Here is a 56,461-nt window from a genome sequence, read left to right on the forward strand (position 1 = left end):
CCGGATCGCCGCCGACGCTTTCGACCGCTTCTTTCAAGTGGGCACCGGACGGCTTGCGGGCGCTGACGAGGTCCGGTCCGACGACCGCGTCGAAACGCCGGGCCAGGTCGAGGGCGTTGAGCAGGGCCAGCGACAGGTCGGTGCGCTTGTTGGTGACGACGACAAGGCGGGCCCCTTGCGCCGCGAAGGTCTGCAGCACCTCGATGACATTTGGGTAGATGTGGCTCTCGTCGGCAATGCGGCCCAGATATATGTCGATGAACCGGTCCATCAGGCCGGCATCGCGCACGGCGTCGAAGGTCGCCCCGGCTTCGGCGAATCCATGTTCCAGCATGACGCGCACGCCGCGCCCGACCAGATGCCGGGCCGATGACATCGGAACGGACGGCAGGCCCTGTTCGACCAGCACCGCATTGAGTGAGCCCAGCAGGTCGGGCGCGGTTTCCACGAGGGTGCCGTCGAGGTCGAAGGCGAGGGTCCAGCCGGAGAGGGTCATATTCCGGCCCTTACCTGACTCGTCATCCTCGGGCGAAGCGCGGCGAAGATCCGAGGATCAGACGTCGCTCTGACAGGCCTTTCGGGGAAGACCGAGCGGCCGATGGTCTGGCCCTCGGGACAAGCGCGAGGATGACGAACCTGAAGGCGCGCGCTAGACCCTGAGCGAACGGATCGAAGGGAATCGCCATGACCGCACGCGCCGCCGTCATTCTCGCCGCCGGGCAGGGCACGCGGATGAAATCGCCCCTGCCCAAGGTGCTGCACAGGCTGGCCGGGCGCGCCATGCTGGATCATGCGATTGATACGGCGGAGGCGCTCGGCTGTCACAAGATTGTGGTGGTCGTCGGCACCCATTCGCCCGAGGTCGGTCGTCACGTTGAGGGTCGATTGGGCAAGGCCGCGGTCGCGGTTCAGGATCCGCCCATGGGCACCGGCCATGCCGTGCGCTGCGCCGAAGAGGCCCTGGCCGGCTTTGAGGGCGATGTGGTCATTACCTATGCCGACTGTCCGCTGTTGAGGGCGGTGTCGGTCGAGCCGATGTTCGAGGGCGGTGCGGCCGTGACGGTTCTGGGCTTCGAGGCGGCGGATCCAGGGGCCTATGGGCGGCTGGTGCTGGGCGACGGCGATACCTTGTTGCGCATCGTCGAGGCCAAGGAGGCGAATGAGCATGAGCTCAGGGTCAATCGGTGCAACTCCGGCGTCATGGTCTGTGAGCGGAACCTGTTGTTCTCGCTGCTGGGCGAGGTGACGAACGACAATGCCAAGGGCGAATACTATCTGACCGACATTGTCGAACTGGCACGCCGGCGCGACCTGCAGTGCCGGGCGACCTTCACTGACGAGGCGGCGGTCCAGGGCGTGAACAGCCAGGCCGAACTGGTCGCGGCGGAGACACAATTTCAGTCCGTTCAGCGCGACCACTTCCTGACCGAGGGTGTGGCCATGCCGATGCCGGAAAGCGTCTTTTTCGCCTGGGACACCGAGGTGGCGGCGGGCACGACGATTGAGCCGCATGTCGTCTTTGGGCCGGGGGTGCGTATCGCCGGACCAGCGAAGATACGGGCGTTCAGCCATCTGGAAGGGGCGGTTGTTGAGGCGGGGGCCGAGATCGGTCCCTACGCCCGCCTGCGCCCCGGTGCTGGGATCGGTCCGAAGGCCAAGGTCGGCAACTTCGTGGAGGTCAAGGGCGTGACCATGGGGGAGGGGGCCAAGGCCAACCATCTGGCCTATCTGGGCGACGGCGAGGTCGGGGCAAACGCCAACATCGGGGCGGGCACGATCTTCTGTAACTACGACGGCTTCAACAAGGCGCGCACGGTCGTGGGCGATGGGGCGTTTGTGGGGTCGAACTCGGCGCTTGTCGCGCCGGTGACGGTGGGCGCAGGAGCCATGGTCGGGTCCGGCTCGGTGGTGACGGAGGACGTGCCGGCCGGCGACCTGGCGCTGGGCCGGGCCAAGCAGGTGAACAAGGCAGGCTGGGCCGCGCGGTTCCGCAAGGCGATGGGCGAGCGGAAGGGGCGGAAGGGATGATGGCTCACCATCTCTTTGCGTCATCCTCGAGCTTGACCCGAGGATCAGATTCTCCGTCGCTGAGCCTGTGCCGGACCTTTTTGAGCGACACGGCGTCCGATCCTCGGGTCAAGCTCGAGGATGACGAGAGCGTTGGAGGTCAACGGTGAGCGATCACCAGAAACGCATCGCCGGAGAGGCCGCCGCTGAGCGGGTCAAGGCCGGCATGGTTGTGGGGCTGGGGACCGGCTCGACGGCAGCTTGGTTTGTGAAGGCGTTGGCGGCGCGGGGACTGGCCGGGCTGAGGTGCGTGCCGACGTCCGAGGCGACGGCGGATCTGGCGCGGGAGCTGGGGCTGACGCTGTCGAGCCTGGAGGACAGTCCGCGCATTGATCTGACGGTCGATGGGGCCGACGAGATCGGACCGGGACTGGCGCTGATCAAGGGCGGGGGCGCGGCCCTGCTGCGCGAGAAGCTGGTGTGGGAGGCGTCGGAGCGCTGCATCGTCATCGCTGACGCGGCCAAGGTGGTGGAGACGCTCGGAGCCTTTCCGCTGCCGATCGAGGTGGTGGCGTTTGGCCACAAGACGACCGGCAACCGCATCGCAGATGTGCTGCTCGACCATGACATCCAGATGCCGGCGCGGGTGCGGACGGCAGACCGAGGGCTGGTGCGGACAGACGGCGGAAACCTGATCTACGACGCTGCCTGCAAGGCCATCCACGAGCCGGCGCGGCTGGCAGACGACCTGAAGCTGATTACCGGCGTGGTCGAACACGGCCTGTTCCTCGACCTGGCCGATGAGGCCATCGTGGGGACGGATGCGGGGGTCGAGGTGATTGGGCCGTAGAACGCCTACGCTCGATGAAGCCATGGGGTGATTTCAACGGCGGGTCAGCCTAGAAAGGACAGAGTCCTCCCGTTGCATCCGAGACGCCCATGACCACCTACGACTACGACCTTTTCGTCATCGGCGCGGGCTCGGGCGGGGTGCGGGCGGCGCGGCTGGCGGCGCTGGACGGCAAGCGCGTTGCGGTCGCCGAAGAGTATCGCGTCGGCGGGACCTGTGTGATCCGCGGCTGTGTCCCCAAGAAGTTCATGGTCTACGCCTCGGACTTTGCCCACGAATTCGAGGTCGCGAAAGGCTACGGCTGGACAATCGAAAAGGCGTCGTTCGACTGGCCGGCTTTCATCCATGCCAAAGATGTCGAGATCGCCCGACTGTCGGGGCTCTATGTCGCCAACCTGACCAAGGCTGGGGCAGACCTGATCCATGGACGAGCGGTTCTGAAGGACGCGCACACCATTGAGATCCCGGACAAGAATCTGACGGTGACGGCTGAGCAGATTCTGATCGCGACGGGAGGACGTCCGTGGATTCCAGAGACGCTGCCGGGGGCGGAATACGCCATCACCTCTGAAGAGGCGTTTCATTTGCCAGAGCTGCCGCGGCGCATCCTGATTGCGGGGGGCGGGTATATCGCAGTGGAGTTTGCCGGCATCTTTGCGGGGTTGGGGGTCGAGACGACGCTGATCTATCGCGGGCCGAATATCCTGCGCGGGTTCGATGATGATGTGCGGTCCCATCTGGCAGACCAGATCCAGCGACGCGGCATCCAGGTCATCCTGGGCTGCGAGCATGAGGCCATCGAAAAGACGTCGACCGGCCTTTTGAACAAACTCAAGACCGGCATGGAGATTGAGACGGATGTGGTGATGTTTGCCACGGGTCGGATTCCGCACGTCAAGGGGCTGGGCCTCGAAGCTGCCGGGGTCGAACTGAACGAACGCGGCGCGATCAAGGTCGATGACTATTCGCGCACCGGTGTCGAGAACATCTGGGCGGTCGGGGACGTGACCGACCGGGTCAATCTGACGCCGGTGGCCATTCGAGAGGCGGTGGCCTTCGTCGAGACAGCCTTCAAGAACAACCCGTCGCGGGTGGACTATGCTGACATTCCGACGGCGGTGTTTTCCCAGCCGCCCGTCGGTGTGGTCGGTCTGACCGAGCATGACGCCCGCCAGAAGTACGGCAAGGTGGATGTCTATATGTCGCGCTTCCGGCCGATGCGGTTCGCCTTTGTCGGGGTCGAAGAGCGCACCCTGATGAAGCTGATCGTGCGAGCCGAGGACGGGGTCGTCGTCGGCTGCCATATCGTCGGACCGGATGCGCCGGAGATGATCCAGTTGGCCGGCATCGCCGTCAAGGCCGGCCTGACCAAGGTACAATGGGACGCCACATGTGCGGTCCATCCGACGGCCGCCGAAGAGCTGGTGACGATGCGCGAGAAGTATGTCGAGACGCAGCTGACGGCGGCGGAATGACGCGCCCAGCGACAGGCGCGCCCTATGCGAGCTGGATCTTCCTGATCCTGTTCGTTCTGACGCCGTTGACGGCCTACCTGTGGCCGTTCGGCCTGGCGGCCTTCACGCCGATCGCCGCCATTCTGTTGATTCCGGTCTTTCGACCGGAAAGGCCCGGCCTGGTCTGGGCGGCGCTGCTGGCCTTGCTGATCTACGCTCTGGTGTCGGTGCTGTGGAGCCCGGTGTTCGCGGACCAGGGCGTTGTTTCGGACTATGCAGACGCCGAACGACAGACCTGGGCGAAGGTGGTGCTGAACCTGGGGCTGTACGCGGTCCTTGTCGGGGTTGCGGCGCGGCTACCGGTCAGGACAATGCGCCGTCAGGCCGTGATCTTCATGGTGGGTGCGGTGCTGCTTTCGGCTGTGCTGGCGTTCGAGGGGCTGACGGGAACGCGTCTCTATCATCTGCTCACCACCTGGTCGGGTGACGCCATGCGCCCGGACCTTGAACGGCGCAACGTTGCCCAGGGAACCTATTCCCTAGCCCTGATGTACTGGCCGGCGGTGACATTGCTGCTTCGACGCGGATGGCGACGGGCGGCGCTTCTGCTGACTTTGGGTGCGTTTTCCGCACCGCTTCTGCTGGGAACCTGGGCCCCGTTTGTCGCCCTGATCGGTGGGGGCGTCGCCTATTGGCTGGTCCGCGTTTTGAAAGACCGGGCGTCGGTGGTGATCGGGGCGTCGTTCGCTGCCGTGATCCTGTTGGCCCCGTGGGTCGTGCTCTTGTGTGAGGGGCTGTTTGACTGGGCCGGAGCAAGGCTAGGCGCGTCCTGGGCGGCGCGGCTGGATATCTGGTCCTTCACAGCGGAACAGACTTTGCGGCACCCGATCTTCGGCTGGGGGTTGGACGGTAGCCGGGCCTTCCTGCCTTTCATGCTGCATCCGCATTCGGCGCCTTTGCAGATCTGGCTTGAGCTGGGGCTGGTGGGGGCCGTCCTGCTCGCGGTGGTCTGGTGGCTGCTGATCCAGCGCGCTGGGCGGCTCGGGCCGCAGGCGGTTGCGGCAGCCGCCACCTATTTCGTCATCGGCGGTTTGAGCTTCGGGATGTGGCAGGAATGGTGGCTCGGCCTGGCGGCCCTAACGGCGATCTGGTGCATGGCGGCGAACGTCGGTGTCGAGCCGAATTTTGAGCCGGTGATTGAGGCTTAATCAACTCGGGCCTATCTAGCCGTTATGACCCCTCGCTGGACCCCTGCAAGCTGGAGAAGCAAGCCCGTCAGCCAGATGCCGACGGACTATCCCGATGCGACCGCTCTTCAGTCAGCGGAAGAGCAGCTTCGCGCCTATCCGCCGCTGGTCTTTGCCGGAGAGGCGCGTCGTCTGACGAGCCGACTGGCCGAAGTTGAAGCGGGCCGGGCCTTTCTGTTGCAGGGCGGCGACTGCGCCGAGAGCTTCAAGGAGTTTTCGACCGACAACATCCGCGACACCTTCCGATTGATCCTGCAGATGGCGGTCGTGTTGACCTTTGCCGGCGGTAGGCCAGTGGTGAAGGTGGGCCGGATCGCCGGCCAGTTCGCCAAGCCGCGCTCGTCGTCCGTGGAGCAGATCGGCGATGTCGAGCTGCCCAGCTACCGTGGCGACATCGTCAACGGGATGGCGTTCGAGGCGGATGAGCGCATTCCCGACCCGAACCGACTGCTGAAGGCCTATCATCAGTCCAGCGCGACGCTGAACCTGCTGCGGTCGTTTGCTGAGGGCGGGTTTGCTGATCTGCACAACATTCACCGCTGGACCCTGAACCGGGCCACCGAAGGCGGCTATGCGGCGCGCTATCGCGAGCTGACCGACAAGATCGGCGAAAGCCTGGATTTCATGCGGGCCGTCGGGGTGACGCCGGAATCGCACCCCGATCTGTCGCGGGTCGAGTTCTTCACCAGCCACGAGGCCTTGTTGCTGAATGTGGAGGAGGCCCTGACGCGCCCAGACCCCGGCACGGGGGAATGGTTCGATACCTCGGCCCATATGGTCTGGATCGGCGAGCGGACCCGACAGCTGGACGGCGCCCACATCGAATTCGTGCGCGGGATCAGGAATCCGGTCGGCCTGAAATGCGGCCCCACTTTGGAGTCGGATGACCTTCTGGCTCTGATTGACACTTTGAATCCGGCCAATGAACCGGGGCGGCTGACCCTCATCGGACGCTTTGGGGCCGACAAGGCCGCTGACCGTTTGCCCGCGCTGATGGCCGCGACCAAGCGGGAAGGCAAGCGCGTGGCCTGGTCGATCGACCCGATGCACGGGAACACGCAGAAGGCCCACAACGGCTTCAAGACCCGTCCGTTCGAGCGCATCCTTGCAGAGGTTCGCAGCTTTATCGACGTGGCCGAAGCCGAGGGCGTGCATCCCGGCGGCGTGCATCTGGAAATGACAGGTCAGGACGTGACCGAGTGCATCGGCGGGGCCCAGGCGTTGACCGAGGATGATCTGTCCAGCCGCTATCATACCCATTGCGATCCCCGCCTGAATGCCGATCAGGCGCTGGAACTGGCCTTCCTTGTGGCCGAGCGATTGAAGTCGGCGCGAACCAAGCGGTCGGAGGCAGCCTGATGCCGGGCACGGTGGCTTTTCAGGGCGCACGCGGGGCGTTTTCGTATGAGGCCTGTCTGGCGCTCAGGCCATGGAACGAGCCAAAGGGCTACGAAACCTTTGCTGAAGCCATCGCGGCGGTGGCCTCGGGCGAATGTGAGTGCGGCCTGATCCCGGTGGAGAACTCCATTGTGGGGCTGTTGCCCGATCCGAACCGGTTGATCGAGGAGCACGGTCTGAAAATCGTGGCTGAGGCCTGGCGACCCATGCGTCAGATGCTGATGGGTCAGCCGGACGCCAAGCTGACGGATCTGAAGACCGTTGAGAGCCACCCGGTCGCGCTGGGACAGTGCAAGGCCAGTATAGCCAGCCTCGGGCTCAAGCCCGTCGAAGCCTATGACACCGCCGGGGCGGCCGAACTGGTTGCGGCCAGCGGCGACCTGAGCCGGGCGGCCATCGCGCCCGCTGTGGCGGCGGAAATCTATGAGCTGAAAATCCTACGCGCTGACATGCAGGACTCGGCGGACAATCGGACGCGGTTTGTGGTGGTGGAGCGTTAGGGGCAAGATCCCTTACCGAGAGAATGTGTGGCCTATTGGCTGCAGGATTTCGCCGTTCACGTCAGGTTGGTTGACCGACAGGCCGTTCTCAGACCTCATGCAGTTGTCGGCATTTCGCCGACGAGGTTTCGACCATGCTTACGCGCGCTGACATCCTGTCCCGTCCCGCTTTCGGGTTCGGTCGCGCGTATTATTTCGGCTTCGCGTTTCGACACGCCGGCTGAGGGCTGACTTTCCAAAAGACTGACCTCTCCGGCGACCGCTTCACCAGAAAGCGGCGGTGAGCCTGTATCCGACACCCGAAATCCGAGATCTCACATGCTTACGAACACCCGCGCCCAGACCGAGGCGCAAGACACCACCCCCGCCAACGACCTGACGCCTGAATGCCTGACGCTGCAGGCGCTGCGGCACGAGATCGACCGGATCGACGATGAGATGCTGGAGCTGTTGAACCGGCGCCTGCAGATCGCGCGACGGGTCGGCAAGGCCAAGGATGCACCGCACGGGCCGTTCCTGAACCTGCGTCCCGACCGTGAGGCGGCGGTGCTGAACCGATTGTTGGACAAGGCGACCGACCTGACACGCCCGGCGGTCGAGCCGATCTGGCGCGAGGTGATCGCGGCGGGGCTGGCCCAACAGGGGACCATCAGTGTCGCCCTGTGGCGCGGCCATGAAGATGGCCGGACCTGGGATCGCGCCCGTCAGCGGTTCGGCTCACAGGTGACCTATATGGGCGCGGGGAATCCCAAGGCTGCGCTCGACGCGGCCCAGATCGGGGACACGGTGGCTGTGCTGAACCTGTCGGCGGATCAGCCCTGGTGGATCGACCTGGCGCGTGACTATCCCGATCTATGGGTATTCGAGAGCCTTGACGACGCGCGCGGGACGCCGGTGGCGCTGTGCGTTGGGCGGATGGACGCGAAGAGCCTAGCGACCGGCCGTGTTTTTTCAGCCGTTCCCGGCGGCGACGCCGGCGAGGGTGAGGGACGCAGGCGAACGCTGGCCTCGCACCACGGCTGGACGCTGAGCGTCACAGAGGGCGGGCCGCAGGCGATGGACCGGACGCGGGGCGTGATCGGGCGGTGCGGGTAGAGATTCTCCTCCCCGGAGCAAAGCGAGGGGGGGGGGCGTCCCTAGCCCGCAGGGCACCGGAGGGTGGAGGGGGCACCTCAGGCCTGTCCGGAGAGTTCGGCGTCGCCCCCTCCGCCTCGCCGCCAATTCGCGCCGAGCCGCCTCCCCATGGAATGGGGAGGACAGGGGTTTAGCTCTTCACCTTCACATAACTCCCCGGCGCGGCCTCGATCGGCTTGAGCGGGCCCTTCGACGGATCCCGCGCGTCCACCCACTCACCCGACTTGTCGTGCAGCCACGCCGCCCAATGCTCCCACCAGGAGCCGGGGTGTTCGGACGCGCCATCGAGCCACTCCTGAAGCGTCGAGGGTAGCTGGTCGTTGATCCAGTGCTGGTATTTGTTGGCGCTGGGCGGATTAACGACGCCGGCGATGTGGCCGGAGCCGGCGAGCGTCAGGGTGACGTCGGCGTTGGAGAAGGCGCGGGCCGAGCGATAGACCGAGTTCATCGGCGCGATGTGGTCCTCGCGGCTGGCCTGGAAGTAGAGGGGGATGGTGACCTTGGACAGGTCGAGCCGCTCGCCGCCCATGGTCATCTCGCCCTTGGCCAGGGCGTTGTTCCCATACATGGAGCGCAGATAGTCCATGTGCAGGGCCTTGGGCATGCGCGTCTGGTCGGCGTTCCAGAACAAGAGGTCAAAGGCTGGCGGGTCCTTGCCCATCAGATAGTTGGACACGAAGAACGACCAGATCAGATCATTGGCGCGCAGCGCATTGAAGGTGTCGGCCATGGCCGCGCCGGGTAGGACGCCGCCGGCGGCGTCCATCTTCTGCTCGATCTCATTGAGCCAATGCTCGTCGGTGAACAGCAACAGGTCGCCGGCCTCGGCGAAGTCGTGCTGGGCGGCGAAGAAGGTGGTGGCGTTGACCCGCTTGTCCCCTTTTGCGGCCATATGGGCGAGGGCCGAGCCCATCAGGGTGCCGCCGATGCAGTAGCCGACGGTGTTCACACGGTCCTGACCCGTCTGGTCCATGACCTTCTGGGTGGCGCGGTAGATGCCCTTTTCCAGATAGTCGTCAAAGCCGAAGCCGGCCTTGTCCTTGTCGGGGTTGACCCACGAACAGATGAAGACGGTGAAGCCTTGGGCCGACAGCCAGCGGATCATCGAGTTTTTGGGCTGGAGGTCCAGGATGTAGAACTTGTTGATCCAGGGCGGGAAGATCAGCAGCGGGATGGCGCGCTGCTTGTCCGTGGCGGCGTCGAACTGGATCAGTTCGAACAGCTCGTCACGCCAGACCACCTGGCCCGGCGCGGTTGCGACATTCTCGCCGACCTTGAACTGGCCGTAGTCGGCCTGGCTGATCTTCAGCGTGCCGTCACCGCGCTCCATGTCAGCGGCGAAGTTCTGCATCCCCTTCACCAGGCTCTCGCCATTCGTCTCCATCAACTGCTTGAGCGCGGCGGGGTTGGAGGCGAGGAAGTTGGACGGCGAAAAGGCGTCGGTGAGCAGCTTGGTGAAGAACTCCGCCCGGCGCTTGGTGCGCGGATCAATGTCCTCGGCCGACGAGATCAGGTCGTTCAGCCAGGTCGAGGACAACAGATAGGACCGCCGCATGACGTCGAAGACCGGATTCTCAGACCATTCCGGCGCGGCGAACCTCTTGTCGCGCGGCGCAGGGGCCAGTTCGGAGGCCTGACCGGTCGCCTGGCGAGCAGCGTCGGTCCACAGGTCCATATAGCCGGAGAACAGGGCAGCCTGGGCCTGAAACAGCTTGTCGGGGCGCGAGGCCAGCGAGGTCATCACCTGGGTCATGGCCGGGGCGACGTTGAACGGGTCGGGCGACAAGGCGGCGGGGCGGTCGGCCTGTTTCAGCGCGGCCTCGGCTATGACCTGCTGGGCGGTCATGGCGGCCTTGGCGAGGTTCATCGACAGTTGCTCGATGGCGTCGCGCGACGGCATCTCGGCGTCGATACCAGGCGGTGGCGGAGCGGGGATTTGTGATGAGGCTGCTTCAGCGGCCGGCCGATCAGACTTGGCCTTGCGAGTCTTGGCGGGCGCTGCCGATTTGGCGCCTAAAGCGGCGGGTTTGGCCACCGTTTTCTTCGCAGGACGTTTGGTCTGGGCCATGGGTCGCTCCTGTCGTGCTTTCGCGCGGGCTCAGGATGGCATATGACCGCCAATGGAATGAAGGCAAGTCTGCAACGAATCGAATCCCGGTTGTGCCTGGTGACGGCGCTGCTTCTGGCGGCGTCCGTCGGCGGGTGCATGACCTATGACCCCTTCAACCAGGCCATCGACGCAACGTCGCCGGCGGCCCAGCGTACCGAAGCCCTGACGCGGACGGATCTCGCCTATCCCCGGTGGGAGGATTTCCCGGTTGCGCCCCAGAATGTGCCGACGACGACGGATATCCGAAATCGGGTGGTCGGGCTCGAAACCGCAGAGCTGCAACTGGGTCGAGAGGTTTCGGCCCTCCAGTGGACGCTGACGCCGGACGATGCGGGGCCGTGGGCCGAGCGGACCCGAAACCGCGTCGACCTTCGCCTCGCGCGCCCGATTGATGCAGAGGCGGCCGCGGCCGCAAGCGCCTGGGCCCAGCGCATGCGCGAACGCGCCGAGCCACCACCACCGATCCGCTACTAGGTCGTCGCCATGGCCGGCGACTTTCTTGGGGTGTCGCGGTCCGCGCTGGGGCGTACCTGGAGAGCCCGACCCGCGGATTCGAGCACCGTTCAGACGATCCAGCGCGCGGAGTCCCTGTCGGAACCCCTGGCGCGCGCGATTGCGTCGCGCGGCGTGTCTCCCGAACAGGTCGAGGACTATCTGCGACCGACCCTGAGGCGACAGTTCCCGGATCCATCCAGTTTTCAAGACATGGATGGGGCGGCTCGCGCCTTGATCGACGCCCTGGTGGCCGAGGCGAACATCTGGGTTCTGGCTGACTATGACGTGGACGGTGGCAGTTCCGCGGCCCTGCTGGTGCGTTGGTTCCGTGCCATGGGGCGGGAGCTGTCAATCTATGTCCCTGATCGTCTCAAGGAGGGCTATGGGCCAAGCCCCCTGGCTTTCCAACGCATGAAGGCGGCCGGAGCCGATCTGGTCGTGACGGTGGACTGTGGGGCCGCCGCCTATGAAGCCCTTGAGGCTGCCGCCGATCAGGGGCTGGAGGTCGTGGTCATCGACCATCACCTGATGCGAGGGCCGCCGCCCCGAGCGCGCGCCGTGGTCAATCCCAACCGACCCGACGACACGTCAGGTCAGGGCAATCTGGCAGCGGCGGGGGTGGTCTTTGTTCTGTTGGCGGCCCTGAACCGGGAAGTGCGCCAACGCGGCCTGGTCGACACCCGTGAGCCGCCGGATATCCGCCAATGGCTCGACCTGGCGGCCATGGGCGCGATCTGTGACGTGACGGCCCTGACCGGGTTCAACCGGGCGCTGGCATCGCTGGGGCTCAAGACCATGTCCCAGTGGCAGAATCCGGGGCTGAAGGCCCTCATGGCGGTTGCCCAGAGCGAGCTGAGCGAGGCGACGCCCTTCCATGCGGGCTTTGTCCTGGGGCCGCGGATCAATGCGGGAGGGCGGATCGGTAAATCTGACCTGGGGGCGCGGCTGCTCTCCAGCGACGACCCGGACGAACTGATCGAACTGGCGACCGAGCTGGATCAGTTGAACAGCCAGCGCCGAGAGGTCGAGAAGGGCATCACGGAAGCTGCGGCCCATCAGGTCGAACGGGCCTCGAACTTTGATCCAGCGGCCCCCGTCCTGCTGGTGGCGGGTGAGGGGTGGCACCCCGGTGTGATCGGCGTCGTCGCGGGTCGACTGAAAGAGCGGTGGCGTCGTCCGGTCGTCGTTGTCGGACTGGATTCTGCGGTTGGGGTCGGCAAGGGATCGGGCCGGTCGATCCCCGGGGTCAACCTCGGTCGCGCCGTTCAGGAGGCCTTTGACGAAGGGCTGTTGCTGGCTGGGGGTGGGCACGCGATGGCGGCGGGACTGACGGTCAGGGCCGATACGGTGCCTGAGCTGAGAGCATTTCTTGAGGCTCGTCTGGCCCGTGAGGCCGAGGTCGCAATCGAGCAGGATGCCCTGGAGATCGATGTGCTGAGCACGGCGCGCGCCGCAGACCGTACCCTGTACGAATCGTTCCAGATCCTGGCCCCGTTCGGGCCGGGGAACCCTGAACCGACCTTTGTTCTGGCGGGCGTGACGGTGCGTGATGCCCGCGTTCTGAACAACGGACACGTCAGCTGTCGGCTGGCCGATGCCGATGGAGCGCAGGTCCGGGCCATCGCCTGGCGCGCGGCGGAAACCGAGGTCGGCAAAGCCTTGCTGAGTGGCGGCGGAGCTCTGGATGTCGCCGGTCTGCTCAAGCCGGACGACTGGAACGGCCGCCGTGGCGTCCAGTTCGAGATTATGGATGTCCACGACCCGCGTCGGGCGGTCTGACAGGGCTTGCGTCGGCAAATCGAGGCGGCTATATCGCCCGCTCCGCAGCGCGTGGTCCCTTCGTCTATCGGTTAGGACGTCAGGTTTTCAACCTGAAAAGAGGGGTTCGATTCCCCTAGGGACTGCCACTGCGGGATTATTCCCCCGACAATCCGACATTTTCGTCTGTGGGCCGTTCTCGCGTGTGCCTTGAACGTGCGCGCCGAAGCGCCACATAGTCGTTACAATGCCTGCCGAGAGTCGGGGGCAGGGGCCGGGCCCGTGGTCCGGGTGGCCCTGAAGGTCGAGCGTCGCAGGTTGACGGCGGCCAGGAGAGTTGAATGTCTGAATCCCACGTCCTGCCGGTCTTGCCGCTTCGGGACATTGTTGTTTTTCCGCACATGGTCGTGCCGCTGTTCGTCGGGCGCGACAAATCCGTGCGCGCGCTTGAGGCGGTGATGAAAGGTGGCAAGCAGATCCTGCTGGCCACGCAGAAGAATTCCACGGACGACGATCCGGCGGCCGATGCCATCTATTCGATCGGTGTCGTGGCCAATGTCCTGCAACTGTTGAAGCTGCCTGACGGCACGGTGAAGGTGCTGGTCGAGGGCAAGTCGCGGGCACGGCTCGACGGCTTTACCGACCGTCCTGACTATTTCGAAGCCCGCTATTCGGACCTGGCCGATGTGCTGGAAGATCCGGGCGAGGTCGAGGCGCTGAGCCGGGCGGTCGTCGAGCACTTCGAGAACTATGTGAAGCTGAACAAGAAGGTGCCCCCCGAGGCCCTGTCGGCCATCCCGAACATTACCGATCCGTCGGCCCTGGCGGATTCGATTGCGGCGCACCTGGCGGTGAAGATCGCCGACAAACAGGCCCTGCTGGAGAACCTGCCGGTGGCGCGCCGCCTGGAGCGCGTTTTCGGCCTGATGGAAGGCGAAATCTCGGTCCTGCAGGTCGAAAAGAAGATCCGCAGCCGGGTGAAGCGGCAGATGGAGCGCACCCAGCGCGAGTACTATCTGAACGAACAAATGAAGGCGATCCAGCGCGAGCTGGGCGAGCAGGACGAGCAGCGCGATGAGCTGATGGAGCTCGAAAAGCGCATCCGTAAGACCAAGCTGTCCAAGGAAGCGCGAACCAAGGCCGAAGGCGAGCTGAAGAAGCTGCGCAACATGAGCCCGATGTCGGCGGAATCGACGGTGGTTCGCAACTACCTCGACTGGCTGCTGTCGATCCCGTGGGGCAAGTCCCGCCAGAAGCCTATCGACCTGGCCAAGGCCGAAGCGATCCTCGAGGAGGACCACTACGGACTGGAGAAGGTCAAGGAACGGATTCTCGAATATCTCGCCGTTCAGGCGCGCACCGGGTCGCTCAAGGGCCCGATCCTGTGCCTGGTCGGTCCTCCCGGCGTCGGCAAGACATCACTGGCCAAGTCCATCGCCAAGGCGACAGGGCGTGAGTACGTTCGCATGTCGCTGGGCGGCGTGCGGGACGAGGCGGAAATCCGTGGCCATCGTCGCACCTATATCGGGTCGATGCCGGGCAAGATCATCCAGTCGATGAAGAAGGCCAAGACGACCAACGCTTTCATCTTGCTGGATGAGATCGACAAGCTGGGTGCCGACTGGCGCGGCGATCCATCTTCGGCCTTGCTCGAGGTACTGGACCCGGCCCAGAACAACACATTCGGCGATCACTACCTCGAGGTCGATTACGATCTGTCGCCGGTGATGTTCGTCACCACGGCCAACAGCCTGAACATGCCCCAGCCTCTGCTGGACCGCATGGAGGTCATCCGCATCTCCGGCTACACCGAAGACGAGAAGGTCGAGATCGCCAAACGTCACGTTCTGCCCAAGCTAGCGGCGGATCATGGGCTCAAGGAAGGTGAGTGGATCGTGCCGGAAAGCTCGATCCGCGATCTCATTCGATACTACACCCGCGAAGCCGGCGTTCGGAGCCTCGAGCGTGAGCTCGGGGGCCTGGCCCGCAAGGCGGTGCGCGAGATGGCCCGGGACAATCTGGTGTCGATCACAGTCGACGAGGAACGGCTCGCTCGCTACGCTGGCGTTCGCAAATATCGCCACGGCGAGACGGACGATTTCGACCAGGTCGGGATTGTCACCGGCCTGGCCTGGACGGAGTTCGGCGGCGACATTCTGACGATCGAGGCGGTCAAGATGCCCGGCAAGGGGCGCATGACCGTCACCGGCAACCTCAAAGAGGTGATGAAGGAATCGATCTCGGCGGCGGCCTCCTATGTGCGGGCACGTTCGCTCGAGTTCGGGATCAAGCCGCCGGTGTTCGAAACCACCGACGTTCACGTTCACGTCCCGGATGGGGCTACGCCCAAGGATGGACCTTCGGCCGGCATTGCTATGGTCACGGCCATGGTGTCGGTGCTGACGGGGAATCCGATCCGCAAAGACATCGCCATGACCGGCGAAGTTACCCTGCGCGGACGGGCCACAGCGATCGGTGGCCTGAAGGAAAAGCTGTTGGCGGCTCTGCGTTCGGGGATCAAGACGGTCCTGATTCCGCAGGAAAACGTCAAAGATCTTGAGGACATACCGGCTAATGTGAAGGACGCCCTGGAAATCATCCCGGTGTCCAACGTAGACGAGGTGCTCAAGCACGCCCTGACCGGGCCGCTGACCCCGGTGGAATGGGATCCGGAAGCGGAACCTTTGCCCCGGCCCACAGCCAGCGAAGCACCCGGCGGCACGGTCGCTCACTGATCCAGCGCCTCAATCCCTTATAAAAACGCCATTCCCGGGGCCCGGGGATGGCGTTTCTCTTTTGACGCGAAGGGATTCGTTGGCTCTAATGCACGACATGAGGCGCAGTGAGTCGCGGATCGCGATCCCACCATGGCCTCCAATGGGTTGGGAGACCACACAATGACCAAAGCCGAACTCATCGCCGCCATGGCGGACGGAGCCGGGCTCTCCAAGGAACAGGCCAAGAAGGCGCTCGACGCCTTCACCGACAGCGTCACCGCGTCGCTCAAGAAGGGTGATGATGTGCGTCTGGTCGGCTTCGGCACCTTCGCTGCCGTGACGCGCAAGGCCGGCATGGCCCGCAACCCGCGCACGGGTGAAACCGTCCAGCGCGCGGCGTCCAAGACCGCGCGTTTCCGCGTCGGTGAAGGCCTCAAGACGGCCCTGAACGGCTAAGCCGCATCAGGACTTGAAACAGGGAAGGGCGCGGGCTACGGCTCGCGCCCTTTCTCTTTTGAGATGCACGGCTCGCGGTCGCGCTTCTCTGGGGCGGCTAGCTCAGCGGTAGAGCGTCTCGTTTACACCGAGAGGGTCGGGGGTTCGATCCCCTCGCCGCCCACCATTGCCCACTTGCTTCGGCAAGATCGGGAATTCCCCAAGGCAAAACAAAAGGCCGCCGGTTGCCCGGCGGCCTTTGTCTTGTCTTGTCGAGGTTCGCCTAGAACTTGAAGCTGGCCCGCAGCAGCAGGGCGTAGCGGACGTAGTCATCCAGCATTTCGGCATCAGCTTCGAGGGCCAGGAAGCCCAGCTCGTTTCCGAGGTTGAGGCGCAGGCCGACGATGGGGCCGCCGCCTTCCAGGCTGTCGCCTTGCAGGGCGAAGGGTGTTCCGGTCGACAGGAAGCTGGCCACCGTGGTGCCGGGATCATGCGAGAAGACCTGACGCCAGCCCACGCGGACTTCTGGGCGCAGCCACTGGTTCTCGCCAAAGCCGGCTCCAACCGTGACCGCGATGGTCGAGGACAGGATGTGACCTTCGCGGTCTTCATAGGCCAGGTCAAAGCCGTCGCCGCCGCCGGATTCTTCGTGCGCATCCTCGGACAAGCGGAAGTACTCGACGAAGGCCTCCGGCCGGATGCTCCAGCGCCCGGTGCGATAGTCGTAGGCGGCACCGGCCGCCAGGGCCAGGCTGTAGCCATTCCAATCGGATTCATTGCGGCGGTTGATGCCCGGTGCGACGAGCTGGCGAACGCTGTCGAAGCTGGCGAAGCCGGCCGCGCCGCGCGCCCACACGTTCCAGCTCACGCCCTGGGCGCGCCAGTACATGCCGAGCTCAAGAAGCTGGGCGCTGAGCGATTCCTCAGCGCGCGATTCCGGATCTTCCAGGTCTGAGGACGTCAGGGCGAAGGACACACCCAGGGCCCCGAAGCCCGTTCCGTGCTCGACACCGCCGGCGAAGCCGAAGCCCTCCGACCGGAAGCCATAGGCATTGCCCTTGTCGCGGTCGGCGTAGAAGTTGATTTCCTGAAGCCAGGCACTGGTTTCGCCCAGAGGTGCCGGATGGCCGCGACCAGACAGGGCCCGCGTGACAGCATCCACTCCGGTGGCCAGTGAGATCAGCGAGCCTCCTGAATGGTCCGGCAGGACCTGCTGGTACATTTCAAAGAAGCCGTCACGACCGGTTTGGGCCAGGAAGGCGTTGAGAAGCTCGCTGTCCGTCGCCAGGGCTTCGTAGAAGGCCCCATAGGTATCGGTCTCGGCGGTGATGAAGCCGAATTCAGCCGCCGTGCGCTGACGCGCGTCGACATAGATCTGGTTCAGCGTGTTGTCGATGCCCGCATTCACCACATACATATAGGGCGAGTTGCTCTGCACCTGAGACTGGTCGAGATCCGTGGCATTCAGCGTCGTGGCCTGAACAACAACAAAGCGTGTTGGGTCATCGAGCAGCGAGGTAAAGCGGATGCCGACACCTGCCCCACTGGCGAAGTTGGCGGTTCCGTTGACGTTGAAGCCACCGACTGTGTTGTTGAGGGGGTCAATGGTGACGACCAGATTGCCATTGGTGCCGACATTCAGGCCGGATACCGTCAGCGACGAGGTCTGACGGGCGTCCAGCACGCCGTCGACGACGTCGACCATCAGCTGACCGTCAGAATCCGACAGGGCTCCACGAACGACCGCTCCACCATCAATCAGGAAGGTGTCGGCTCCGTCGCCGAACGAGATGTCGCCAAACACCGAGCCGTTGTTGATCTCGACTGTGTCATTCCCGGACCCGAGCAGGATCTCGCCGACGATAGCCGGTTCGTCGTCATCATCGACTCCGTCTCCATCCGCATCAGCGTCTGCAAGGCCATCGGCATAGTCATCGCCGTCATTGATTCCCTCTTGTACAAGGGTCACGCCGCTGGTGTTCGCACTGAGGTCGATCGCAACAGCCCGACCGGTTATGACTTCGTCGCCGGCGTTCAGGTTGTCGTCGTCAGTATCGTCTTCGTCGTCTGTCGGAGACACCAGGGCCTCGATCACCCCCCGATTGGTCAGGGACGTCAGGGTGCCGCTTGTATCCCGAATAGCATAGGCATCGCTGGCTTCACCTTGCACATAGGCACCAATGGTGCCCGAGTTGATGAGCGAGCCCGCGATTGCGCCGGCGCGATAGTCGACGCCAACCGCCTCGAAGGCACCGTCACCGGTCATCAGCGAACGAATAATCGCCGTATTATCAACCACCGGTAGGGATGCGTTGGCGTCGACAATCAGCGCCGTTGCGGTTCCATTCGCTGAGATGGCTAGGAGGGTCCCCGAATTCCGAAATCCACCGTCGATAGTAACAGCCATACCGCCATCAACGCCGATACGTAGCGCAGTTGCATCGATCCCTTCGTAAATGCCGTTACCTACGATCGAACCGCGATTGATGATCCCGAAGGCCTGATCGCCGGTGCCGACGACACCCACCGTTACGGTTTGGGTTGTCGAGCCGATTTGCACTGCGGGTGCCGATCCGAAGGAGGTGATGCTCGACGCGGATTCTTCTGTATCTACGACGCCATTGTTGTTGTCGTCAGGATCATCGACGTCAAGGATGCCGTCATCATCATCATCGGTATCGCTGGTGTCGTTGAGGTGGGGAAGGTCAAACAGAATCCCTGCCCCGACGTTCGCGCTTACGCTGACGGCGGGGCCACCGATCAAGAGATCATCTGCATCAAGTCGCTCGATCTGTGTCTGGCTGAGCTGGCCGGTGTAGCGGAAACCGGTAGCGGTGATTCCGCCACCAAAGGTCAGACGCCCCGCGAGGTCCCCCTCAACCGAAACGCCGACGGAGCCGGCCCCCGTGACAGCGATCTGTCCGCCAGCAAAATAGATGCCTGAAACCGAACCGGTCGTACGCAACCCATAGCTCTGGTCACCGACCATGGTGATACTACCGGACTGGATCAGGTTCCCGATAAGGTCAGTTTCAATCGAGATCGCCGCCGATTGGTTGCCTTCGACCGTGATGGTGCCGTTGTTGTGAACGTCGCCAGTCAGAGCGCCGGGCCCGACAACCCGGATGCCATAGCGCCCGGTGCCGCTAGCGAAGGCTCCATCTGCGTCACCGTCGTTGTCGGAATCCGTGGCCGTGACGCTATCGAAAATCGTAATGACGCTTCTATTCTCGATGCTCGCCGTGTTTCCCCCGTGGACCAGTATGGCGGTTGCGCCGTCAGCAGCGCTTTCCATCACGATCCGGCTGCCGAGATCCAGCGTGAGGTTGTGGCTGGAATCAACGGTGACAGCCGCTCCTGACGACAGGCGAATCAACCCGGTATTGGCGATGCGGATCGAATCCGGCGCGCCATTATTCGCGGTCGAGGTCGAAATCGGCGTGGTGCGCTCATTACTGATTACAGTCTGAGCCGCGGCACCGGAGGCCATCATCAGCGGGGCAAGCGCGACGGCCGCCGCAAGCTGGATACGCATGAAGTGTGACCCCTAGACTGTTTCGCGCACAATCCGACCGCTCGTACCACGAGCCGCCGTGAAAGCCCCAAGTTTCTTGTTTTTGAGGCGAATGCAAGGCGAACTTACCCGGATGCGACCATCCGCGCCAAGGGGATTGTGCGACCCATATCGAAGTGATATCACTTTGACATCGAATGGAGGAAGCTATGCAAACTCAAATCTCGGCATCGGTCGAAGCCCAGGCAACGACGTCCAGCGGCATCCTGATGCTGCTTCTGTCGCTGCTTGTCACCCTGGGCGGCATTGTCGTGATCGTGGCGACCATCGGAGGCGCCATTGGGCCGGATATCAATCTGCTCTGGGGCGTTCTGTTGATTGTGATTGGCCTGTTTCTGATGTGCGGGCTCTATACGCTGCAACCGAATGAGGCGATGGCGATCCTGCTGTTCGGGGCCTATCGCGGGACCGACAGAAAGCCTGGGCTGCGTTGGGTCGTTCCCTGGTACAGCCGCAAGAAGGTGTCGACGCGCGTTCGCAACGTCACGTCCGACAAGCTCAAGGTGAACGACAATCGCGGCAATCCCATCGAGATTGCCGCCAATGTGGTCTGGCGGGTGAGGGACACGGCTCAAGCCCTGTTCGACGTGGATGACTACGCCGCCTTTGTGAACATCCAGATCGACACGGCCTTGCGCGACATCACCTCGTCCTATGCCTATGACGACGCCTACGACAAGGGAGAGGACCATCAGCCGACCTTGCGCGCTGATGCCGAACTGGTCGCCGAACGCCTTCGCGACGAACTGAATGAGCGCGTGAGGGTTGCCGGGGTTGTCGTCGACGAGGCGCGCCTGGCGCATCTGGCCTATGCCCCCGAAATTGCCAGCGCCATGCTGCGGCGCCAGCAGGCTGAAGCCATCCTCTCGGCCCGGCGCCTGATCGTCCAGGGCGCGGTCGAGATGGTTGAGAATGCGCTGGAGCGCCTCCAGGAGCTGGACGTCGTCGAGCTGGATGAGGATCGCAAGGCGGCGATGGTGTCGAATCTGCTGGTGGTCCTGTGTGCCGATCGCGAGGCCCAGCCTGTCGTCAACGCCGGCACACTGTACGGCTAGTCCGATGGCTGAAGGGCAAAAGCGCCCACCGCGCAAAGCGTTCCTTCTCAGGATCAACCCCCAGGTGATGGCGGCTGTCGAGAAAATCGCAGCCGCCGAACTGCGAAGTGTCAACGCCCAGATCGAGGTGCTGGTTCGCGAGGCTCTGGCCTCGCGCGGGCGCCGGGATGATTGAAGACCGACCTTGAGATGAAACGGCTTGCATCTCGGTTGGATTTGACGCGTTAGCTGGGCAGTCAACTGTCGGTGGACGAGTCAGCCCATGGTCATGGACGCTTGGGATCAGGATCAGAAATGGATCTTCTCACCTGAGGAGAGGATCGCAGACACGTTGCGGCGGCTTGACCGGGCCGGCACTGACCAGCGCCCCAGGTTAGTCGATACGACCATGCAGTACGCGCCCGTATCGGGCGGGGTGAAGCGGTACCTGACATCGAAGGCAGACTGGCTGGAGCGGCATCGTCCAGGGATTCGTCATGCCCTGCTGGTGCCGGGCAAGCGGACCAGCCTGGCCGGAGAGCGAACCGTCATGGTGGCGGCCCCCAAGGTGCCGTTCGGCGCAGGCTACCGCTGGCCGATGTCGCGCAAATCCTGGGCGACGTGGCTACAGTCGCTCAATCCGGCGGTCATCGAGGCGGGTGATCCCTACGGGCCGGGCGTAGCCGCACTTGATGCCGGTCAGGCGCTCGGCGTCCCGGTGATCGGCTTCTGCCATTCCGATCCGGCCTATCTGGCCTCGCTGCACTGGGGGCAATGGGCATCCAAGCCGATCGAGCGGCGCTGGGGAGAGATTTTCAGTCAGTTCGACCGGGTCATCGCCCCCAGCCGGTTCATCGCCGGGCGGCTGCGTGAAGCCGGGGTGGACCGGATTGTCGAGCGCCCCCTGGGGGTCGATGTAGCGGCCTTCCATCCCGACCATGGTGATCGTGACGCGGTTCGCCGTGAACTGGGGGTCAAGCCGGGGGAGCATCTGCTCGTCTTTGCCGGTCGCGCCGCCAAGGAGAAGAACGTCGATGTCATCATCGCGGCTGTTGAAAAGCTGGGCGCGCCGTATCGACTGTTGTTGATCGGTGCTGCGGACGGTCTGCCGGTTGATAGCGAGCGCGTCATCTCCTTGCCCTTTCAGCAGGACACGCGGGCCGTCGCCCGCCTTCTGGCGTCCAGTGATGCCTTCGTTCACGCCAATGAGAAGGAGCCGTTCGGCCTGTGCGCGCTGGAAGCCATGGCTTGTGGGCTACCGGTCGCCTGCACCAGCCACGGTGGCGTCTCCGAGACGGTGGACGACAGTGTGGGCGTCAAGTCGATCAGTTTGAAGATCGCCGACTACGCGGGCGCGATCGAAGCCTTGTTCGCGCGGGATCTTGAGGCCATGCAGGTAGCCGCACGGCAAAAGGCGGTGACCCGTTATGCGTGGGCAACCGTCTTTGAAGAACTTTGCATGGTCTATGCCGATGTGTCGGGCGTCAGGGCTTTTCTGGAGCCCGCGGAATTTGATGACCAGGCCACGCAATAGGGCCTGAAATGCAAAGCGCCACTTCCTTGAGAAGGAAGTGGCGCGAGTGACGGGGCTCGAACCCGCGACCTCCGGCGTGACAGGCCGGCACTCTAACCAACTGAGCTACACCCGCGTGCATTCCCCACCGGAGTAGGCCCCGGCGAGGGGCGTCGTTTAGGCGGCACCGCCGGATAGTGTCAAGCGCCCTGGCGGGTATTTTCGCTGGCACTGCGCCGAGCCTGTCCGGTTTGGGGGGCGAAGACCGTTCATCCAGTCGACAGATGGGTTTCTGGAACACGGAGAAGTTCGCCATGGCGCTTGTAAGACGACAGTTTCTGGCCGGGGTGGGGGCCCTGACGGCCGGGTCGGCAATGACGACGCTGAGTTTCGCCCAGGGGCGCGGCTCCATCGTCATGGAATTGCGCGACGCGCGACGGCTGGAAGGGCTGGCCGGTAACGACTTGCGGCGGGCACTGCTGCGGTCCCTGACCTTGCGACTGGACGGGGCTGACATTGCGCCGGTGCGTCTGCTGGCGGCGCGCTTCGAGCAAGGTCGGTACGTCGAATCGTTTGGCTCGAGCCAGTTTGAGATCCGATCCGGGGAGACGGCGTTCCCCGGAGACATGCTGTTCCCCGGAGACATGTTGTTTCCCGGAGACATGCTCTTCCCCGGTGACATGCTTTTCCCCGGAGACATGCTGTTCCCCGGAGACATGCTCTTTCCGGATGATCGTCGGGCCCGGCGCGGTCGCAATGAGGCGCTGACTGTGATCGCCAGAGAAACGCTGGGAGAGCGGCCCAACGGCCTGGTCTTCCTGGTTGTCGCTGAAACGCGGGGCGTGTCGAGCCGTGGCGCGGGCCTGAGGACCCGGCGAGGCTAGTCAGGCAGTTCGTTGCGTGTCCTGATCATCGGTGCGGGCGTGGCCGGTCTGGCCGCGGCGATTTGCGCTCGCCGGGCCGGCTGCGAGGCTACGGTCATCGAGCGGCGCGGGACGCGGGACGTGTCGGCGCGAGACGCGCACGTCCACAGGTTGCCGCCGAAATCCCAAGCGCAGTTGACGCAGATCTCGTCCGCCGTCGGTCAAGATGGACTCGATGCCGCTGCGCGCTTCGGCGCTGCTCAGGGGGGGGCCATCGACTGGCAGGGCCGCCAGTCGCTCTTTCGGTTGGGCGACCTTGAGGCGTCGTTGCATAAATCGGCCGTCGCGAACGGGGTCGAGCTTGCGTATGGCCAGAACGCCCTCGCCCTGAGGACCGCCGATGACGGATGGCGGCTGGAGGTCGAGGCCGGTCGGGCGTTCGCGGCAGACCTGCTGATTGACGCCAGCGGCGCGCACCGCACGGGTATCGACCTGCTGGGAGATCGCCTGCCCGATGTCCCGCTTGATGACATCGACGCGCCTGAGCGGCATGTCAGCTGGCGCGCACGCACCGCCGCAGACGATCCAGTCCTGATTGCCTGGTCCGATGAGACGGTGAATGGGCTGCTGCAGGTTGGTGCAGATGGGCGCGTTCAACTCACGGCGCGTACAGGATTGGGAGTCGGCCTGACCCTGGAGCGCGCTCGCGAGGCGGTGCAAACTGCAGGGGGAGACTCTCTGGCAAGGCGGCTCGCCCAGATCCGATTTGAGCCGCGGGGCGTCCAGCACACGTCGGCGGGCGTGCGCCGGGTAGCGCTCGAGGAAGTGGACGTCGGCGGCCTGCCGCCTTTCGCGCTTGTCGGAGATGCGCTGATCGAAGCGCCGCCCAGATACGGCGAGGGCGTTGGTCGAGCGTTCGATCAGGCCCTGATGCTCGAAGATCTCCTGAGAAAGGGGCAGGCGGCGGATTGCGCGGCCACGCTGGCCGAACAGGCCAAGGCGCACTGGGCCGGCTATGGCGTCGCCATGTCACTGAGACCGCTGGCGTCAGTGAGGTAGGGTTTTAATCCGGCCGGGAACTGGCGATGACGTGCGCCGGTGGAGGATCGCGGTCGGTCGGGGCCTCGCTGTACGTCAGGCTGTGGCGCGAGCCCGCTGATCGTTCGTAGCCTCGGGGTCAAGCCAGATGTTCAGTTGGTCGATCAACTCGAGCCGGCTTACGGGCTTTGAGAGGAACCCATCCATTCCTGCCGTACGACAGGGTGCCAGGTTATCGGCGCGCGTTTCGGCGCTGACCGCCAGGATCGGCACCTGGGCGATGCGCCCCGGCAGGCTGCGGATGCGCCGGGTCGCCTCCATCCCGTCCATGTGGGGCATGCGCAGGTCCATCAGGATGGCGTCGAAGGTCCCGTTTCGGGCGGCATCGACCGCGTCGACGCCATCGCTGGCGTATTCGGTTTCGCAGCCGAGCGATCGAAGCAACAGACCAAGAATCTCGCGATTGGCAGCATGGTCGTCGACAACGAGCAGGCGGGGGGGGCGGCCCACGGGGCCTGCCATTTTTGGTCGTTCGGCGAGCGCAAGCGGCAGGTCGAGTGTGACGCGGGTGCCGCCACCAGGGCGGCTGTCGAATGTCCAGTCACCGCCCATCGCCTTCAGGATCTGGTGAGCGAGGGCCAGACCGACCCCAGTGCCTTCCTTGGCCCGGGAGATCGACGCGTCGCCCTGTGCAAAGGCCTGCAACAGCTCGGGCAGGCGATCGGCCTCAAAGCCGCAACCGGTGTCAAACACGATCAACCGTGCGCCGCCTCCAGTGGATTCGGCCTCGATGCCGATTTCACCCGACTCGGTGAACTTGACGGCGTTGTGCAAGAGGAGCCGCAGCAGCTGGCGCAAACGCCTCGCGTCTCCCATTACGTAGTCGCGGTCGCCGAGCCGGTTCTCAAACCGGACCTCCAGCTTGCCGGGCGGGACATTCATGCGAACGTGGTCAACGACGGTCCCGACGAGCTCCCGAAGATCCAGCGGATCGTTCTCCAGCAACAGATCCCCCCGGGCGAAGTCGATCATGTTGTCGACCAGTTCCAGCGCGTGGGAGTTGGCCATTGATATCTTGGCGATCTGTTCGCGCGAGCTTTCGGTCAGGCCTGGGTCGTTGGCGACCCATGTGGTGTATCCAGCGACCTGACCCAAAGGCGTTCTGAGTTCGTGGCTGATCATGTTCAGGAACCGGCGTTTGGCCTCGGTCGCTTGTTCCGCCATGTCCTTGGCGACTGCAAGTTCGGCGGCGTCCTGACGCGCGGCGGTGGCGCGCTCCAGCAACCGTTCCTGTAGGCGCGCCTTTTCGCTGACGACCGTCGCGGCGGGATAGATGGTCGCCAGGATCGCGGTCAGAAAAACGTAGAAGGACGGCAAGCGCGTGGTGATGTCGGAACCGTATCCGAGCGCGCTGGTGGAGGCACCGAGTATGAAGGCCTCGAAGGTGGAATGCTCGAACAGGAACGCGGTTGTGGTGATGGCCGCTATCAGCAGGACGGCAATGGCGGCCTGGCGGGGTGTCAATCTCAACGATCCCAACAGCAGGACCGGAAGGATCGTTGCGATCGGAAGGGGTGCGGCCCGCAAGCAAACCAGCGCAGTGAAGGCGCTCATCCCCAGGAGTACGAACAGGCCGTTGGGACGAGGCGCAGCCAGCTTGCCGGCGGGCGGGGGCTTGTGGGCCAGCATGACGATGCTGGGAGCAACCACGAGGCAGCCCAGGAGCTCCACGCTGACCCAACTGGCGAAATAGAGTCCGAAATGATCGGCGGAGGTGCCGATCAACCACAGGCCGACAAGGGCCGCCGCAATGATCGGGGGTGCCGCGGCGAACAGGGCAAATCGCATCAATCTGACGGGTCGGCCCAGACGCAAGGCGGCTCCGCAGAAGCGCCGGGCGATGACGGCGATGGCGAAGGCTTCCAACGCATTGAGCGAGGCGAAGGTCAGAACCTCGCGCAGATCTCGGGTGTCAGAATCCCAGTCGAAGGCGCAGTTGATAAGGAAACACAGGCCCAGCACGCCCAGAGCGCGCTTCCGGTCGAGCAGCAGCAGAGCCGCGACAAGGACGCCGTTTGCCGGCCAGATCGCGATCGCGCCGAAGTATCGCTGGCAAGCATGTGCCAGGACCAGAGACAGCACAAAGAGCACAACGAATCCCCAGGCGGGGAAGCGCGTCCGCGCGGCAGCACCATGTCTGAAGGATCGCCAAGGATAGGGTCGAAAGCCCAGAGGCATCAGAGCTGACGTCATCGTTGGAACACTCTCGGATTCCAGTGAGGTGGAGCGGGTTCGAGCTCTAGGTTGATACGCATATGGCTTGACCGCCGGCGCTTGAGCGAGCTGAGGGCGGACTCCCCGGTACTGGGCCGTCAAGACGCACGACTGCCTCGATGGCGTAGGGGGTTGAGGCCCCAAATCGACGCTTCGCCAAAGCTAACGCCGCCGGATTAAAGAGACCATAATTGGGATGTGGTTCTGACGGCGGGAGCGGATTTGACAAATTCAGCCCCGACATGGGTTTGAACGCGCTCGGCCTTCGGTCTAAGAAGCCTCGATTCCGCCGTCTTCCCCGGCCCGGACCCTTTCGCATGAATGAATTCCTGCTCGAATATCTGCCGATCCTGATCTTCATGGCCATCGCGGCCGTGTTGGGGCTCGGCTTCATCGTCGCCGCCCTCGTGCTCGCGCCCAAGAATCCAGATGTCGAGAAACTCTCGGCCTATGAGTGCGGCTTCAACGCCTTTGATGATGCGCGCATGAAGTTCGATGTGCGGTTCTATCTGGTGTCGATCCTGTTCATCATCTTCGACCTGGAAGTGGCCTTCCTGTTCCCCTGGGCGGTGACCCTGACGGACCTGGGCCGGCCGGAGATGGTCTTCGCCTTCTGGTCGATGATGGTGTTCCTGGGGGTGCTGACCGTCGGCTTTCTCTATGAGTGGAAGAAGGGAGCCCTGGAATGGGAGTGATCGTTCCGGCCGGTGCGGCGGCGCGTTCGTCTGTCGAGGGCTATGATCCCAAGGTCCACGACCGCTTCTTTGAGGCGGTGAACTATGAGCTGGGCGAGAAGGGTTTCGTCACGGCCCCGTTGGACGACGTCATCACCTGGGCGCGCACCGGCTCGCTGATGTGGATGACCTTTGGTCTGGCGTGCTGTGCGGTGGAAATGATGCAGGCCTCGATGCCGCGCTTCGACATGGAGCGGTTCGGTATGGCCCCGCGCGCCAGCCCGCGCCAATCCGACCTGATGATCGTGGCCGGTACTCTGACCAACAAGATGGCTCCGGCGCTTCGTAAGGTCTACGATCAGATGCCCGATCCGCGTTATGTGTTGTCGATGGGTAGTTGCGCCAACGGCGGCGGATATTACCACTACAGCTATAGTGTCGTGCGCGGATGCGACCGCGTTGTGCCTGTTGACGTCTATGTGCCGGGGTGCCCGCCGACGGCGGAGGCGCTGCTCTACGGATTGCTGCAACTGCAGAAGAAGATCCGGCGCACGGGGACGATCGCACGATGAGCGGGGCAGGAACTCCCAAGGCCATGAAGGCCCTGGCCAGCGCAGCCAAGAAGGCCTGCGGCAAGGCGGTCATCGACAGCAAGGTCGCGTTCGGCGAGGTGACGATCACGGTCAAGCGTGAGCAGATTGTCGACGTTCTGAGGACGCTAAGGGACGACCTGGGCTTTCAGCAGCTGGTCGACCTGTGTGGCGCGGATTTCCCGACACGGGCCGATCGGTTCGACATCGTCTACCATCTGCTCAGCCTGACGCGGAACGAACGGATCAGGGTCAAGGTGTCGACGGACGAGGCGGCTCCGGTTCCAAGCGCCATCCCGGTCTATCCCAGCGCCGAATGGTTCGAGCGCGAGGCCTTCGACATGTACGGGGTGTTCTTCTCGGATCACCCGGACCTGCGCCGGATGCTGACGGACTACGGGTTCGAGGGGCATCCGCTGCGCAAGGACTTCCCGATGACCGGCTATGTCGAGGTCCGCTACGATGACGAGTTGAAGCGGGTGGTTTATGAGCCGGTCAAGCTGGCCCAGGAGTTCCGCAGCTTCGACTTCCTGTCGCCTTGGGAAGGGGCCGACTACGTCAAATGGTCCGGCCAGTTGCCGGGCGATGAGAAGGCGGGAGGCAAGGCGTGATCCTGGTCAGCCTGCTTTCAAACCTTGCGGTCCAGACCGCTGCCGAACTGACACCGGAACAAAATCTGCGTGCGGTGGCGCTCTGCGTGGCGGTGCTGGAGTATCCTGGCGCCCATCCCGAGGCCGATACGGCTCGCGCTGCGTGGCGTCAGGTGCTTTCAAGCGTGCCGCAGTCGGATACGGAGTCCCAGCACGCGGCGGTTGATGCGCATTTCGAGACGTTCAATCAGACGGCGCAGCGTTCAAATAGCGACGGCGTCCGGGTTGCACGGGCGCTCGGAACGGTAGCGCCGAACTGTCTGTCGGCCGAAGGCGCTGAGCGGGCCGCCCTTCGAATCGGCGTGGGGAGCCAGTGATGAAGTTGGCGTTCCTCCTTTCGGTAGCCGTGTTCGTCGCATTCGCTGCAGGTTCGGCAACGGCACAGGACCGACCGGTCACGCCGGTTCGCGGCGCGGCCATGTGTGCGGCGGCGGCGGATATGCTGGTCGCCAAGCACGATGGCGGCGAAGATCTGCAGGCGCTGGCGGCCATCTGGCGGCAACACCTGGCGATCATCGAGCCCGACGCGGCTCGCCAGGCGGAAGCGATCGAGCTGGAGCGCGTGACGTTTGATCGGGGTGATCCGGCTCAAACGACGGTCGAGCGGAGCTTCGCCACGATGTATCTGCGCACGGCCTGCCTGTCCCAGGAGGGGCAGACGGCTTTCCTTCAACGCTACAGCGGGGCGCACTAGGCATGGCTGACGACCTGAAACCCACCGCCCTGGCGTCGATGGACGAGGACCGCAAGTTCACCATCAACTTCGGCCCGCAGCATCCGGCCGCGCACGGGGTGCTGCGTCTGGTGCTGGAGCTGGACGGCGAGATCGTCGAGCGCGTCGATCCGCACATCGGCCTGCTGCATCGCGGCACCGAGAAGCTGATGGAGGCGCGCACCTACCTCCAGAACATTCCGTACTTCGACCGGCTCGACTACGTCGCGCCGATGAACCAGGAACACGCCTTCTGCCTGGCCATCGAGCGGCTGCTGGGCCTGGAAGTGCCGTATCGCGGCCAACTGATCCGGGTGCTGTACTCGGAAATCGGCCGGATTCTGAACCATCTCCTGAACATCACCACCCAGGCCATGGACGTTGGCGCGCTGACGCCGCCGCTGTGGGGCTTCGAAGAGCGCGAGAAGCTGATGATCTTCTACGAGCGCGCGTCGGGCGCGCGCTTGCACGCCAACTATTTCCGCCCCGGCGGGGTGCATCAGGACCTCCCTGACGCGCTGGTCGATGACATCGAAAAGTGGGCGAAGGAATTCCCCAAGGCCCTGGCCGACATTGAGGCCCTGGTTACCGAGAACCGCATCTTCAAGCAGCGCAACGTCGACATCGGCGTGGTGTCCAAGGAGCAGGCCCTGGCCTGGGGCTTCTCCGGCGTGATGCTGCGCGGCTCTGACATCGCCTGGGACCTGCGCAAGTCGCAGCCGTATGAATGCTACGCCGAGCTCGATTTCGAGGTGCCGGTCGGCAAGAACGGCGACTGCTGGGACCGCTATCTCTGCCGCGTGGAAGAGATGAAGGAGTCGCTCAAGATCATGCAGCAGTGCATTGATCGGCTAAGGAACAATCCGGGGCCGGTGCTGTCGACGGATCACAAGGTGACGCCGCCGCGGCGGGCCGAAATGAAGCGGTCGATGGAAGCCCTGATCGAACACTTCAAGCTCTACACCGAAGGCTTCCGCACGCCTCCGGGTGAGGTCTATGCCGCCGTTGAGGCTCCCAAGGGCGAATTTGGCGTCTATGTGATCTCGGACGGGACCAACAAACCGTACCGCTGCAAGATTGCGGCCCCGGGCTTTAAACACCTCCAGGCGATGGACTGGATGAACCGCGGCCACCTGCTGGCCGACGTGTCGGCCATCCTGGGGTCGCTGGACATCGTGTTCGGGGAGGTCGATCGCTGATGTTCGACTGTCTGGCCATGGAAGTCGTGGACGCCCAGGTGGAGGCGTGGCGCGCGCGCGATGCGGCGGCGTTTGCGAGCCACTATGCGCCGGACGCCGTCGTCGTCATGGGTTCCAACGAGGACGAGGTCCTTATTGGACGCGAGGCGATCCAGGACTTTTACGGCAACGCCTTCCTGGAGATGCCGGCGCAGATCGAACTGACCATCAGCAATCGGATCACCTCGGGTGACTATGTGATCGACGAGGGAACGCTCGTCGGCGACCAGGTCGCGGGCGAGGCTGTCGTCATCTATCAGGTGCGCTCGTGCCAGATCGTGCGCGCCGAGATTCTGCCGTGGGTCGAACACGGTGAAGGCGTCGCGGAATGAGCGACTTCCTCATCCAACCCGTCATCCTTCAGGACCGCTGGATCTGGTTCGGCGGGCTGATGGCGTTCAGCACCTTTCTGACGGTGATGTTCTCACCGCGTCGCCGCGCCGCCATCGGCTTTGTCCGGGTGGCGTTGGGGCGGGCCAGTCAGCTGGTTGTGCCCCTGGCCGGCGTCATCGTGGTGCGCTCAGGTTTTCGCCAGGCCTACCTCGCGGATGACCGCTCGTGGTGGGACGCCATGTGGATGAGCATCGTCTGGATGTCGGGTTTCCTGTTCGTCGGCCGACTGGTCGTGGCCAATATGCCGCCGACGTCGATCTGGCTGCGCGATCTGCGCAAGGCTGGCTCGGATGTGTGGAAGGATCGGCTGGGTCGTTGGGCCAGAAGCGCGGTGAAAATCCGATGAGCGCCGCATCGACAAAACCCATCAGCGAAATGGTCCGTGCAGGCTGGACCGTCGAACACTATTCGGCGGCGCTCGGGTCCTATGGGCTGATTGAGCATTGCTTCCACCTGACCCGTTCAAACGGGCGCAAGATTGTGACCGTGCGCTCCAAGATCATGGGGACAGGTGTGGACGTCACGGAACTGGAGATCTGAATGTCGGCGCGTCGTCTCGCCAAGGATCAGCCCAAGTCGTTCGCCTTTTCCAAGGCGACGATGAAGACGGCTGAATGGTGGATCGCCAAATATCCCGAGGGCCGTCAGCAGTCCGCGGTGATCCCGATTCTGTGGCTGGTCCAAAAGCAGGAGGGCTGGGTTTCCGAGCCGGCCATGGCCGCGATCGCCGAGCTGTTGAGCATGCCCAAGATCCGGGTGCTGGAGGTTGCGACCTTCTACACGATGTTCATGCTCGAGCCGGTCGGAACCTCGGCCCTGATCCAGGTGTGCGGCACCACGCCGTGCATGCTGCGCGGCTCGGGTGAGCTGATGAAGGTGTGCGAAAAGCGGATCGGGCCCAAGGACAAGCTGTCGGCCGATGGTCGGTTCACCTGGCAGGAAGTCGAGTGCCTTGGTGCCTGCGCCAATGCGCCGATGGCCCAGATCAACGACTATTATTTCGAAGACCTGACGGCCGCGGATATGGAGAAGATCATTGATGACTTCGCCGCCGGCAAATCGCCCAAGCCCGGCCCGCGCGTGAAGCGCCAGACCTCGGCCCCTGAAGGTGAGCCGACCAGCCTGACGGATGCCAAGCTGTATGACGGATCGGCGGCCAAGCCGATCAAGTCGCTGCCGAATGCTGCGCCCAAGGCCAAGAAGAAAAAGGAGCCGGCGTGATGGCGCGCCCGGATTTGAGCACCCCCGAGGGGTTGACCGCCTACCGCGCCGAGCTGCGCGCGGTGGCCCAGCCGGTTCGCATGGCGGCTTTCGCGTTGGTGCTGATCGGGGCAGCGGTCGTGGTCGCCGGCGTGTGGATGGACGTCCCCGCCTGGGCGATCAACGGCGGTTACATCGCGCTGGGGATCGGCTGGATCATGATGGTCGCGGCCGTCTTCATGCGTACCCGTTATCACCGTCGCCGCATGGCGGAGCCTGAATGAGCATGGTCGGAATTCTTCAAGACAAAGACCGCATCTTCACCAACCTGTACGGGTTCCATGACTGGGGCCTGGAGGGGGCGAAGACGCGTGGATGCTGGAACGGTACCCGCGACATGCTGGATCAGGGTGGCCCGTGGATCATCGACCAGATGAAGAACTCGGGCCTGCGCGGCCGGGGCGGCGCGGGCTTTCCGACCGGTCTGAAATGGTCGTTCATGCCCAAGGAGGTCCGCAGCGACCGTCCGCACTATCTGGTCGTCAACGCCGATGAGTCCGAGCCCGGAACCTGCAAGGACCGGGAGATCATGCGGCACGATCCGCACCTCTTGATCGAGGGCTGTCTGATCGCGTCCTTCGCCATGCAGGCGCACGCCTGTTACATCTATCTGCGCGGCGAGTATGTGCTGGAACGCGAGCGCATGGAGGCGGCGGTCAAACAGGCCTACGAGGCCAGGCTGATCGGCAAGAACAACGTCCACGGCTGGGACTTCGACGTTTATATTCACCACGGGGCAGGGGCCTATATCTGTGGGGAAGAGACGGCCCTGCTGGAAAGCCTGGAAGGCAAGAAGGGCCAGCCGCGCCTGAAGCCGCCGTTCCCGGCGGGGGCGGGCCTGTACGGCTGTCCGACCACGGTGAACAACGTCGAATCCATCGCGGTCGCCGGGACGATCCTGCGTCGTGGCGCGGAGTGGTTCGCCGGCTTTGGCCGGCCCAACAACACCGGCACCAAGCTGATGTCCCTGGCGGGCCACGTGAACCGGCCCTGCGTCGTCGAGGAGGCCATGTCGATCCCGCTGCGCCAGTTAATCGAGGATCACGGTGGCGGCGTGCGCGGCGGCTGGAGCAACCTGAAGGCCATCATCCCCGGCGGTGCCTCGTGCCCGGTCATCACGCGCGAACAGGCCGAGACGGTGCTGATGGACTTCGATTCCATGCGCGAGATGCGCTCGTCGCTGGGAACCGCCGGCGCGATCGTGATGGACGAGTCCACCGACATCGTGAAGGCGATCGCCCGCATCAGCTACTTCTTCAAGCACGAGAGCTGCGGCCAGTGCACGCCGTGCCGCGAGGGCACAGGCTGGATGTGGCGGGTGCTGGAGCGGATGGCGGTCGGCAATGCCGAACCGTCGGAGATTGACCTGCTGCTGGACGTGGCCGGTCAGGTCGAGGGCCACACCATCTGTGCGCTGGGCGATGCCGCGGCCTGGCCCGTCCAGGGCCTGATCCGGCATTTCCGCCATGAGATCGAAGACCGTATCAACGAGTACCGTTCGCGTAAGGGATCATTCCAGGGCCACGCGGTGGCCGCTGAATAAGGGAGACGACGACGATGCGTGGAAAAGTATTGTCCTACCAGGACCTAGAAGGCACCGGCGTGATCAGCGGTGATGACGGCCAGCGTTATAATTTCGTGCGAGGCGACCTTCAGGACGGCGTGCGGACCGTGCGCGTCGGAGCCGACGTCGACTTTCAGGCAGACGGTGACAAGGCCGGCGGTGTCTATGTCATCGGGGGCGGTACATCGGCGGCGGCCGACAGCATCAACGAAGCTGTCGAGGCTTTTTCCGGCGGCGAGAAAAACAAGGTGGTCGCCGGCATTCTGGCGATCCTTCTGGGCGCCTTGGGCATCCACAAATTCTATCTGGGCATGACCCAGCCCGGCATCATCATGCTGCTGGTCACCGTTGTGGGCTCCATCGTCTTCGGGATCGGTCCGATGGTCATGGCCATCATCGGCCTGGTCGAAGGCATCATCTATCTGACCAAGTCGGACGCGGCCTTCCAGCAGGACTACGTCATCGGCAAGAAGGCCTGGTTCTAGGACGAGCATCGTTGCGCCGTTTCATCCTGACATCGACGTTTGTGACCGCCGCAGCTCTCGTAGCTGCGGCTTGCATGCCTGCGTCCGAAGCGGAGGAGACGGCACGCGGTGCCGAGGCGACGGCAGATCGGACGTCGGGCCAGAGCGGCCTGAACGAACCGGCCCTGCCGCATGAAGGCCAGCGATACTGGCTCGCGCGACGTCAGTTGATGAACCAGGGCTACGAGCCGATGCCCGTCGCCGATGCAGACGTGGTCACCGTCTGTGTCGCGGAGATGGAAGCCGGGGAAACAATCGCCGGCGACTGTCCAGGCGAAACCATGGTCCTGCCCGAGGTCGAGGCCTGTGCCGGGACCGGCATGGCCAATTGCCGGACCAACTGGCGCCGCCTGGAAACGGGGCAACATCTGATTGTCTTCACGACGGGTGAGCCCCAACCGGGTGTGGTCAGCGGCCTTGAATGGAGCGATGCCCCGGCCCAGCCGACACGCACCGCCGAAGAGGCCTGTCGTCAGATCGTCGAGCGCCAGTTCGGCCAATCCGGCGATGCGGTCGCCTTCGAGGGATCGAACATTTCATGGCGCGCGCCGGTCGATGGCGGCCGAATGCGTTTCGCCTGTGCTGTAAACGGCGATCGGGTCACCCTGACCCGCGATGGCCAGGTGCAGACCTTCAGTTTGAATCAAACGGCGGCCAACCCCGCCCAGGAAGAGGCCCACTGATGCCTATCGCCAAGGTCAATGGCCAGGAGGTCGAGTTTGAGCCGGGGATGACCGTGCTTCAGGTGGCCGAGCGTGCGGGCGAGGAGATTCCGCGGTTCTGCTACCACGAGCGGCTGTCGATCGCGGGCAATTGCCGGATGTGCCTGGTTGAGGTGAAGCCGGGGCCGCCCAAACCTCAGGCGAGCTGTGCCCTGCCGGCGGCGGAAGGCCAGGAAATCTTCACCAACACCCCGATGGTCGAAAAGGCCCGCAAAGGGGTGATGGAGTTCCTGCTGATCAACCATCCGCTCGACTGCCCGATCTGTGACCAGGGCGGCGAGTGCGACCTCCAGGATCAGGCCATGGGCTATGGCCGCGACAACTCTCGTTACGGCGAGAACAAGCGCGCGGTCGAAGAAAAGCACATGGGTCCGACGATCAAGACTTTCATGACCCGCTGCATCCAGTGCACGCGGTGCGTCCGCTTCATCACCGAGGTGGCGGGTACGCCCCAGATCGGCATGGTGTCGCGCGGCGAGGGGGCCGAGATCACCACCTATCTGGAAAGTGCGGTCGATTCCGAGCTGTCGGGCAACGTCAACGATCTGTGCCCGGTCGGCGCCCTGACGCACCGGCCGTGGCAGTTCCACTACCGGCCGTGGGAACTGAAGAAGACCGAGACCATCGATGTGATGGACGCCCTGGGCTCCAACATCCGGGCCGACAATCGCGGGTCCGAGGTGATGCGGGTGCTGCCGCGCGTCAATGAAGGCATCAACGAGGAATGGCTGAGCGATCGCAGCCGCTATGCGGTCGACGGGCTGACCCAGCGTCGCTTGGATAAGCCGTGGGTGCGCGATAGCCGCGGCAAGCTGAAGCCGGCGACCTGGGACGAGGCGCTGGCCGCCGTTGCGGACCGGCTGAAGGTGGCCAAGCCTGAGAAGATCGGCGTCATCGCCGGCGATCTTCAGGACGCGGAATCGATGTTCGCGACGCTGGAGCTGTTCCGCGCGCTGGGGAGTTCCCACACGGATTGCCGTCAGGACGGCGCGGCGCTGGGCGGCTCGGATCGCGCGGGCTGGCTGTTCAACTCGGGCCTGCAGGGCATTGAACAGGCCGATGCGGTGCTGCTGGTTGGGACCAATCCGCGGACCGAGGCCCCGCTGTTGAATGCGCGCCTTCGCAAGATCTGGCTGGCGAACAAGGCCCGGATCGGGGTGGTCGGGCCGGCGGCAGACCTGACCTATGAGTATGAGCATTTCGGTACGGGCGCCGACACCCTCGCCAAGCCGCCCAAGGGCCTGACTGACTTTTTCAAGGGCGCTGAGCGTCCGGCGATCATCGTCGGGGCCGGCGCGATTTCCGGCAAGGACGGCGCGGCGGTGTTGAACGCCGTGGGTGCGCTGGCCAAGAAGGTCGGCGCGGTGAAGGACGGCTGGAACGGCTTCAATGTCCTGCACCATGCCGCCGGCCGCGTTGCCGGATTGGACATGGGCTTTGTGCCCGGCGAAGGCGGCCTGTCGGCCATAGATATGGTCAAGAAGGGCAAGCTGGATGTGCTGTTCCTGCTGGGGGCCGACGAGATCGACGCCTCGGCGACGGGGGCCTTCAAGGTCTATCTGGGCAGCCACGGCGATAGGGGCGCGCACGGCGCGGACGTGATCCTGCCGGGCGCGGCCTATACCGAGAAGTCGGGCCTGTACGTGAACACCGAAGGCCGGGTGCAGATGACTGAACGGGTCGTCTTTCCGAAGGGCGAGGCCAAGGAAGACTGGGCCATCATTCGCGCCCTGTCCGAGCGGGTCGGCCAGACGCTGGGCTATGATACCCTGGCAGCTCTGCGGGCCAAGCTGATGGCGACGCACCCGACCTTCGGGCGGATCGGCTATCTGGCGCCCGCACAGACGTTCGACGTGGCGGCGCTCGGCGCCAAGGGCGATCTGGGTAAGGGCGCGTTCGCGCCAGCCCTGTCGGACCCGTATCTGACCAATCCGATCGCACGGGCCTCGGCCACCATGGCCGAACTGTCGGCCCAACGCGGCGGCGCACGCCTGATGGCGGCGGAGTAGGGCGATGGATTTCTGGACAACACCTCTCGGCTGGACCCTGATCACCGTCGGCGGGATCCTGCTCGTCACGGTCGGGATCCTGATCTCGCTGGCGTTCCTGCTGCTGGCTGACCGGAAGATCTGGGCCGGCGTGCAGATGCGAAAGGGTCCGAACGTGGTCGGGCCGTTTGGCCTGCTGCAGTCGTTCGCCGACTTCTTCAAATTCGTGCTGAAGGAGGTCGTGATCCCGTCCGGCTCGGACAAGACGGTCTTCCTCTTGGCGCCGCTGATCACCTTCATCCTGGCGTTCGCGGCGTGGGCGGTGATCCCATTTGCGCCGGGCTGGGTGGTGGCCGACCTGAACGTCGGGGTGCTGTACCTGTTCGCGATTTCGTCGCTGGGGGTCTACGGCATCATCATGGGCGGCTGGGCGTCCAACTCGAAGTATCCGTTCCTGGGCGCTCTGCGTTCGGCGGCCCAGATGGTGTCCTATGAAGTGTCCATCGGCTTCATCATCGTGGCGGTGATCCTGCTGTCAGGGTCGATGAATTTCACCGATATCGTCGATGCCCAGGCTGGCTGGCTGTGGGACTGGAACATGTTCGGCAATGGGGCCAGGAACTGGCCGACCATCGTCATCATGATCCCGATGCTGGTGCTGTTCTTTGTTTCGGCCCTGGCTGAAACGAACAGGCCTCCGTTCGATCTGCCCGAGGCGGAGTCCGAACTGGTGGCCGGCTATCAGGTCGAATATTCATCGACGCCCTATCTGCTGTTCATGATCGGGGAGTACGCCAACATCGTGCTGATGTGCGCGATGCTGACCATCCTCTTCTGTGGGGGATGGCATCCGGGGATCGTCACGACGGCGTGGGTTGAGAGCCTGCCGTCCTGGATGAGCTACACGATCTTCCTCCTCAGCTTCATCATCAAGGCGGTGCTGTGGTTCTGCGCCTTCGCGCTCGTGAAGGCCTTTGTGCCGCGCTACCGCTATGACCAGCTGATGCGCTTGGGCTGGAAGATATTTCTGCCGACGTCGCTGGTCGCTGTTGTTCTGGCGGCGGCGTGGCAGGTGTTTGGAGTCCACGGATGATGCGTCTCGCCCTCATTGCCCTGGCCGGCCTCGGAGCCGTTGCCTGCACCATTGACGGACCGGAGCCCGGCTCAACCAGCGTCCAGGCCGAACTCGAGCGCCAGGAGCGTGTTCGCCGCGAGGTCGAACACCGCGAGCAGCTTTGCCGAATGATTGACCGCAACAGTGAGCGGTACGAGGCGCAGTGCGCCCGTGATGGAGGAAGCCACTGATGTTCGCCCGCATCGCCCAGGCCGCCAAGGGGGCCATGATGCTCGATGTGATCGGCGCGGTCGGTCTGTCGTTCAAATATATGCTGCGCCCCAAGGCGACGGTGAACTATCCGTTCGAGCGCAATCCGCAGTCGCCGCGTTTCCGGGGTGAGCACGCCTTGCGTCGCTATGCCAACGGTGAGGAACGCTGCATCGCCTGCAAGCTGTGTGAGGCGATCTGCCCGGCCCAGGCCATCACCATCGAGAGTGAGCCGCGCGCTGACGGTAGCCGCCGCACGACCCGCTACGACATCGATATGGTCAAGTGCATCTACTGCGGCCTGTGTCAGGAGGCCTGCCCGGTCGATGCCATCGTTGAGGGGCCGAACAGCGAGTTCGCGACCGAAACGCGCGAAGAGCTGTACTACGACAAGCAGCGGCTCCTGGAGAACGGTGACCGCTGGGAACGCGAAATCGCCCGAGCCCTGGAAATGGACGCACCGTACAGATGAGCCGGATTCAACCCCATCGCTGCCTTGGCATCGTGCGCCAGCCCGGTCTAGAAGGCGCGCCAAGCCGGTGCGACTCGCCGTCCGCCGAGGGAGCTGTCTAAGTGATCGCCGCGATCGCCTTTTATGTCCTGGCCGCCGTCAGCGTGTTCGCCGCGCTGCGCGTCGTGCTGGCCTCCAACCCGGTCCACTCGGTGCTGTGGCTGATCACCGCCTTCTTTTCGGCGGCAGGTCTGTTTGTGCTGATGGGGGCGGAGTTCCTCGCCATGCTGCTGGTCGTCGTCTACGTCGGGGCGGTGGCGGTGTTGTTCCTGTTCGTCGTCATGATGCTGGACGTGGATTTCGTGAAGTTGCGTGAAGGCTTCACCCGCTACATGCCGTTCGGAGCCGTCGTCGCCTGCATCCTGTTGGTGGAGATGATTCTGATTTCGGCGGCGGTCGCCGCGCGCGGGGCCGGGGCCCATGCGCCGGGCGTTCAGCACGCCACCGATGTCACAAACGTCGAGGCGATCGGGCGGGTGCTCTACACGGACTATGTCTACATCTTCCAGGCCGCCGGCCTGGTGCTCCTGGTGGCCATGATCGGGGCCATCGTGCTGACGCTGCGGCACCGCCCGCACGTCAAGCGTCAGGACATTCACACCCAGGTGACCCGCGACCGCAAAAAGGCGCTGGCCATGACCCGTCCCGAAACCGGTGCGGGCGTTCGACCGGAGGATCTCGTCTGATGATCGGCCTGGCGCATTATCTGGCGGTCGCCGCCATTCTGTTCACCATCGGGGTGTTCGGGATCTTCGTGAACCGCAAGAACATCATCATCATCCTGATGTCGGTCGAGCTGATCCTGCTGGCGGTGAACATCAACTTCGTCGCCTTCTCGACGCACCTCGACGACGTGGCCGGGCAGATCATGGCCATGTTCGTCCTGACCGTCGCGGCCGCCGAGGCGGCAGTCGGTCTGGCCATCCTGGTGACCTTCTTCCGCAACCGCCGCGACATCGCGGTGGACGATGCTTCCGTGATGAAGGGCTAGACCGTGCCGATTGAAACCCTCGTCACAATCGGTGTTTTCGCGCCCCTGGTCGGCGCGGCAATTGCCGGACTGTTCGGACGCCGCATCGGCGACACCGCGTCCATGGCGGTAACCACCGGCCTGTTGTTCGTCTCGTGCGCCGTCGCCTGGACGGTCTTTTACCAGCACACCTGGGGGCACATGGAGGCGTTCACCCTGCGCCTTCTGCCGTTCATCAACATCGGCGATTTCCAGTCGGCCTGGTCGATCCGTATCGACGCCCTGTCGGCAGTGATGCTGATCGTCGTGACGACGGTGTCGGCGCTCGTGCACCTGTATAGCTGGGGCTATATGGCGGACGATCCGCACAAGCCCCGGTTCTTCGCCTATCTGAGCCTGTTCACCTTCGCCATGCTGGCGCTGGTGACGGCGGCGGACTTCATGCAGCTGTTCTTCGGCTGGGAAGGCGTGGGCCTGGCGTCCTATCTGCTGATCGGATTCTGGTACAAGAAGGACACCGCCTCGGCGGCCGCCATCAAGGCGTTTGTGGTCAACCGCGTCGGTGACTTCGGCTTTGCGCTGGGGATTATGACGGTCTTCTGGATGTTCGGCACCATCGAGTTTGCCGAACTGTTCCCGCAGATCGCGTCCAAGGCTGGAACGACCTGGCACTTCATCGGTCAGGACTGGTCGGCGCTGGATCTGGCCGGGGCGTTGCTGTTCGTCGGTGCCATGGGCAAGTCGGCGCAGTTCCTGCTCCACACCTGGTTGCCGGATGCCATGGAAGGCCCGACCCCGGTGTCGGCCCTGATCCACGCCGCGACCATGGTGACGGCGGGTGTCTACATGGTCTGTCTGTTGTCGCCGATCTACGAGTACGCCCCGCTGGCCGCGCAGATCATTGCTGTCGTCGGCGCCGTCACGGCCCTGTTCGCGGCGACGGTCGGCCTGGCTCAGAACGACATCAAGCGGGTCATCGCCTATTCGACCTGTTCGCAACTGGGCTACATGTTCTTTGCGGCGGGCGTCGGGGCCTATCAGGCCGCCATGTTCCATCTGTTCACCCACGCCTTCTTCAAGGCGCTGCTGTTCCTGGGGGCCGGCTCGGTCATCCACGGGATGCACCACGAGCAGGACATGCGGAAGATGGGCGGGCTGATGAAGCTGCTGCCGATCACCTATGCGGTGATGACCATCGGCACCATCGCCATCACGGGCCTGGGCATTCCGGGCGTTGGGGGCTTCGCAGGCTTCTATTCGAAGGACTCGATCATCGAGAGCGCCTTTGCCTCAGCGACGTCGGGGCATTCGCCGGTGGCCTATTTCGCCTTCTTCGTCGGCCTGCTGGCCGCCTGTCTGACGGCCTATTATTCGTGGCGTCTGATCTTCATGACCTTCAACGGCAAGGCCGTGTGGAAGGAAGAGGCGGCGCATGACGATCATCACGCGCACGATGCTCATGCTCACGACGACCATGCCCACGACGATCATCACCACGGGCCGCTGAAGCCGCATGAAAGTCCGGCGATCATGCTCGTGCCTTTGTTGGTACTGTCGATCGGTGCGATCTTTGCCGGCTGGTACTTTGCGCCCGAATTCATCGGGCACCACGAGGCCGAGTTCTGGCGCGGTGCCATCTTTGTGGGCGAACACAACCACGTCCTGCACGACAGCCATGACGTGCCGACCTGGGTGAAATGGGCTCCGCTGGTGCTGACCTTGATCGGGACCTTTGTGGCCGTGTGGTTCTACATCCTGCACGCCGGACTGGCGCGTCGGATGGCCGATCGGGGAGGGCCGCTGCACGCCTTCCTCTACAACAAATGGTACTTTGATGAGCTGTACCAGGCCACCTTCGTTCGCGGTGCTAAAGCGCTGGGCGATCTGTTCTGGAAGATCGGCGACATCAAGATCATCGATGGTCTGGGCCCCAACGGGGTGGCCTGGCTGTCGCAACGCGTTGGCCGGCGACTGTCGATCTGGCAGTCCGGCTATGTCTATCACTATGCGTTTGTGATGCTTCTCGGCGTGGCCGCGTTGCTCGCCTTCGCCTTCAGCCTGGCGAGCTGAGCCGATGCCGATGATCCTTTCCATCGTCACCTTCCTGCCGCTGGTCGGTGTGGCGGCCATCCTGCTCACGCGGGCCATGGCCAGCTCATCTGAGGCGCCGGGCCTGGACAATCGGGCGCGCTGGATCGCGCTGATCACGACGCTGGTCACCCTGGCGGTGTCGGTGGTCCTGGTCGCGCAGTTCGACGCATCGAACCCCGACTATCAGTTCGTCGAATATGTCCCGTGGTTTGCGGGTGTGGCCTATCACATGGGCGTGGATGGGATATCCATCCTGTTCGTGCTGCTGACGGCCTTCCTGATGCCGCTGTGTATCGCCGCCAGCTGGAAGCCGATCACCAATCGGGTGGTCGAATACATGATCGCCTTCCTGGTGCTGGAAACGCTGGTGATCGGCGTCTTCACGGCGCTGGACCTGTTCCTGTTCTACATCTTCTTCGAGGGCGGCCTGGTGCCGATGTTCCTCATCATCGGCATCTGGGGCGGACAGAACCGGGTCTATGCGGCCTACAAGTTCTTCCTCTACACCCTTCTGGGGTCGGTGCTGATGCTGGCGGCGATGCTGTACATGTTCGCCACGGCGGGCACGTCTTCGATCCCGGAGCTGGCGCAATACGCCTTCGATCCGAACGTCCAGACCTTCCTTTGGTTGGCTTTCTTCGCCTCATTTGCGGTGAAGATGCCGATGTGGCCGGTCCACACCTGGCTGCCGGACGCCCACGTTCAGGCCCCGACGGCGGGCTCGGTTATTCTGGCCGGTATCCTGTTGAAGCTGGGTGGCTACGGCTTCCTGCGATTCAATCTGCCGATGTTCCCCGATGCCTCGGCGATGTTCGCGCCGATGGTCTTCGCCCTGTCGGTCATCGCGGTGATCTACACCTCGCTGGTTGCCTTCCGGCAGACCGATATCAAAAAGCTGATTGCCTATTCGTCGGTCGCCCACATGGGCTTCGTCACCATGGGCATCTTCGCCGCCAATGCGACGGGCGTGCAGGGCGCGGTCTATCAGATGCTCAGCCACGGCATCATCTCGGGCGCGCTCTTCCTGTGCGTCGGGGTCGTCTATGACCGGATGCACACCCGCGAGATCAGCTTCTATGGCGGGCTGACCGACCGGATGCCGCGCTATGCGGCCATCTTCCTGCTGTTCACCATGGCCAATGTCGGCCTGCCGGGAACGTCAGGCTTCGTCGGGGAAATCCTGACCATGACCGGCGTGTACCAGGCCTCGACCTGGGCGGCGTTTGGGGCGGCAACAGGGGTGATCCTGTCAGCGGTCTATGCGCTGACCCTTTATCGCAAGGTCATGTTCGGCCAGATCACCAATCCGAAACTGAACGACATCACCGATGTCACGCCGCTGGAGATCGCGATCTTCGTGCCGCTGATTGTCGGCACCCTGTGGCTGGGTATCTATCCGGCTGCCGTATTCGACATCACCCAAGCCTCGGTCGACCAACTGGTCACGACCTATCAGTCGGCCATCGGGGGCTAGGACGACCATGGAATTCACCAACGCACTCTCGATTGCCACGCCTGAGCTGATCGTCGTTATCGGGGCCATGGTCCTGCTGCTCGTCGGAGCCTATGGCGGCGACAAGGCGCGCCCGGCTATTTCGCTGTTGAGCGGCCTGGTCCTGATCGGGGCCGCCGTGGCCTCGGCCACCGGGCCCCTGGGCCAGGCCTTCATGGGGGCCTTCGTCAATGACAGTCTTGCGGTCTTCGCCAAGGTGGCGATCTATCTGGCCTCGGCGGTCGCGATCCTGCTCGGCCACGGCTGGATGATCCGCAACAATCAGGCGCGGTTCGAATACCCGATCCTGATTCTGCTGGCCGCGGCGGGCATGAGCATGATGGCCTCGGCAGGCGATCTGATTTCGCTGTACGTCGGCATCGAGCTTCAGTCCCTGGCGCTGTATGTGCTGGCGGCCTTCAACCGCGACGACGCCAAGGGCTCGGAAGCCGGCCTGAAGTATTTCGTTCTGGGAGCTCTGTCGTCGGGTCTGCTGCTTTACGGTGCCAGCCTGATCTACGGCTTCGCCGGGTCGATGGCGTTCGACGACATCGCTGCGGCGGCGGCGGGGGCCCATGGAACCAGCCTGATCTTCGGCCTGGTGTTCCTGCTTTGCGGACTGGCATTCAAGATTTCGGCCGCGCCGTTCCATATGTGGACGCCCGATGTCTATGAGGGCGCGCCCACGCCGGCGGTGGCCTTCTTTGCCGCCGCGCCGAAATTGGCGGCGCTGGTGCTGATCGCCCGCACGCTGGGCGAAGGGTTCCATGTCATCGAAGACCAATGGCGTCAGGTGATCCTGGCGCTGGCGGTGCTCAGCTTCTGTGTCGGAGCCTTCGGCGGTCTGATGCAGAAGAATATCCAGCGCCTGCTGGCCTATTCGTCGATCGCGAACATGGGCTATGCGCTGCTCGCCATTGCGGCGGGGACGACGGTAGGCGTGAAGGCCATGCTGGTCTTCATGGTGCTCTATATGGTCGATGTGACCGGCTTCTTTGCCTGTCTGCTGGCGCTCAGCCGGGGCGGGCGTCCGATCACCCAGATCAGCGATCTGGCAGGCCTCAAGCAGGACCGCCCCGGCACGGCAATTGTGCTGACCATGCTGTCGCTGTCGGTCCTTGGGATGCCGCCCTTCGCCGGCTTCTGGGCCAAGGTCTATGTCTTCGGTGCCGCGATCCAGGGCGGGCTTTGGATCTTTGCGGCGCTGGGTCTGGCGGCCTCGGTGGTGGCGGCGTTCTACTATCTGCGCCTGATCAAGCTGATGTGGTTCGATCCGTCGCCGGGCCTGACCGATCCAGCCCCGCGTGACGCCCAGTGGGTGGCCTATGCGGCGGCGGCGTTCAGCTTCCCGCTGGTGCTGTTCGCGCTGGGTTGGCTCGACGGCTTCGCCGGGACGGCCGCGCGCGCCCTGGGATTGGGGTGATCCTTCAGCCGTGGCCGGTCCTGGCCTTCGACCATCTGGACTCGACCAACGCCGAGGCACGGCGACGCGCCGAGGTGGGCGAGGAGGGGCCGCTGTGGATCACGGCGCGCGAACAATCGGCGGGGCGTGGTCGGCGCGGTCGCGACTGGTCCGGCCATCCCGGCAATCTGGCCGCGACCCTGTTAATCACCACCGACCGCAAGCCCGCCGATGCGGCCATGGTCAGCTTCGTGGCGGCGCTGGCGGCCCATGATGTGATTCAGGCCCATGCTGCGCCGGGACTGGTGACCCTGAAGTGGCCCAATGACGTGTTGGTCGCCGGCCACAAGGCGGCAGGGCTGTTGATCGAGTCGGGAGCGCGCGCCGGCGGTGAGCTGTGGCTGGCCATCGGCGTGGGTCTGAACCTTGTCTGGTCGCCCGGCGACACGGAGCGGCCTGCGACCAGTCTTGTGGACCATCTTGCGGCGGATCGGGGCGCGGCCCCGACGCCGGCGGTCGCGATAGCCGAGCTGGACCGGGCCCTACAGGTGAGGCTGGTCCAGTGGACGCGCGATGGGGCGGGCGCGATCCTGAAGGACTGGTCAGATCGGGCGTCCGGTATTCCCGGCCTCTGCACGGCCCGGCTCGGACATGAAACCGTCACCGGTTGGGCTGAAGGACTGGCCCCGGATGGCGCGTTGAAGCTGCGCCTCGATCGTGGCGAGGTCCGACTGATCTCGGCCGGCGATGTCTTCTTTGGAGCGAACGCATGAGCGCCGAGACGCGCGACGAACTGGTCTTCCTACCGCTGGGTGGGTCCAACGAAATTGGCATGAACCTGAATGCCTATGGCTTCGGCCCGGCGGATGATCGCAGGTGGGTCGTGGTCGATGTCGGGGTGACGTTCGGGGATTCGACGACGCCCGGCGTGGACGTCATCGTGCCGGACCCCACCTATCTCGAAGGTGAGAATATCCTGGGCATCGTCCTGACCCATGCCCATGAGGACCACATCGGGGCTCTGGGCTGGCTGTGGCCGCGGCTGAAGGCCCCGCTCTATGCGACGCCTTTCACGGCGTTCCTGATCCGCGAAAAGCTGCGGGACGCGGGCCTGTTGGACGAGGTGGAGCTGAACGTCGTGCCGCTGGGCGGGACGATCAGCCTGGGCGACTTCGAGGTGACGATGGTGACCATCACCCATTCGATCCCCGAGCCGAACGGGTTGGCGATCAGGACGCCGCTGGGCACGGTTCTGCACACGGGCGACTGGAAGATCGACGAGGACCCGGTCATCGGCGAGCGCACCGATGTCGAGACAATCCGACGCCTGGGTGACGAGGGCGTACTGGCGATGGTGTGCGATTCCACCAACGTCTTCGTCGACGGGTCGGCGGGTTCGGAGGCCGAGGTCAAGGTCGCCCTGACGGCGTTGATTGGGTCGTTGACGGGCAAGGTGGCGGTCGGCTGTTTTGCCTCCAACGTCGCGCGACTGGACAGCGTGATCCGGGCGGCCGAGGCGTGCGGACGTCGCGTCTGTCTGGTGGGGCGGTCGATGCACCGGATCACCGCGGCGGCCAAGTCGGTCGGCCTGCTTCAGGATGTACAGCCGTTTATCGACATGAGCGAGGCGGGCTATTTTCCCGATGAGGCGATCCTCTATCTATGTACCGGCAGCCAGGGCGAGCCACGCGCGGCGCTGAATCGTATTGCCAACGGTGACCATCCGCACATCAGCCTGGGCAAGGGCGATGCCTGTGTGTTCTCGTCGCGCGTGATCCCCGGCAATGAACTCCAGATCGGGCGGATGCAGGACAAGCTGGCCGAGAGGGGGGTGAGGCTCTACACCGAGCGCGACCATCCGGGCATCCATGTGTCGGGACATCCCTGCCGTGACGAACTGCGCGAGATGTATCAGTGGGCGCGTCCGCGGGTTGCCGTGCCTACCCATGGCCAGCGGCGGCATCTGATCGAGCACTGCAACCTGGCCAGGGACATGCAGGTGCCCGAGGCGGTTGCCATGCGGAATGGCGACCTTCTGAGGCTCGCGCCGGGTCTGGCCGAGATTATTGACGAGGTCCCGTCGGGGCGCCTGTTTGTGGACGGCGGCTTGCTGACCCCCGAAGGCTCTGACGCTCTGCGAGAGCGCCGCCATGTTGCGCTGGCGGGCGTGCTGGCCGTTGCTGTGGCCATCGATGGCAAGGGCAGGTTGGCCGGGGACCTGGAAATCCGGGGGCTGGGCCTGCCGGGTGATGATGAGCTGGAGGACGCCCTGGACGACCTGGCCGATCTGGCAGCGCATACCCTGGCCAAGATGAAACCGGCGGAGCGGCTGGATGATCAGGCGGTCGAACAGGCCGTGAGCCGGACGCTCAAACGAGCCGCTCGCCAGATCTGGGACCGGAAGCCCGCCGTCGAGACGCTGATCGTCAGAATCTGATAGCGGCGTCATTCGACTTTGACGCCTAGATTGCCTTGGGTCAGAACAGTTGAAATCACTGGCGCTGGCTGAGGGGGGATGACCGTGAAAGCCTGGATCGCGACCGCTGTAGCCGCCGTTCTTTGCGTTGGATTAATGGACGATGCCGGGCTAACGGCGGGGTTCAGCCCGTGGATCAAACAGGAGCTCAAGCCGGGTGATCCGCCGACGCCACAAGGCCGGGGCAGTGGCGACGATTCGTGCCGTTGGGCCAATGACAATGAATGTGACGACCCCGACATTGGAACCGGGGCCTGTCGACTGGGCACAGACCGGACCGATTGCCAGTATCTGAGGAACGGTGAGCAGGACGCCTGCCAGTGGGCCAATGACGGCGAATGTGACGAGCCCGGCATCGGCACCGGGGCCTGCATCAACGGTTCCGACAGGACCGATTGTGGTCCGGTCGCCCAGCTGCGGTTCCGCAATGACAGCTGCGATACCGCCTTCAACAATGTGTGCGAGGAGCCGGGAGCGGGCAACGGCAGCTGTCAGGCGCGAACGGATCGTCGTGACTGTATCGGGGCCGAGCGCCCGATGACGATCAACGATCACTTCTTCGGTCGTGACGACCGGATCTTTGTGCCGGTCGATCAGTACCCCTGGACCATGGTGGGTCAGATTTCGATGACGGCCGGCGGATCGTGTACGGCGACCCTGATCGGGGCGGACGTCCTGATCACCGCCGCCCACTGCATCCACGGAGAGAACGGCCAGACCAATGCTGCTGGAGAGTTCATTGCCAACAGCGGTGAGCGCGCCAGGATCACCCACTATTTCATTGATCCGAATTTCGACTTTCGGCGGTTCAACACCACCAACCAGATTGACGGGCTGGACTGGGCCCTGCTGCGTCTGGACCGACCGCTGGGCAATGAGATCGGCTTCCTGCAGGTTGTCGATCTGACCGGCATGGGACCTGCGCGCGCGCTGACGGCCAACCTCTATCAGGCTGGGTTTTCGTGGGATACGGGCACCCACCTGTCGGGAAACCTCGAATGTCACATCATCGCGGTTCAGGGGGGCGAGAACACCTTTGCCCATGAGTGCGATACGACGCGCGGTGATTCCGGCTCGCCCTTCATGGTTCGGTCGTCGGGAGGGCGGTATTCCGTGGTGGGAACAGATTCCTCGTTCCGCTCCGTGCCCGGTCAGCCGGTCATGAATATTGCTGTCAGCGCCGAAGGCTGGATCCGCTATCTGACACCGTTCCAGCAGCGCCAGATCGGTGTCGCGATCGGACAACGGCAACAGGGCGGGAGCGGACCCAAGTGACTATCGGACGGTTGAACCATGTCGGCGTCGCCACGCCGTCCATCGAGAACAGCATCAAACTGTACCGCGATATGCTGGGGGTCAGTTCGATTGAAACGCCTTTCGACCTGCCGGCGCAGGGGGTCAGGGTCTGTTTCGTCAATCTGCCGAACAGCCAGATCGAGCTGATCGAGCCGCTGGGCGAGGACAGCCCGATCCATGGATTTCTGGCCAAGAATCCCAAGGGGGGGCAGCATCACATCTGCTTCGAGGTAGAGGACATCGTTGCGGCGCGCGATGAGATGAGAGCCAGGGGCGCGACCATCCTGGGGACGGGCGAGCCGCGCATCGGCGCGCACGGCACGCCGATCATCTTTCTACACCCCAAGGATATGGGGGGCGTGCTCATCGAGTTGATGGAAACGCCGGATCATTGATCCGGCCACAGTTTCAGCCCAATACAGAGGGAGGTTGGCCCCGACGCCGGGCGCTCGTCGTTCTGTCTCTTCGCTGTTCGGAGTAGGCCGTGTTTGTCGGTCCCATCACCCTGTTTGCCATCTACATCATCATCTGGTGGTTGGTTCTGTTCACGATCCTGCCGCTGGGGATGAACCAGGGTGCACAGGAACGGCCGACCGACGGCAGCGATTGGGGTGCGCCGGCCCAGACCAACCTCAAAAAGAAGTTCATCACCACGACCTGGGTGGCGGCCATCGTCTGGCTGATCCTGGTTCTGGTGATCCAGTTCCAACTGATTCCCTTGCCGGATATACCCTCGACCCGCACCTGACCCAGGAGACACTCAGATGAAGCGAATGACCGTGCTGGCCATGGTGAGCCTCGTGGCCCTCGTCGGCTGTGATCGTGTGCGCGAACTGACCAGCGGCACGAACGAAGAGGAGGCGGCCTTCTCGGAAGGGACCCCCGAGCAGTTCATCGGCACCTGGGCGGCGGACTGCCAGCGGCCCTACGTCCGCTTTGCTGAGCATGAGATCCAGGTCTTTGCCGATGGCCAGACCTATCCGATCAACTCGGTCTTCTATGACGGCCAGTCGCTGCGGGTTGATTATTCGACGGGCAATGGTCGCATGGAAGAGACGTTCGCTGCCCAGGGCGAGAACCTGACCCTTGTGGGGGGCGTCTATGACGGCGTGGAAATGCCGGCAGCAGACGCCATGCCGATGCAGCGTTGCGAATAGGATTTCGATCGGCTCCGTTGCGAAGCGGGGCCGCGCAAGGCTAAACCAGCGTTCCTCCCTATCTAGATTGCCTGGATCTGTTCGATGCGCCTGTCGCGCTACTTCCTGCCGACCCTGAAAGAGGCGCCTTCGGACGCCCAGATTGTTTCACATCAGCTGATGCTGCGCGCCGGCCTGATCCGCCAAGAGGCGGCGGGCATTTACGCCTGGCTGCCGCTCGGCCTGAGAGTGCTCAAGAAGGTCGAGCAGATCGTGCGCGAGGAAATGAATCGCGCCGGAGCCATCGAAATCCTGATGCCGACGCTGCAACTGGCGGACCTGTGGCGCGAGAGCGGGCGGTACGACGACTACGGCGACGAGATGCTGCGTATCAAGGACCGGCACGAGCGGGACCTGTTGTACGGCCCCACAGCGGAAGAGGTCGTGACCGAAATCTTCCGCGCTTATGTGAAGAGCTACAAGGCGCTGCCGCTGAATCTCTACAACATCCAGTGGAAGTTCCGCGATGAGCGGCGGCCGCGCTTCGGCGTGATGCGCGGGCGCGAGTTCCTGATGAAGGACGCCTATTCGTTCGACCTCGATGAGGCGTCGGCGCGCAAGGCCTATAACCGGATGTTCGTGGCTTATCTGAACACCTTCGCGCGGATGGGCCTGAAGGCCGTGCCGATGAAGGCCGATCCGGGGCCGATCGGCGGCGATCTGAGCCACGAGTTCATCATTCTGGCCGACACCGGTGAGAGCCAGGTGTTTTGCGATCGCAACCTGGTCGAAATGCTGGCACCCGGCGGCGACGTCGACTGGGACGACCTGCAAGGCATCGTCGATGAGCGGACCTCGATGTACGCCGCGACCGAGGAGATGCACGATGCCGCCGATTTCGAGAGCCGGACGCCGGAGGCGGATCGCCTGACGGCTCGGGGTATCGAGGTCGGTCACATCTTCTATTTCGGGACCAAGTACTCGGCCCCGATGAAGGCCAAGGTCGCCGGGCCGGATGGGGTCGATACCGAGATCCACGGCGGCAGCTATGGCGTCGGAGTCAGTCGCCTGCTGGGCGCGATTATCGAGGCCAGCCACGACGAGGGCGGCATCATCTGGCCGGACGCGGTGGCCCCCTTCGACGTTGTGGTGATCAATCTGCGGGCCAAGGATGACGCTGTGTCGGCGGCCTGTGAAGAGGCCGTGGCGGCGCTGGAAGCCGCGGGCAAGGACGTCCTGTACGACGATACCGACGAGCGGCCCGGCGGCAAGTTCGCCACCGCCGACCTGATCGGTGTGCCCTGGCAGCTGACCATTGGGCCCAAGGGACTGGCGGACGGTGTGGTCGAGCTGAAGCGACGGGCGACCGGCGAGAAGGTCAGCGTGCCGTTGGCCGAGGCGCTGCAAAGGATTGCCGGATGAGCGACGACGTCAGGCCAGCCGGGCCTTTCTCTGCGTGGGAACTGGGGCTGGCGTGGCGCTATCTCAGGGCGCGACGCAAGGACGGCGGGGTGGCGCTGATCGCGATCATCTCCTTCCTGGGGATCATGCTGGGCGTGATGGTGCTGGTCATCGTCATGTCGGTGATGAACGGCTTTACGTCTGAGTTGATCAACCGGCTGCTGGCCGTCGACGGCCATGTCTATGTTCAGGGGAACACCCTGACGGGTGCCGAGCGCCAGCAGACGCTCCAGCGCGTTCGTAGTCTTCCCGAAGTGGTCGAGGCCACGCCCCTGATCCAGGCCGAGACGTTCGTGACCGGGCCGGGTGGCGCGTCGGCCGGCGGGCTGGTGCGGGGTGTTCGGCCCGACGATCTGCGGGCGTCGACCATCGGTCGGGACGGTGTTCGTGTTGGGTCGCTGGCCGGGTTTGGTCAGGGCGACTACGGCGGCGACACCATCGTGATCGGTGAGGCCATGGCTCAGCGCCTCGGCGTCGGACCGGGCGATACCCTGACGCTGTTGTCTCAGGATGGCGGTGGCTCGGCCTTCGGCGCGGCCCCGCTGGAGAAGAGCTATGTCGTCGGTGCCATCGTCACGACCGGCGTGGCCACCTTCGACCAGGTGATGATCTACATGCCCATTGACCAGGCCGAGCTGTTCTTCGCCCGCGAGGGCATGTGGGACATGATCCAGGTGATGATCGAGCGGCCCGAACGCGCGCCGGAGACGACCGAGCGACTGCGTGAGCTGCTGGGACCGTCGGCGATGGTTCTGGACTGGACGACGCAGAACGCGACCATGCGCGGGGCGCTGGCCGTCGAGCGGACGGTGATGCGGCTGATCCTGATGCTGATTGTGCTAGTGGCGGCGCTGAACATCATTTCGGGCATCGTCATGCTGGTGAAAAACAAGACCCGCGACATCGCCATCATGCGCACGATGGGGGCGGGGCAGGGGTCGATCCTGAGAATTTTCCTGGCAGCGGGCTTTTCAATTGGAGCTGCGGGGACCTTGATCGGCTTTGGCCTGGGGGTGTTGTTCTGCCTGTTTATCCGACCGATCCAGTCCTTCATCGAGAGCCTGATCGGACGTTCGCTGTTCCCGCCGGAAATCTATTTCCTCGACGGCATACCGGCGCGGATCGAATGGCCGGAGATCATCATCATCGCGGGGGCGGCGCTGGTGCTGTCGGCGCTGGCGGCGCTGATCCCGTCGTGGCGGGCGTCGCGGATCGATCCGGTGGAGGCGCTGCGCTATGAGTGAGCCGCTGCTGACCATCAGAAATCTGAGGCGCACCTACGTCACCGGCGACAAGACGCTGGAGGTGCTCAAGGGCGTCGACGTGCAGGTGATGCCGGGCGAGGTCGTGGGTCTGATCGGGCCTTCGGGCTCGGGGAAGTCTTCGTTGCTGCACGCCGCCGGCCTGCTGGAGCGGCCCAATGAAGGCGAAATCCGCATCGACGGCGAGGACGTCGGCGGGCTGGACGAGCGGGGCCGCACGCGCCTTCGCCTGGCCAAGATCGGCTTCATCTACCAGTTCCACCATCTGATGCCGGAGTTCGACGCGCGCGATAATGTCGCCCTGCCGATGCGCATGGCTGGCAAGAGCCAGTCCGAGGCGCGTGAGCGGGCGTCGGAGATGCTGGGTCGCCTGGGCCTGGCTGAGCGCCTGACGCATCAGCCGGGGCAACTGTCGGGCGGCGAGCAGCAGCGCGTCGCCATCGCCCGCGCCCTGGCAAATCAGCCGCGTCTGCTGCTCGCAGACGAGCCGACGGGCAATCTGGATCCAGCCACCAGCCAGACGGTTTTCCAGGCTCTGCATGATCTTGTGCGTGAAACGGGCGTCGGGGCCCTGATCGCCACCCACAATATGGAGCTGGCCGGGCATATGGACCGGGTCTTCGCCATCAAGGACGGGCACCTGGAAGAGCGCAAGGCCGAGGGCCGGACGTACTGAGCGGGCTGGCTGCACGGCGCAAGATGACAGGGCAAGACCTGGACGCTGTGGACTTCCGACCGTGATGTGTCGGGCCATAGTGCACTGTGAATCGGGTGCACTAAGTGCACTAAGTGCACTAAATCGGACGACGAGGCGGAGCGCGCAGGACATTGCGCCAGTGTCTCATGGCGTCGCACAGGCGGGGACGCAGCGTGCTCGCGCGGGAAAAGTCCCGAGCCAATTCAAGGCGTCACGGTGCCAACATGCGATGACGGCGGCTTCGGCGGCGCGACGGGGTCGCCTACTTCTTGCCGGGCGGCAGGGTGAAGGGCGAGGTCTTGAGTGAGGGCGGCGGTTTGGGCGTCGCCGTCTTGGGTTTGCGGATTTCCTTGTTGCCGCGCATCTGGCCCTTGGCCATGCCGGTGTCCTCGTGACGTCCGCCGACCGGAGGGCCGAACTGGTTGGCGTCGGCGCGACCCTACACGAAACGGCTGGCCAGCGCCGGGAAATGCCGGTCAGATCGAAAAACTGACCCCGCACCCGCAGTTCGCCACCGCGTTCGGATTGACGATCTTGAACTGAGCCCCGAGCAGCTCGTCGACGAACTGGATCTCGGAACCGGCCAGGAAGGGCATCGAAATGTCATCGACCAGCGCGGTCTGGCCGGCGTGTTCGATGCGGTGGTCGTCAGGTTCGGCGCTTTCGACCAGGTCGAGGCGGTACTGGAAGCCGGAACAGCCGCCGCCGTCCACCGCGACACGCAGCATCAGGGGCTTGCCCTCGGCCCTGGACAGGTCGGCCAGGCGGCGAGCGGCGCTTTCAGCGAGGGTGACGGGTTTCAGGCTCATCGTGAGGTCTATATGAGGATTGGTGGCCCTGCGTGAAAGGGCTTTCCGTCGGTGGCCCAGCGGATGACCATTCTGAATGAACGCGCAAGCTATGCCTCCGATCCGGGGGCCAGCCTGGGTCGGCTGTTTGCCGAAGCCCCAAGCGCGACGCGTACAGCCTTTGCCCGGGATCGGGACCGGATCATCCATTCGACGCCGTTCCGGCGTCTGAAGGGCAAGACCCAGGTGTTTATCGCCCATGAGGGCGACCACTATCGCACGCGCCTGACGCACAGCCTGGAGGTGGCTCAGATCGCGCGGTCGCTGGCGGCGGCCTTGTCACTGGATCAGGATCTGGCCGAGGTCATCGCGCTGGCCCATGACCTGGGCCATCCACCGTTCGGCCATGCGGGCGAGGACCGCCTGAAGGGGCTGATGGAGGCGTGGAACGGCTTTGACCACAACGTCCAGACGTTTCGGATCGTCACCCGACTGGAGCATCGATACCCGGCGTTCGAGGGGTTGAACCTGAGCTGGGAGACGCTGGAAGGGGTGATCAAGCACAATGGGCCGATATCTCATCGCATGGATGAGCCCGCCTGGCGCGCGGTGAGGGAGTATCAACAGGTCTGGGACCTGAGGCCGGAAACCTTTGCGTCGATGGAGGCTCAGGTGGCGGCGGTCGCGGACGACATTGCCTACAACAACCACGATGTCGATGACGGGCTACAGGCGGGCCTGTTCGGCCTGGAGGAACTGGCGGGGGTGCCGCTGGTGGGGCCGATCCTGAAGGGGGTCCAGGCGGACTGGCCCGATGTTGGCGAGCGGATGACCGGGATCGAGACGGTCCGACGCATGATCGGCGTGATGATCGGCGACATCCTGGCTGAGACGACGCGGCGATTGGCTGAAGGGGGGATCGAAACGCCCGAGGACGTGCGCGTCGCCGGTCGGGCCATGGTGCAGTTTTCGGACGGCATGATGCAGGACCTGGCGCGTCTGCGCGCCTTCCTGTTCGAGCGGATGTATCGGCACGACCGGATCAATGTCATGCGGGATCGTGCGGCGCGGACGGTCGATGATCTGTTCGCAAGCTATATGGCCGAATTGGACCTGATGCCGAAGGAGTGGCGGGCACGGGCGCAGATCGGCGGAGATGAGCGCCGCGCGCGGGCCGTGTGCGACTATATCGCCGGGATGACAGATCTTTTTGCCTTTGAAGAGCATCGACGGCTCTACGGTCTTGTGGATGAAGCCCAGTTGTGATTCGGATGACGGCGGGGATGGGCTAGAGTCTTTCGGTTCGCCTGCGATTCGTGGGCGAAGCGACAATAACGAGGCGACGCTGATGTCCTACGAACGGCCCGATCCTGAGCGCGGCCCCTATACGCCCCGCAACGATGACGATCTGCCGTTTGAGCGGTCAGGCTTCGATGCTCGCAGTCACGGAGGCGGTCGCCCGCCCTTGCCGTTGACGCTGATCATTTCGGCGGTCGTCCTGCTGGTCCTGATCATCGCGGTGGTCCTGTTCTATCGAGCGGGGGTGCGCAATGAAGGTGAAGCTCCGCCGGTCATCGAAGGGGCCGAGGGTGTCGCCGGTGCCGCGCCAGACGCGGCCCAGCCGTCATCGGGCGATGCCCAGATCGAGGTCTTCGATCCGCTAGACGAGCAGGTTGACCTGGCCCCACCGCCGGAAGCGCCAGGGCAACGCCCGCCGCCGTTGACGACCGATGGGCCTGTCGCACCGCCGACACAGCCGCGCGCCGAGGTGCCGGCAACGCCGCCGGTGCAACGCCCGACACCAACCCCGGCCCCGGCCCCGGCCCCGGCTCGCCCGCAGCCTCAGCCGCAGGCAACGGGCGGTGGCACGTCCGTTCAGATCGGGGCGTTCTCGACCGAGGCGGCGGCCGAGCGCGCCTATGCTGAGGTGGCGGCGGCCTTCCCGCAGTTTGCCTCGGGGCGGACGCGCGGCATTCAGCAGGTGACAACCTCGGGCGGTCGCACGGTCTATCGGACCACGGTGAACGGCTTCTCCGCCCAGGATGCGCGGGCATTCTGCGGGGCGATGCGGGCGTCGGGACGGGACTGTATCGTTCAGTGACGGGTGTTTCGGCGGCGATCTACGGGCTTTCAGGGACCACGCTGTCCGCCGGTGAACGCGCCTTCTTCCGAGAGGCGCGGCCCTGGGGCTTCATTCTGTTCAAGCGCAATGTGAAAGATTCAGAACAGATAACTGTATTAACGCAAGAATTGCGTGAAGCGATTGGGCGCGATGCTCCCATCCTGATCGACCAGGAAGGCGGACGGGTTCAGCGCATGGGTCCGCCCCACTGGCGCAAGTATCCGCCGGCGCAGGCCTATCTTGAAGCGGTAGGCGGCAATGTCGAGGCCGCTGCGCGCCTGGTTGAGCTGGGCCATCGGTTGATGGCGGCGGATCTGAAGGCTGTTGGGGTCAATGTTGATTGCGCCCCGGTTCTGGATACGCCGGTCGACGGTGCCCACGACATCATTGGGGACAGGGCCTTTGCCCGCGAACCGGGCGCGGTGGCGCGTCTCGGGAAGGCAGCGGCGCAAGGTTTGATGGCCGGCGGCGTCCTGCCGGTGATCAAGCACATACCCGGTCACGGGCGGGCAATGAGCGACAGCCACCATGAGTTGCCCGAGGTGAAGCTGGATCTGGTCAGCCTGGACGCATGGGACTTTGCGCCGTTCAAGGCGCTGAATGACCTACCCGCCGCGATGACGGCCCATGTCGTGTTCAAGGCTGCGGACGCCGAGCGACCGGCCACAACCTCGCATGATACCCTCGAGATCATTCGCGAGCGGCTTGGGTTCGACG

At 64.2% G+C, this 56,461-nt stretch carries 56 protein-coding genes and 3 tRNA genes (2 of these 59 running past the window's edge); 53 read left to right on the forward strand and 6 right to left on the reverse strand.

Annotation, left to right across the window (positions count from 1 at the left end):
- On the reverse strand, nt 1-496 hold the 5' portion of the coding sequence (locus G391_RS0109000; RefSeq protein WP_029087226.1) for an HAD-IA family hydrolase. It extends 179 nt beyond the left edge of the window; the window shows 496 of its 675 coding nt (coding positions 1-496); it begins with the start codon at nt 494-496; the stop codon falls past the left edge of the window.
- Between the two features lie 188 nt (nt 497-684).
- Between G391_RS0109000 and glmU the strand changes: the two genes are divergently transcribed.
- The 7 genes from glmU (at nt 685) to G391_RS14420 (ending at nt 8,551) form a co-directional block, all read left to right on the forward strand.
- Nucleotides 685-2,028, forward strand: coding sequence for a bifunctional UDP-N-acetylglucosamine diphosphorylase/glucosamine-1-phosphate N-acetyltransferase GlmU (gene glmU, locus G391_RS14415; protein WP_035304213.1), 1,344 nt, complete (start codon nt 685-687; stop codon nt 2,026-2,028).
- A gap of 145 nt (nt 2,029-2,173) precedes the next feature.
- Nucleotides 2,174-2,857 carry a ribose-5-phosphate isomerase RpiA gene (gene rpiA / locus G391_RS0109010; protein ID WP_029087227.1) on the forward strand — a complete coding sequence of 228 codons (684 nt, stop codon included), beginning with the start codon at nt 2,174-2,176 and terminating at the stop codon, nt 2,855-2,857.
- Nucleotides 2,858-2,946: 89 nt separating this feature from the next.
- Nucleotides 2,947-4,332: a glutathione-disulfide reductase gene (gene gor, locus G391_RS0109015; protein WP_029087228.1), complete on the forward strand. Its 1,386-nt coding sequence runs from the start codon at nt 2,947-2,949 to the stop codon at nt 4,330-4,332.
- On the forward strand, nt 4,329-5,519 hold the full coding sequence (locus G391_RS0109020) for an O-antigen ligase family protein (RefSeq protein ID WP_029087229.1): 1,191 nt from the start codon (nt 4,329-4,331) through the stop codon (nt 5,517-5,519). Before gor ends, G391_RS0109020 begins: the two co-directional genes overlap by 4 nt.
- 24 nt (nt 5,520-5,543) lie before the next feature.
- Nucleotides 5,544-6,917 carry a class II 3-deoxy-7-phosphoheptulonate synthase gene (locus tag G391_RS0109025; RefSeq protein WP_029087230.1) on the forward strand — a complete coding sequence of 458 codons (1,374 nt, stop codon included), beginning with the start codon at nt 5,544-5,546 and terminating at the stop codon, nt 6,915-6,917.
- Entirely contained in the window at nt 6,917-7,456 is a 540-nt protein-coding gene (locus G391_RS0109030; RefSeq protein WP_029087231.1) for a prephenate dehydratase domain-containing protein, read from the forward strand. Before G391_RS0109025 ends, G391_RS0109030 begins: the two co-directional genes overlap by 1 nt.
- 318 nt (nt 7,457-7,774) lie before the next feature.
- Nucleotides 7,775-8,551, forward strand: a complete 777-nt coding sequence (locus G391_RS14420) for a chorismate mutase (RefSeq protein ID WP_051257268.1) — start codon at nt 7,775-7,777, stop codon at nt 8,549-8,551.
- 169 nt (nt 8,552-8,720) lie between these two features.
- Here the strand turns inward: G391_RS14420 and phaC are convergent, their stop codons facing one another.
- Entirely contained in the window at nt 8,721-10,658 is a 1,938-nt protein-coding gene (gene phaC, locus G391_RS0109040) for a class I poly(R)-hydroxyalkanoic acid synthase (protein ID WP_029087232.1), read from the reverse strand.
- A 42-nt stretch (nt 10,659-10,700) separates the two neighbouring features.
- On the opposite strand from phaC, the gene G391_RS14425 reads away from it, so the two are divergent.
- From G391_RS14425 to G391_RS0109070, 6 genes are all read left to right on the forward strand, one after another.
- Entirely contained in the window at nt 10,701-11,174 is a 474-nt protein-coding gene (locus tag G391_RS14425; protein ID WP_051257269.1) for a hypothetical protein, read from the forward strand.
- 9 nt (nt 11,175-11,183) lie between these two features.
- A complete protein-coding gene (recJ, locus tag G391_RS0109050) occupies nt 11,184-12,974 on the forward strand; it encodes a single-stranded-DNA-specific exonuclease RecJ (RefSeq protein ID WP_029087233.1) in 1,791 nt (596 codons plus the stop codon).
- 53 nt (nt 12,975-13,027) lie between these two features.
- A tRNA-Glu gene (locus tag G391_RS0109055) sits at nt 13,028-13,102 on the forward strand.
- 192 nt (nt 13,103-13,294) lie between these two features.
- Nucleotides 13,295-15,688 carry an endopeptidase La gene (lon, locus tag G391_RS0109060; protein WP_029087234.1) on the forward strand — a complete coding sequence of 798 codons (2,394 nt, stop codon included), beginning with the start codon at nt 13,295-13,297 and terminating at the stop codon, nt 15,686-15,688.
- A gap of 162 nt (nt 15,689-15,850) precedes the next feature.
- Nucleotides 15,851-16,126 (forward strand): HU family DNA-binding protein, encoded by a 276-nt coding sequence (locus tag G391_RS0109065; RefSeq protein WP_029087235.1) that lies wholly within the window; start codon nt 15,851-15,853, stop codon nt 16,124-16,126.
- Between the two features lie 91 nt (nt 16,127-16,217).
- Nucleotides 16,218-16,292, forward strand: a tRNA-Val gene (locus G391_RS0109070).
- Between the two features lie 96 nt (nt 16,293-16,388).
- Here the strand turns inward: G391_RS0109070 and G391_RS0109075 are convergent.
- Nucleotides 16,389-19,640 carry an autotransporter outer membrane beta-barrel domain-containing protein gene (locus G391_RS0109075; RefSeq protein ID WP_029087236.1) on the reverse strand — a complete coding sequence of 1,084 codons (3,252 nt, stop codon included), beginning with the start codon at nt 19,638-19,640 and terminating at the stop codon, nt 16,389-16,391.
- A 188-nt stretch (nt 19,641-19,828) separates the two neighbouring features.
- On the opposite strand from G391_RS0109075, the gene G391_RS0109080 reads away from it, so the two are divergent.
- From G391_RS0109080 to G391_RS0109090, 3 genes are all read left to right on the forward strand, one after another.
- Nucleotides 19,829-20,734, forward strand: coding sequence for an SPFH domain-containing protein (locus G391_RS0109080; protein ID WP_245572070.1), 906 nt, complete (start codon nt 19,829-19,831; stop codon nt 20,732-20,734).
- 4 nt (nt 20,735-20,738) lie between these two features.
- Nucleotides 20,739-20,909 carry a type II toxin-antitoxin system antitoxin gene (locus G391_RS15615; RefSeq protein WP_156893913.1) on the forward strand — a complete coding sequence of 57 codons (171 nt, stop codon included), beginning with the start codon at nt 20,739-20,741 and terminating at the stop codon, nt 20,907-20,909.
- Nucleotides 20,910-21,002: 93 nt separating this feature from the next.
- The gene (locus G391_RS0109090; RefSeq protein ID WP_245572071.1) at nt 21,003-22,247 is read left to right on the forward strand and encodes a glycosyltransferase; all 1,245 of its coding nucleotides are present in this window, start codon (nt 21,003-21,005) and stop codon (nt 22,245-22,247) included.
- 38 nt (nt 22,248-22,285) lie between these two features.
- Here the strand turns inward: G391_RS0109090 and G391_RS0109095 are convergent.
- Nucleotides 22,286-22,362 (reverse strand) — tRNA-Asp (locus G391_RS0109095).
- 148 nt (nt 22,363-22,510) lie between these two features.
- On the opposite strand from G391_RS0109095, the gene G391_RS0109100 reads away from it, so the two are divergent.
- Together G391_RS0109100 and G391_RS0109105 are read left to right on the forward strand one after the other, a co-directional pair.
- Nucleotides 22,511-23,110 (forward strand): hypothetical protein, encoded by a 600-nt coding sequence (locus G391_RS0109100; protein WP_029087239.1) that lies wholly within the window; start codon nt 22,511-22,513, stop codon nt 23,108-23,110.
- A 12-nt stretch (nt 23,111-23,122) separates the two neighbouring features.
- A complete protein-coding gene (locus G391_RS0109105) occupies nt 23,123-24,148 on the forward strand; it encodes an FAD-dependent oxidoreductase (RefSeq protein ID WP_029087240.1) in 1,026 nt (341 codons plus the stop codon).
- Nucleotides 24,149-24,223: 75 nt separating this feature from the next.
- Here G391_RS0109105 and G391_RS0109110 read toward each other — a convergent pair whose 3' ends face one another.
- Nucleotides 24,224-26,380 carry a response regulator gene (locus tag G391_RS0109110; RefSeq protein WP_029087241.1) on the reverse strand — a complete coding sequence of 719 codons (2,157 nt, stop codon included), beginning with the start codon at nt 26,378-26,380 and terminating at the stop codon, nt 24,224-24,226.
- A gap of 338 nt (nt 26,381-26,718) precedes the next feature.
- Between G391_RS0109110 and G391_RS0109115 the strand changes: the two genes are divergently transcribed.
- The 32 genes from G391_RS0109115 to G391_RS0109270 all read left to right on the forward strand — a co-directional run bounded on the left by G391_RS0109115 (nt 26,719) and on the right by G391_RS0109270 (nt 52,813).
- The gene (locus G391_RS0109115; RefSeq protein ID WP_029087242.1) at nt 26,719-27,096 is read left to right on the forward strand and encodes an NADH-quinone oxidoreductase subunit A; all 378 of its coding nucleotides are present in this window, start codon (nt 26,719-26,721) and stop codon (nt 27,094-27,096) included.
- Nucleotides 27,066-27,647 carry a NuoB/complex I 20 kDa subunit family protein gene (locus G391_RS0109120; RefSeq protein WP_156893914.1) on the forward strand — a complete coding sequence of 194 codons (582 nt, stop codon included), beginning with the start codon at nt 27,066-27,068 and terminating at the stop codon, nt 27,645-27,647. Before G391_RS0109115 ends, G391_RS0109120 begins: the two co-directional genes overlap by 31 nt.
- A 23-nt stretch (nt 27,648-27,670) precedes the next feature.
- Nucleotides 27,671-28,276, forward strand: coding sequence for an NADH-quinone oxidoreductase subunit C (locus G391_RS0109125; protein ID WP_051257270.1), 606 nt, complete (start codon nt 27,671-27,673; stop codon nt 28,274-28,276).
- Complete coding sequence (locus G391_RS0109130) at nt 28,273-28,632, forward strand: hypothetical protein (RefSeq protein ID WP_029087245.1); 360 nt, start codon at nt 28,273-28,275, stop codon at nt 28,630-28,632. Before G391_RS0109125 ends, G391_RS0109130 begins: the two co-directional genes overlap by 4 nt.
- Nucleotides 28,632-29,009, forward strand: coding sequence for a hypothetical protein (locus G391_RS0109135; RefSeq protein ID WP_029087246.1), 378 nt, complete (start codon nt 28,632-28,634; stop codon nt 29,007-29,009). The genes G391_RS0109130 and G391_RS0109135 overlap by 1 nt, the downstream gene beginning before the upstream one ends.
- A gap of 2 nt (nt 29,010-29,011) precedes the next feature.
- A complete protein-coding gene (locus tag G391_RS0109140) occupies nt 29,012-30,226 on the forward strand; it encodes an NADH-quinone oxidoreductase subunit D (RefSeq protein WP_029087247.1) in 1,215 nt (404 codons plus the stop codon).
- A complete protein-coding gene (locus G391_RS0109145; RefSeq protein ID WP_029087248.1) occupies nt 30,226-30,597 on the forward strand; it encodes an SgcJ/EcaC family oxidoreductase in 372 nt (123 codons plus the stop codon). The genes G391_RS0109140 and G391_RS0109145 overlap by 1 nt, the downstream gene beginning before the upstream one ends.
- Complete coding sequence (locus G391_RS0109150) at nt 30,594-31,004, forward strand: hypothetical protein (RefSeq protein WP_029087249.1); 411 nt, start codon at nt 30,594-30,596, stop codon at nt 31,002-31,004. Before G391_RS0109145 ends, G391_RS0109150 begins: the two co-directional genes overlap by 4 nt.
- Nucleotides 31,001-31,198: a hypothetical protein gene (locus G391_RS15620; RefSeq protein ID WP_029087250.1), complete on the forward strand. Its 198-nt coding sequence runs from the start codon at nt 31,001-31,003 to the stop codon at nt 31,196-31,198. The genes G391_RS0109150 and G391_RS15620 overlap by 4 nt, the downstream gene beginning before the upstream one ends.
- A complete protein-coding gene (nuoE, locus tag G391_RS0109160) occupies nt 31,199-31,879 on the forward strand; it encodes an NADH-quinone oxidoreductase subunit NuoE (RefSeq protein ID WP_029087251.1) in 681 nt (226 codons plus the stop codon). It abuts the gene before it with no gap.
- Nucleotides 31,879-32,142, forward strand: a complete 264-nt coding sequence (locus G391_RS0109165; RefSeq protein ID WP_029087252.1) for a hypothetical protein — start codon at nt 31,879-31,881, stop codon at nt 32,140-32,142. The genes nuoE and G391_RS0109165 overlap by 1 nt, the downstream gene beginning before the upstream one ends.
- 2 nt (nt 32,143-32,144) lie before the next feature.
- Entirely contained in the window at nt 32,145-33,461 is a 1,317-nt protein-coding gene (gene nuoF / locus G391_RS0109170; RefSeq protein WP_029087253.1) for an NADH-quinone oxidoreductase subunit NuoF, read from the forward strand.
- A gap of 14 nt (nt 33,462-33,475) precedes the next feature.
- The gene (locus G391_RS0109175; protein ID WP_029087254.1) at nt 33,476-33,967 is read left to right on the forward strand and encodes a TM2 domain-containing protein; all 492 of its coding nucleotides are present in this window, start codon (nt 33,476-33,478) and stop codon (nt 33,965-33,967) included.
- A gap of 74 nt (nt 33,968-34,041) precedes the next feature.
- Nucleotides 34,042-34,689, forward strand: a complete 648-nt coding sequence (locus G391_RS0109180) for a hypothetical protein (RefSeq protein WP_035304214.1) — start codon at nt 34,042-34,044, stop codon at nt 34,687-34,689.
- A complete protein-coding gene (gene nuoG, locus G391_RS0109185) occupies nt 34,689-36,737 on the forward strand; it encodes an NADH-quinone oxidoreductase subunit NuoG (protein WP_029087256.1) in 2,049 nt (682 codons plus the stop codon). Before G391_RS0109180 ends, nuoG begins: the two co-directional genes overlap by 1 nt.
- 4 nt (nt 36,738-36,741) lie before the next feature.
- Nucleotides 36,742-37,809, forward strand: a complete 1,068-nt coding sequence (gene nuoH / locus G391_RS0109190; protein WP_029087257.1) for an NADH-quinone oxidoreductase subunit NuoH — start codon at nt 36,742-36,744, stop codon at nt 37,807-37,809.
- Nucleotides 37,806-38,021, forward strand: coding sequence for a hypothetical protein (locus G391_RS0109195; RefSeq protein ID WP_029087258.1), 216 nt, complete (start codon nt 37,806-37,808; stop codon nt 38,019-38,021). Before nuoH ends, G391_RS0109195 begins: the two co-directional genes overlap by 4 nt.
- On the forward strand, nt 38,021-38,512 hold the full coding sequence (gene nuoI / locus G391_RS0109200; RefSeq protein WP_029087259.1) for an NADH-quinone oxidoreductase subunit NuoI: 492 nt from the start codon (nt 38,021-38,023) through the stop codon (nt 38,510-38,512). The genes G391_RS0109195 and nuoI overlap by 1 nt, the downstream gene beginning before the upstream one ends.
- A 101-nt stretch (nt 38,513-38,613) precedes the next feature.
- Complete coding sequence (locus G391_RS0109205; RefSeq protein WP_029087260.1) at nt 38,614-39,237, forward strand: NADH-quinone oxidoreductase subunit J; 624 nt, start codon at nt 38,614-38,616, stop codon at nt 39,235-39,237.
- Nucleotides 39,237-39,542, forward strand: coding sequence for an NADH-quinone oxidoreductase subunit NuoK (gene nuoK, locus G391_RS0109210; protein ID WP_029087261.1), 306 nt, complete (start codon nt 39,237-39,239; stop codon nt 39,540-39,542). The genes G391_RS0109205 and nuoK overlap by 1 nt, the downstream gene beginning before the upstream one ends.
- Nucleotides 39,543-39,551: 9 nt before the next feature.
- Entirely contained in the window at nt 39,552-41,591 is a 2,040-nt protein-coding gene (gene nuoL, locus G391_RS0109215) for an NADH-quinone oxidoreductase subunit L (protein ID WP_029087262.1), read from the forward strand.
- A gap of 4 nt (nt 41,592-41,595) precedes the next feature.
- Entirely contained in the window at nt 41,596-43,086 is a 1,491-nt protein-coding gene (locus G391_RS0109220; RefSeq protein ID WP_029087263.1) for an NADH-quinone oxidoreductase subunit M, read from the forward strand.
- Nucleotides 43,087-43,093: 7 nt separating this feature from the next.
- On the forward strand, nt 43,094-44,527 hold the full coding sequence (gene nuoN / locus G391_RS0109225; protein WP_029087264.1) for an NADH-quinone oxidoreductase subunit NuoN: 1,434 nt from the start codon (nt 43,094-43,096) through the stop codon (nt 44,525-44,527).
- Nucleotides 44,524-45,279 (forward strand): biotin--[acetyl-CoA-carboxylase] ligase, encoded by a 756-nt coding sequence (locus tag G391_RS0109230; RefSeq protein ID WP_342663501.1) that lies wholly within the window; start codon nt 44,524-44,526, stop codon nt 45,277-45,279. The genes nuoN and G391_RS0109230 overlap by 4 nt, the downstream gene beginning before the upstream one ends.
- Entirely contained in the window at nt 45,276-46,943 is a 1,668-nt protein-coding gene (locus G391_RS0109235; RefSeq protein WP_029087266.1) for a ribonuclease J, read from the forward strand. Before G391_RS0109230 ends, G391_RS0109235 begins: the two co-directional genes overlap by 4 nt.
- Before the next feature lie 78 nt (nt 46,944-47,021).
- Nucleotides 47,022-48,257, forward strand: coding sequence for a trypsin-like serine peptidase (locus tag G391_RS14430; RefSeq protein WP_084169207.1), 1,236 nt, complete (start codon nt 47,022-47,024; stop codon nt 48,255-48,257).
- A complete protein-coding gene (gene mce / locus G391_RS0109245) occupies nt 48,254-48,673 on the forward strand; it encodes a methylmalonyl-CoA epimerase (RefSeq protein WP_029087267.1) in 420 nt (139 codons plus the stop codon). The genes G391_RS14430 and mce overlap by 4 nt, the downstream gene beginning before the upstream one ends.
- An 89-nt stretch (nt 48,674-48,762) precedes the next feature.
- Complete coding sequence (locus G391_RS0109250) at nt 48,763-49,026, forward strand: DUF1467 family protein (RefSeq protein WP_029087268.1); 264 nt, start codon at nt 48,763-48,765, stop codon at nt 49,024-49,026.
- 16 nt (nt 49,027-49,042) lie between these two features.
- The gene (locus G391_RS0109255) at nt 49,043-49,435 is read left to right on the forward strand and encodes a hypothetical protein (protein ID WP_029087269.1); all 393 of its coding nucleotides are present in this window, start codon (nt 49,043-49,045) and stop codon (nt 49,433-49,435) included.
- A gap of 84 nt (nt 49,436-49,519) precedes the next feature.
- Nucleotides 49,520-50,836: a proline--tRNA ligase gene (gene proS, locus G391_RS0109260; protein ID WP_029087270.1), complete on the forward strand. Its 1,317-nt coding sequence runs from the start codon at nt 49,520-49,522 to the stop codon at nt 50,834-50,836.
- Complete coding sequence (locus tag G391_RS0109265) at nt 50,833-52,119, forward strand: lipoprotein-releasing ABC transporter permease subunit (protein ID WP_029087271.1); 1,287 nt, start codon at nt 50,833-50,835, stop codon at nt 52,117-52,119. The genes proS and G391_RS0109265 overlap by 4 nt, the downstream gene beginning before the upstream one ends.
- The gene (locus tag G391_RS0109270; protein WP_029087272.1) at nt 52,112-52,813 is read left to right on the forward strand and encodes an ABC transporter ATP-binding protein; all 702 of its coding nucleotides are present in this window, start codon (nt 52,112-52,114) and stop codon (nt 52,811-52,813) included. Before G391_RS0109265 ends, G391_RS0109270 begins: the two co-directional genes overlap by 8 nt.
- Before the next feature lie 497 nt (nt 52,814-53,310).
- Here G391_RS0109270 and G391_RS0109280 read toward each other — a convergent pair whose 3' ends face one another.
- On the reverse strand, nt 53,311-53,643 hold the full coding sequence (locus G391_RS0109280) for a HesB/IscA family protein (RefSeq protein WP_029087273.1): 333 nt from the start codon (nt 53,641-53,643) through the stop codon (nt 53,311-53,313).
- A gap of 63 nt (nt 53,644-53,706) precedes the next feature.
- On the opposite strand from G391_RS0109280, the gene G391_RS0109285 reads away from it, so the two are divergent.
- The 3 genes from G391_RS0109285 to nagZ all read left to right on the forward strand — a co-directional run.
- On the forward strand, nt 53,707-54,888 hold the full coding sequence (locus G391_RS0109285) for a deoxyguanosinetriphosphate triphosphohydrolase (RefSeq protein ID WP_035304351.1): 1,182 nt from the start codon (nt 53,707-53,709) through the stop codon (nt 54,886-54,888).
- A gap of 82 nt (nt 54,889-54,970) precedes the next feature.
- Nucleotides 54,971-55,723, forward strand: a complete 753-nt coding sequence (locus tag G391_RS0109290) for an SPOR domain-containing protein (RefSeq protein ID WP_029087275.1) — start codon at nt 54,971-54,973, stop codon at nt 55,721-55,723.
- On the forward strand, nt 55,720-56,461 hold the 5' portion of the coding sequence (gene nagZ, locus G391_RS14435; protein ID WP_035304215.1) for a beta-N-acetylhexosaminidase. Its footprint extends 311 nt past the window's final position; 742 of the gene's 1,053 nt are visible here — the first part of the coding sequence; its start codon is at nt 55,720-55,722; the stop codon falls past the right edge of the window. The genes G391_RS0109290 and nagZ overlap by 4 nt, the downstream gene beginning before the upstream one ends.

It is taken from the genome of Brevundimonas aveniformis DSM 17977, assembly GCF_000428765.1.
In the GTDB taxonomy this organism is placed as follows: Bacteria; Pseudomonadota; Alphaproteobacteria; order Caulobacterales; family Caulobacteraceae; genus Brevundimonas; species Brevundimonas aveniformis.

Coding starts and splice junctions, on each gene's coding strand:
- glmU (WP_035304213.1), top strand. CDS start 685: ATGACCGCACGCGCCGCCGTCATTCTCGCCGCCGGGCAGGGCACGCGG.
- gor (WP_029087228.1), top strand. CDS start 2,947: ATGACCACCTACGACTACGACCTTTTCGTCATCGGCGCGGGCTCGGGC.
- G391_RS0109020 (WP_029087229.1), top strand. CDS start 4,329: ATGACGCGCCCAGCGACAGGCGCGCCCTATGCGAGCTGGATCTTCCTG.
- G391_RS0109025 (WP_029087230.1), top strand. CDS start 5,544: ATGACCCCTCGCTGGACCCCTGCAAGCTGGAGAAGCAAGCCCGTCAGC.
- G391_RS0109030 (WP_029087231.1), top strand. CDS start 6,917: ATGCCGGGCACGGTGGCTTTTCAGGGCGCACGCGGGGCGTTTTCGTAT.
- G391_RS14420 (WP_051257268.1), top strand. CDS start 7,775: ATGCTTACGAACACCCGCGCCCAGACCGAGGCGCAAGACACCACCCCC.
- phaC (WP_029087232.1), bottom strand. CDS start 10,658: ATGGCCCAGACCAAACGTCCTGCGAAGAAAACGGTGGCCAAACCCGCC.
- G391_RS14425 (WP_051257269.1), top strand. CDS start 10,701: ATGACCGCCAATGGAATGAAGGCAAGTCTGCAACGAATCGAATCCCGG.
- recJ (WP_029087233.1), top strand. CDS start 11,184: ATGGCCGGCGACTTTCTTGGGGTGTCGCGGTCCGCGCTGGGGCGTACC.
- lon (WP_029087234.1), top strand. CDS start 13,295: ATGTCTGAATCCCACGTCCTGCCGGTCTTGCCGCTTCGGGACATTGTT.
- G391_RS0109065 (WP_029087235.1), top strand. CDS start 15,851: ATGACCAAAGCCGAACTCATCGCCGCCATGGCGGACGGAGCCGGGCTC.
- G391_RS0109075 (WP_029087236.1), bottom strand. CDS start 19,640: ATGCGTATCCAGCTTGCGGCGGCCGTCGCGCTTGCCCCGCTGATGATG.
- G391_RS0109080 (WP_245572070.1), top strand. CDS start 19,829: ATGCAAACTCAAATCTCGGCATCGGTCGAAGCCCAGGCAACGACGTCC.
- G391_RS15615 (WP_156893913.1), top strand. CDS start 20,739: ATGGCTGAAGGGCAAAAGCGCCCACCGCGCAAAGCGTTCCTTCTCAGG.
- G391_RS0109090 (WP_245572071.1), top strand. CDS start 21,003: ATGGACGCTTGGGATCAGGATCAGAAATGGATCTTCTCACCTGAGGAG.
- G391_RS0109100 (WP_029087239.1), top strand. CDS start 22,511: ATGGGTTTCTGGAACACGGAGAAGTTCGCCATGGCGCTTGTAAGACGA.
- G391_RS0109110 (WP_029087241.1), bottom strand. CDS start 26,380: ATGACGTCAGCTCTGATGCCTCTGGGCTTTCGACCCTATCCTTGGCGA.
- G391_RS0109115 (WP_029087242.1), top strand. CDS start 26,719: ATGAATGAATTCCTGCTCGAATATCTGCCGATCCTGATCTTCATGGCC.
- G391_RS0109125 (WP_051257270.1), top strand. CDS start 27,671: ATGAAGGCCCTGGCCAGCGCAGCCAAGAAGGCCTGCGGCAAGGCGGTC.
- G391_RS0109135 (WP_029087246.1), top strand. CDS start 28,632: ATGAAGTTGGCGTTCCTCCTTTCGGTAGCCGTGTTCGTCGCATTCGCT.
- G391_RS0109140 (WP_029087247.1), top strand. CDS start 29,012: ATGGCTGACGACCTGAAACCCACCGCCCTGGCGTCGATGGACGAGGAC.
- G391_RS0109145 (WP_029087248.1), top strand. CDS start 30,226: ATGTTCGACTGTCTGGCCATGGAAGTCGTGGACGCCCAGGTGGAGGCG.
- G391_RS0109150 (WP_029087249.1), top strand. CDS start 30,594: ATGAGCGACTTCCTCATCCAACCCGTCATCCTTCAGGACCGCTGGATC.
- G391_RS15620 (WP_029087250.1), top strand. CDS start 31,001: ATGAGCGCCGCATCGACAAAACCCATCAGCGAAATGGTCCGTGCAGGC.
- nuoE (WP_029087251.1), top strand. CDS start 31,199: ATGTCGGCGCGTCGTCTCGCCAAGGATCAGCCCAAGTCGTTCGCCTTT.
- G391_RS0109165 (WP_029087252.1), top strand. CDS start 31,879: ATGGCGCGCCCGGATTTGAGCACCCCCGAGGGGTTGACCGCCTACCGC.
- nuoF (WP_029087253.1), top strand. CDS start 32,145: ATGGTCGGAATTCTTCAAGACAAAGACCGCATCTTCACCAACCTGTAC.
- G391_RS0109175 (WP_029087254.1), top strand. CDS start 33,476: ATGCGTGGAAAAGTATTGTCCTACCAGGACCTAGAAGGCACCGGCGTG.
- G391_RS0109180 (WP_035304214.1), top strand. CDS start 34,042: ATGCCTGCGTCCGAAGCGGAGGAGACGGCACGCGGTGCCGAGGCGACG.
- nuoG (WP_029087256.1), top strand. CDS start 34,689: ATGCCTATCGCCAAGGTCAATGGCCAGGAGGTCGAGTTTGAGCCGGGG.
- nuoH (WP_029087257.1), top strand. CDS start 36,742: ATGGATTTCTGGACAACACCTCTCGGCTGGACCCTGATCACCGTCGGC.
- G391_RS0109195 (WP_029087258.1), top strand. CDS start 37,806: ATGATGCGTCTCGCCCTCATTGCCCTGGCCGGCCTCGGAGCCGTTGCC.
- nuoI (WP_029087259.1), top strand. CDS start 38,021: ATGTTCGCCCGCATCGCCCAGGCCGCCAAGGGGGCCATGATGCTCGAT.
- nuoK (WP_029087261.1), top strand. CDS start 39,237: ATGATCGGCCTGGCGCATTATCTGGCGGTCGCCGCCATTCTGTTCACC.
- G391_RS0109220 (WP_029087263.1), top strand. CDS start 41,596: ATGCCGATGATCCTTTCCATCGTCACCTTCCTGCCGCTGGTCGGTGTG.
- nuoN (WP_029087264.1), top strand. CDS start 43,094: ATGGAATTCACCAACGCACTCTCGATTGCCACGCCTGAGCTGATCGTC.
- G391_RS0109235 (WP_029087266.1), top strand. CDS start 45,276: ATGAGCGCCGAGACGCGCGACGAACTGGTCTTCCTACCGCTGGGTGGG.
- G391_RS14430 (WP_084169207.1), top strand. CDS start 47,022: ATGACCGTGAAAGCCTGGATCGCGACCGCTGTAGCCGCCGTTCTTTGC.
- G391_RS0109255 (WP_029087269.1), top strand. CDS start 49,043: ATGAAGCGAATGACCGTGCTGGCCATGGTGAGCCTCGTGGCCCTCGTC.
- proS (WP_029087270.1), top strand. CDS start 49,520: ATGCGCCTGTCGCGCTACTTCCTGCCGACCCTGAAAGAGGCGCCTTCG.
- G391_RS0109265 (WP_029087271.1), top strand. CDS start 50,833: ATGAGCGACGACGTCAGGCCAGCCGGGCCTTTCTCTGCGTGGGAACTG.
- G391_RS0109270 (WP_029087272.1), top strand. CDS start 52,112: ATGAGTGAGCCGCTGCTGACCATCAGAAATCTGAGGCGCACCTACGTC.
- G391_RS0109280 (WP_029087273.1), bottom strand. CDS start 53,643: ATGAGCCTGAAACCCGTCACCCTCGCTGAAAGCGCCGCTCGCCGCCTG.
- G391_RS0109285 (WP_035304351.1), top strand. CDS start 53,707: ATGACCATTCTGAATGAACGCGCAAGCTATGCCTCCGATCCGGGGGCC.
- G391_RS0109290 (WP_029087275.1), top strand. CDS start 54,971: ATGTCCTACGAACGGCCCGATCCTGAGCGCGGCCCCTATACGCCCCGC.